A 56,203-nucleotide genomic window follows, 5' to 3' on the forward strand; every position below is an offset into this window, starting at 1 on the left:
TTCTTTATTTACTTTGTAAAAATATTTAGAAACTAAATCGCCATTTTCTGCTAATTCTTCTTCAGTAAACAACGCTTTTACTTCTTCTTTTACTTCGTCAAATGCAGCTGAACGTTCGTGTTTTGCAGAACCTTTACTTGCAATAGCATAGATTTTATCGTAAGCTGCAGCTTTAACTTTAGCATAAATAGTTTCATCAGATTTTTCTTGCTCGTAAGTACGAACTTCTTTTTTACCGAATGCTTTTGCTAATCTTTCTTGAGCTGCAATTTGTACTTTAATATGTTCGTGAGCAAATTTAATTGCTTCTACCATTTCTTTTTCTGAAATTTCTTTCATTTCACCTTCTACCATTGCGATAGAATCTGTTGAAGCCCCAATCATCATATCGATATCTGATAATTCTAATTGTGCACGTGAAGGATTGATAACAAATTTACCATCAATTCTTCCAACTCTAGCTTCTGAAATTAAAGTTTCAAATGGGATGTCAGACAATGCTAATGCAGCTGAAGCGGCTAAACCTGCTAACGCATCTGGCATCACTTCGTCATCGTGTGACATTAATTGGATCATCACTTGCACTTCTGCATGATAATCACTTGGGAAAAGTGGACGTAATACACGGTCAACTAATCGCATTGTTAGCACTTCGCTATCACTTGGACGTGCTTCTCTTTTGAAGAAACCTCCTGGGAAACGACCTGCTGCTGCAAATTTTTCACGATAATCTACCGTTAATGGTAAAAAATCAATTCCTGGACTTGCTTTTCTTGCGGCTACTACTGTTCCTAAAATAACAGTTTTACCAATTCTTACTACTACAGAACCATCAGCTTGTTTTGCTAATCTTCCTGTCTCGATTGTGATGCTTCTTCCATCACCTAAATCGATACTTTCTACAAATAATTGTGGAATCATAAATTTTCCTTTTTTAATTTTACATTGGGTTTCTGCCTGTCGACAGAGTTGTTGTGTTGTTGTAGTTGTTGCTAATAATCCAATGAAAAACCAAACTTTTTTAACTTTTATTTGCCCTAAGGCTAAAAACAAAAAGAGGCGCGTGGGCACCTCTTTTTTATTGATTATTTTCTAATATTCAATACTTTGATTATCTCACGATATCTGTTAATTTCGGTTTTCTTCAAGTAGTCTAATAAACTTCTTCTTTTACCTACTAATAATACTAGCGAACGCTCAGTATTGTAATCGTGACGATTTTTTTTCAAATGCTCTGTCAAATGACTAATTCTGTATGTAAACAATGCGATTTGCGCTTCAGGTTTACCAGTGTTAGTTTTATCTCCGTGTTTAGCGAAGATTTCTTCTTTAATTTCTTTAGTTAAATACATTCCAATATTTGTTTAATGATTTTTATGTATGTCTCATAGCTTTTATAAGACCGGGCAAAAGTACTACTTATTTTTTAATTACCAAATAAAAATAGGTATCTACTGCTAAATAATAAATATCTGATAGTCAATTCTTAAAATTTCTACCAAAAAATTGTATATAATGCTGCAATTATCGATACCACAATTAAGGATCCAACAATAAATGAAGGCGACATTTTAAACATTTTTTTATCTACATCTAATCCATTAGTTTTAATCCCTTTTTTGTTTTCGTAAATGCTAATTATATACATTCCAATCACACAGAATAAAAACACAAATCCCATTCGGTCTATAAATGGAATTTCGTATACTCCCTCAGAATTTTGAACTGAAAAACCAATCGGATTCAAAAATGATAGATTAACGAAAGCGGGCATAAATTTGAAAATAATTGACATCAAAAACCCACCAATAGTAGAAAATAAAGCCGCGTTTGATGTCGCTTTTTTCCAGAAGAAACCTAGAATAAATATCGCAAAAACTCCCGGGCTCACAAAACCCGAATATTCTTGAATGTATTGAAAACCTCCTTTTTTATCGATTCCTAAAAAGGGAGCCACAACAACTGCAATTAACATTGCAATTATGATCGTTTTTTTACCAATATTAACTAATTTCTTTTCATCGGCAGCGACATTAATTTTAGTTTTATAAATGTCTAATGTGAATATGGTTGCGATACTGTTTGCTTTTCCTGCCAAGGAAGCTACTATTGCTGCAGTTAAGGCTGCAAATGAAAGTCCTTTCAGTCCAACAGGAAGTAAGTTAAGTAGCGTAGGATAAGCGCGGTCAGGATTCAAACTTCCATCCTGTAGCATTTCTGTTTGAAAATGACCGTTTTGATACAATACATAAGCTGCAATTCCAGGAAGTACAACTATTATAGGCATTAATAATTTTAAAAATGCAGCGAACAAAATTCCACTTCTAGCCGTTTTTAGGTCGGCACCCAAAGCCCTTTGAGTAATATATTGGTTGCAACCCCAATAATTTAAATTGATTATTAACATACCTCCAATTAATACTGAAAGTCCCGGTAAATCAATATAATTTGGATTGGTTTTGTCAAATATCATATGAAAATGATCGTTCGCATGAGTCGTCATTAATTGGAATCCATCAATAACGCCTGATGATCCAAATTCTTTCGCCACTAAATCCAGTGCTAAATAAGTGGTAACTAAACCTCCTAAAATGAGAAAGAAAACCTGTATTACATCGGTATAACCAATAACTTTCATTCCTCCAAGTGTAATCATAATGGCAAAAAAAGCTAAAAAAATCATACATAAAGTTAAATTCAATCCTGAAATACTACTAATTGCTAAAGCTCCTAAATAGAGAATCGAAGTTAAATTAACCAATACATAAAGTATCAACCAAAAGACCGCCATAATCATCGCGACATTACTATTGTAGCGTTGATTTAGATATTGTGGCATTGTGGATATTTTATTTTTGAGGTAAACAGGCATAAAAAACACTGCTACGATTATTAAGGTTGCTGCCGCCATCCATTCATAAGTGGCAATGGCTAATCCCATTTTGAAACCGCTCCCACTCATTCCAATAAACTGTTCTGCACTGATATTACTTGCAATCAATGAAGCACCAATTGCCCACCATGTCAACGATCCTTCTGCAAGAAAATAATCTTTGCTACTTGTTTGTTCTTTCTTTTTACGATTGTAAATCCAATAGCCGTAACCTACAATTATTACGAAATAGAGTAAAAAAACTAAATAATCTTTTGTGGATAGTGTTTGCATGATTTTTTGGTTTTTAGGTGGTTATTTATTTTTATAATGTTTACTTGAAGAATTTCTAATGATTTCTGCGCTTTTTTCTGTAGTAATATCTCGTTGTGCTTCACCAAGCATTTCATAGCCAACCATGAATTTTTTAACGCTTGCACTTCTCAATAAAGGTGGGTAAAAATGCATATGAAAATGCCACTCTGGATGATTTTTTCCATCCGTTGGGGCTTGATGAATTCCAGATGAATAGGGGAAAGAGGTTTTAAATAAATTATCGTATTTTACTGTTAATTCTTTAATTATTTCAGCAAATGAAACCGTTTCTGAATCAGAAAAATCAGTTATTTTTCCAAAAACTCGTTTACTGATTATCATGGTTTCAAATGGCCAAATTGCCCAAAACGGGACTAATGCAACAAAATCCTCGTTTTCAATAACAATTCTCTCTTTCGATTTTAATTCTTCAATTAAATAATCATTTAATAATGTTTGACCATTTTTGTCATAATAGGATTTCAAATTATTTTGTGTTTTTTCAACTTCGGTAGGTAAAGACTCTTGTGCCCAAATTTGACCATGTGGATGAGGGTTGCTACATCCCATTATACTGCCTTTGTTTTCAAAAATTTGTACATAATTTACAAATTCTTTTTTGCCTAGCTCAGCATATTCTTGCTGCCACGTTTTAATTATATTTTTAATCGCTTCTACCTCCATTTCTGGAATCGTAAGATTGTGTTTTGGTGAAAAACAAACCACTTTTGCAAGGCCTCTTTCTGGAATAGCTTTTAAAAAACTACTTACTTCTTGGTGTTTAAAACTAACTTCATCTGGAATTATCGCAGCAAAATCATTATCAAAAACATAACAATTTTCATAATCAGGATTTTTAATTCCGTTGGCACGAATATTCTCTGGACACAAATAACAACTAGAATCGTATTCTGGTAATTCATCCGAAAACACACTTTCATTTTGACCTTGCCAAGGTCTTTTTGCCCGGTGTGGAGAAACCAAAACCCATTCATTTAATAATGGATTATAGCGACGATGCGAATGTTCGTTGGAATTAAATTCTTGCATAATTAGTTTTTTACAAATGAAGTTCCTTTTGAAATTTTTACTTTGTAGGATTTTAAATCGATACCAAAAGCAGTTTTATATTGACTTGCTATTTTATTTATAAGTTCATTTTCTGAACCTTTTTCAACCAAATTGATAGAACAACCTCCAAATCCTCCGCCCATCATTCGAGATCCTAAAACGGAATTTTCATTTTTAACCGAGTCTACCAAAAAATCAATTTCATCGCAACTTACTTCGTATTCTTTTGACAAACCAGTATGGGTTTCGGTCATTAATTCACCTAATTTTTTGAAATCAGAATTTTCAATTGCAATTACTGCATCTTGAACCCTTTGTATTTCTTTTACTACAAAATAGCATCTTTTGAATAAAGTTTCTCCTAATTTTTCTCTTAGTTCTAAAATGATATTCTCATTACAATTTCTAAATGTTTTTACCTCCGGAAAATGTTGTTTAATTATCGACAATCCTTGTTCTACTTCTTGTCTTCTTACATTATAACCTGACGTTAAATGAGTGTGTTTGACATTACTATCTAATAAAAGCAAGGAATAATTATTAAAATCTGCTTTGTGGTATTCGTATTCTAAAGTGTTGCAATCCAATTTTATAACCTTGTTTTTCTTGCCAAATACAGAGGCAAATTGATCCATAATTCCACAATTTACACCCGCGAAAGTATGCTCGGATTTTTGCCCAATTAAAGTAATTTCCTTTTTTGATAATCCTAGATTAAAAATGGAATTCATCGCAAAACCAACACCACACTCTAAAGCTGCCGAAGAGGATAATCCAGCCCCCATTGGAATTGTGCTACTAAAAACCATATTAAAACCTTGCGTTTTAAATTCCCTTTCCTTCAATTGATGAATAACGCCTAAAATATAATTTGCCCACATTTTATCAATTGGTTTCAAATTATTATTACAATTAAAATGGTACGTTTCATCTAAATCTTTTGCGACAATTGTGCATTCTGAATTTTCATTTTTTGAAATTGCAAAACAGATGTATTTGTTGATAGCTGCCGGTAAAACAAAACCGTCATTATAGTCAATATGTTCGCCAATTATATTAATTCTTCCAGGAGAAAGGAAGATATATTCTGGAGTTTTTTGAAAAATATTTTCAAAATGAAGTGTAGTATTTTTAATTAATTTTTTTTTCATTTTGAATTATTTTATGGTAAACGTAGTAGTCGCAGATTGTAATCCCGTAGACTTTGCTTCTAATTTTAATAAGCCTTTCGTTTTCTCGGATTGAATAATAACTTGACATTTTCCATTGAAAGCACTTCTTCGCCAAGCTCCGTCTTTACATTTGTCAGGCTCATGAGAACTTGGATCTCCATTGCCAACACCGATAATTTTAGCATTTCCAGTTAGGGTAAATTCAATTATATTATTTGCATCGGGAACAGCTCTTCCTTGCTCATCTTCCAGAGAAATATTTACAACAGTGGCGTCTTTTCCATCAGCTAATAAAATGGTTTTGTCTGGAGATAAAATAACTTTGGATGCTTGACCAGTAGTTTCAATTTTAGTGGTTAATTTCTTCCCTTTTTTATAAGCAATTGCTTCCAAAACTCCTGGTTCATAATTTACTTCCCACTGCAAATGACTATTTCTAAGCATCACTTTTTTTCCTAAACTTCTTCCGTTTAAAAATAATTCTACATCATCAGCATTTGTATTTACCCAAACATCTATTGGTTTTCCTACTTTATCAGGCCAATTCCAATGAGGGGAAAGATGCAAAACATCCTTGTCTGTCCACCAACTTTGATAATAATAATAGATGTTTTTTGGGAAACCACATACATCCATAATTCCAAAATGAGAATTTATATTTGGCCATTTAAATGGTGTTGGCTCTCCGCGATAATCAAAACCAGTCCAAATAAAACCGCCTAGCCAATATTTGTTTTCCGCAGCCAACTTCCACCAAGTTTCTGCTTTACTTGCCCACCAAGGAGCAGTAATATCTTGGTCGGGAACGTAAGCTCTGATGGAATCGGTTTCATATATACCTCTTGTAGTTACCGTACTTCCCATTTCTGTTCCTAAAACGGGTTGGTTTGGATGATCCCGATGGTAATCTGAAACGGCATATTCTCGGTAATTAAATCCACGAATAGGAATTACTTCATTAACTCCTTTAAAATCATTTCCCATATCGGCAGCATAGGTACTAGTTCGAGAAGGGTCAATTTCTTTTTGGATTGCCAATAGCGACTGTGCTATTTTTTTACCGTATTCATTTCCTTGAATGTTTTGTTCTTCGTTTCCAATTGACCATAAAAATACTGAGGCATGGTTTCGATCTCGAATCAATAATCGCTTAAATTGATCTTTGTATTCCGGGCTGTTATTGAGTAACCTTTGTTCGTCTAAAACTAGCATTCCCAAGCTATCACAAGCTTCTAAAAGTTCTGGAGTAGGAGCGTTGTGACTGGCTCTGTAGGCATTTGAACCCATTTCTTTCAATAATTTTATTCTATAATACTGCATGTAATCAGGGAGTGCACTTCCAATTCCAGCGTGATCTTGGTGATTATTAGTGCCCTTAATTTTTACATGTTTTCCATTAAGAAAAAACCCTTCGGTAGCATCAAATTTAAATGTTCGAATTCCAAATCTGGTTTTTGATTCTTGGAGAATTTTGTTTCCCTCTTTTATTACAGAAATGGCTTTGTATAAATAGGGATCTTCAATTGACCAAAGCCGAGAATTTAGAACTGTTAATTTTTGTTTGACAATGTTATTTTTATTCGCTTCCAAGCGAACATTTGTCTCATTCGTTTTTGCAATAATTTTACCATTTCTGTCCGTTATGTAGGAATAAGTAGTGCAATTCGATGGAATTAAATTACTGTTTTCAATGGTGGTTTCAATATTTATTGTTGCACTTTTATCCTTTAAAATTGTATTTATATAAACGCCATTTTCAGGGATAAAAACTTTTTCAGTTATATTTAACCAAACATGTCTGTAAATTCCTGCACCTTCGTAAAACCAACCTTCATTTTGAGTGGCATCAACACGAATTACAATTACATTTTCAGTTTCAAAATTCATATAATCGGTCACATCGTAAGAACTTCCTATGTAACCACTAAAATTTGTACCAACATAAAAACCATTAATCCAAATGGTAGCATTTCTATAAATCCCATCAAATTGTAATTCGAAACGTTTATTAATTTTAGATTTATCAAAGGTAAAATGTTTCCGATACCAACCAATACTAGTTTCAGGATAAATAGCTCCAACAGGTTTGTAGCCGTGACTATCCATACTATGCGTATCTGATTTTTCAAATGGTAAAGACACCACCCAGTCGTGTGGAACATTAATTTTACTCCAACTAGAATCTACAAATTTCGGATTTACAATTGTAGTATCATAAACATTCGATTTATGAAATAACAATACATTTCCATAATTGAAATCTTTATTTGGATCTGCAGAATTTCCAAAATGAAACCTCCAATCTTCATCAAGGCTAATTTTATTTTGAGCAAAGGAATTTGAATAATTTATAAATAAAATCGAAATAAAAAGTCCTATTTTGCTAATGGATTGGAATATTATTTTCATCATTTTAAGATATTAATTTCTAAAGGCATCTAGAGCTAACGATGGTTTTCCGTTGGTTTGCCAACAGTTTAATTGATATCCGCTCCAAGTTTTTTCACCTTGTGGTTCCCAATAAATAACTCCAAGTCCTTTCTGATTTGGTACGTTTCTTACCGCATTAATTGTTGCTGTAAGCATGTCTTTTGTATTTTGAACCAATGTAAAATCTCCACCAACTTCTACCACCATAACTTCTTTATTGTATCGAGTTGCCATGTCATTTAAATTATTTTGAAGGTCACCAATGGTCATTGTATAATTACTGTTTAACCAATAAGGATAGTAAGAAAGTCCAATTACATCATATTTTACATTGTTAGTTCTAGCATTGTCAAAAAACCATCTAAATCGAGAATTATTATTACCTTGATCAATATGAACTACCACTTTTATTTTTGGATCAATAGCTTTTGTAGCATCATACCCTTTATTTAAAAGTTGTGCTAGTTGTGCAAAATTGGATGAATTTCCTTCAGGCCATAACATTCCACCAGGAATTTCATTTCCAACTTGAACCCATTCAGGGGTTACTCCCGCAGTTTTTAGTGCGGTTAATACCTCAAAAGTATGATTGTAAACGTCACTCAATAAAGTGGTAAACGAATGTGAAGCCCAAGCAGCTGGTTTGTTTTGTTGTCCAGGATCTGCCCACGTATCGCTATAATGGAAATTAATCATAACTCTCATCCCTAAGTTTTTGGCTCGAACTGCCATCGCTACCGTTTCGTCTTTGCTACAATGTCCGTTAATTCGGTCATTTGAAGGGTTAACAAAAACGCGTAATCGAATGGTATTCATTCCTCGATCTTTTAATAATTGTAAACAGTTTTTTTCTGTTCCGTCAGCATCGTAAAATCTATATCCTGTGGCCTCCATTTGTGACAACCACCCAATATCTGCCCCTTTCGCAAAACTATAAGTTGGTGTTGGATTTGGAACTGGATCTGGAGTTTGAGAATTACTACAATAACATAATAACAGCGAAGTCGAAATAACAAATAGTAATAAGATGTTAGATTTTGAATTTTTCATAATAATTAAATTTCAAATTTATAAACTGTTTTTTGCAAATAAGTTTCATTTTTTTTCAATACAGAATTTGGGAAATGGCTATGATTTGGAGCATCAGGAAAATTTTGAGTTTCAAAACATATCCCACTGTTGGATTGGTATTTTATATTTTCTTTTGCAGTTATCGAATCATCATTTTTACCACCTACATAAATATGTACCGAAGGCTGATCGGTGAAAACTAACATTTTCAAATTATTTATATCGCTGTAAAGTGAAGCTGCAATTTTATTTTCTTTGTTTAAAACAAATGAGGAGTCTATTTTTTCTGGACATTTTTTTGCATTTGAAAAATCATTTGTAGTATCATCTACTTTCAAGAGAAAGCCCGAAGGAACATTCTCATTATCCGTTTCTAAAACGGTATTGGAGTTAATAAATAAATCTTGATTTGCAATTGTTTCTTGATGTCCTTCCAAATTAAAATAACTGTGATTGGTCAAATTGATGATCGTATCCTCTGAAGTTGTGGCGATGTAATCAATACTTAACTCGTTATTTTCAGATAAAGTATAAGTGAGTTCTACATTTAAATCACCTGGAAAACCACCTTCATTATTAGGACTAAAATAAGTTAATGTGATAGATGGATTTATACCGTCAGTAATTTTTTTAAACGCCCAAATTCTTTGGCTAAAGCCAATATTACCTCCGTGGAGTGAATGATTGTTGAGGTTTTTTTCAAGTTGGTAAACTTTATTATTTAAAGTAAATAAACCTTGGTTAATTCTACCAGAGTATCTTCCTACAGTTGCTCCATAATAGGGGGAACCACCGATTTCATATGATTTAATATAGTCCTTTAATGATTCCAATCCTAATACTATGTCAATGATATTTCCCGTTTTTAAAGGTATTTTTAAGGAAGTAATGGCAGCGCCGTAATTGATTATTTTAACTTCAATTCCATTAGTATTTTTCAACTCATAGCTGTAAACAGCTTCACCATTTGGCATTGTTCCAAATAATTTGAATTTTGAATTGATGGTAACTTCAGACATTTTTTGATGTAAATTATAAACTATTTCAAAATTATTTTATTTTTGCTTAAAAACATAGTAGTACCTACCAGTTTTTTTAACCTTAATTATTTCTTCTAGATGAAGCTGATTTCTATTCAAACAAACATTGGAATTCCCAAATATAGGCAAATTATAGCTTCAATTGAAAAAGCTATTGAGGATGGTAAATTGCTAAAAAATGAAAAATTACCCTCAATAAATAAAATTTGTTTAGAGTTTTCCTTGTCTAGAGATACTGTTTTTCAGGCCTATGAAGATTTAAAAAAGAGGGGAATAATTTTTGCAATTCTTGGTAAAGGATATTATGTAAAAAGCACGGAAATTAATATTAAACAAAAGATTTTTCTATTATTTGATGAGCTTAATATTTTTAAAGAAGATTTATATAATTCCTTTTTGGAAAATATAGGAAAAGATGTTCAAGTAGATATTTTCTTTCATCATTTTAATATAGAAGTTTTTAGAAAGTTAATAAAGGACAGTAATGGTAATTATACAAAATATATTATAATGCCTACAAATTTGGTTGAGGCACCTTCGATAATAAAAACCCTACCAGTTAATGATGTTTATATTTTAGACCAAACAAATATAGAACTTGTGGAATTCCCTTCTGTTTTTCAAAATTTCGTTAAAGATATTTATGATGCATTATGCATTGGAATGTCGAAATTGGACAAATACAAAAAACTAATTATCATTTTTCCAGGGTTTAGAGAACCCATCGGGATGAAATTAGGATTTGAAAAATTTTGCAATGATTTTCAGTTCGAATTTGAAATTATTTCTGAATTTTCAGATAAAAACATAAAAGCAGGAGAGGTCTATTTAATTCCTAATGATAGAGATTTAGTTCGAGTTATAGAAAAATCAAAATTACAGAATTTACAAATTGGCATTGATTTCGGAATCATATCTTATAATGAAACGCCTCTAAAAAAAGTAGTAGAAAACGGAATTACAACCATTTCAACTGATTTTATTGCAATGGGTAAGATTGTAGCCAAAATGATTCTCAATGGTAAAAAGGAACAAATCGAAAATAAATGTTCCTTGATTATTCGAAATTCATTATAACTTAAAATAATTCAGCAATTTGTTCATTAACGAACTCTAAAAAACGTTCATCTTCAGTTGTAAATGGATCTAAAGTGTTTGAATCGATATCTATTTGACCAATATTCTGTCCATTTACAAAAAGTGGAACTACGATTTCCGATTTTACAGTAAAACTACAAGCTATATAATTGTCTTGAGCAGCAACGTCGGGAACAACAAAATTATTATTTGAAACTGCTACTTGACCACAAATACCTTTTCCAAATGGGATAACAGTATGATCAGTAGGAGCGCCAACATAGGGTCCTAAATGTAAAGTTTGGGATTCATGATTTGCAAAATAAAACCCAACCCAATTGTAATGCGCAACATTTGATTCTAAAAGTGCACAAATTTGTAATAACTTCTCTTCTCGAGAGCCGTTTTCAGAGTTTGCAATTTCAATAACTAGAGGTTTTAATTCGGCAAATGTCATAATTTTAATTTTTACAAAAGTATTTAATTGCGCTCGTCTTTTTTTATATAAATTTGTTAAAAATTACAATTTGAAGAATTATTGGATTCAGTACAAGCCTTTTTTACTATTCTTGGTTAAATTTATTTTTTCCTATTTGGTTTTAACCTTTATATATCAACATTATTTAAATCAATTTGATATAAAAAATAATGAAGTTGATGGGTTTACCAAATTAGTTTCAACTCAAGTTGAGCACTTACTTTTGTTTTTCAACGCTGATGCTCAAATCGAGCTTCATCCTTCACAACCTTGTTATAAGTTTTTTTATAATGGAAAATACATTTCCAGAATTATTGAAGGTTGTAATGCACTAAGTGTGATCATTCTATTTATCTCATTTATAATTGCATTTTCAGGGAAATTGAAAAATACGATTTACTTTATTATTTCGGGAAGTTTAATTATTCATGTTTTAAATATCACTAGAATTGCACTTTTAATGGTTGCTTTTTATAATTTCCCCGAAGCCAATTTTATTTTACATGATATTTTATTTCCTCTAGTTATTTATGGAACTGTATTTATTTTGTGGATTATTTGGGTAAACAAATTTTCATTCTATGCTAAAACACCTATTAAATAATAAATTCAGAGTTTTTATTTTGGTTTCATTGGTGCTTTTTTTAGCATTAATTAGAATAGGTGAAACATCGCTTTTCTACGATCCGTATTTGGACTATTTCAAGTCCGATTTCACTAATTTGCAACTTCCAATTGTAGATAAATTGAAGTTGTTTTTAAGTTTGTTTTTCAGGTATTCATTGAATACAATAGTTTCAATTGCATTCATTCAAATTGCTTTTAAAGACGCTAATTTCTCCAAGTTTGTTGCAGTTGTATTTGTATTATTATTTATTATTTTAATATTAATTTTCTATTTTGTCTTAGCTTTTTATGCTCAAGAAAACAAAATGCTATTGTTTTATTTACGTAGGTTTTTAATTCAACCTCTATTTTTATTATTATTCATTCCAGGATATTTAATCCAAAAGCGGTTAAATTAATTTTTTCTTAATATTAATTTTCATTTTATAATTTTGATTACCTTTGTAATATGAATTTTAGAAAACACATTTGTATCATGCTAGCGCTCCTATTGTTGGTTTCCAACATCGGGTTTGCATTTAATGTGCATTATTGTGGCGATGAAATTTCTTCAATTTCATTTAAAACAAGGTTATCAACTTCAGAAATAGAGAAAAACTGCTGTGGTGAAATTGAAAAAAAATCAAATTGTTGTGACAATAAAGTGATGCATTTTCAGAAAAAATCGGAAACTTCTTTATCACATTTATTTTTTCAAACTTCTTTTTTTCAATTATTTACTATTGATTGGAAATCAAATATTACAGTTTCAATTTTGATTTTCAAAAAAAATTCAATCCCAACTTATTTTTGTGATGCAAATGCACCGCCTTACTTTAAGTTGTATTCCCAATATATATTTTACGCTTAATTTTTATGTTTTGAAGGTTGATCACATTTTATGTGGTTAAAAACTCATTATGAACATAAAATTTTTTAAAAATGCAAAAACAAATTTCAATTCTTTTATTGTTGTTTTTTTGTTCGTTTACTTCCTTTTCACAAGACACTTTGAAGGAAATAAAAGTTCAAAATTCCAGTAAAAGTTTGCAAAAATCTTTAAAACTTACTGCCAATACTACACTACTTTCAAGCAAAGAATTGTTGAAGGCAGCCTGCTGTAATTTGGCCGAGAGTTTCGAAACCAATCCCTCAATAGACGTTAATTTTTCAGATGCTTTAACAGGGACCAAGCAAATAAAAATGCTCGGATTAACAAGTCCGTATTTAATGATAACCGAGGAAAATATTCCATCTGTGAGAGGTGCTTCTCAAGCTTATGGGTTGTCATTTACACCTGGAACTTGGGTGGAAAGCATTCAAATTACAAAAGGGGCTGGAAGTGTTGTGAACGGATATGAAAGTATTTCAGGACAAATAAATACCGAGTTACTTAAACCTTCTAAAGATATTCCATTTTTTGTAAATGCTTACGGAGCTTCAGATTCTCGATTTGAATTAAATACTCATTTCAATAAAAAATTATCCGATAAATGGAGTTCAAGCTTGTTTATTCATGGAAATACTAGAATTGCCAAGAACGACATGAACAATGATGGATTTTTGGACAATCCTTTGGGAAAACAAATCAATATTTTAAATCGTTGGGAATATGCAAATGCTCAAAAAGGGTGGGTTAGTTTTACTAATTTCCGATATATGAACGACAAAAAGCAAATGGGTCAATTGGAATTTGATCCAAATCGGGATCGATTTACAACCAATTTCTGGGGTTCTGAAATCAACACTGAAAGAGTAGATGCTTCAAATAAAGTGGGTTATGTTTTTCCAGATATGCCTTTTCAGAGTATCGGTTTCCAAAACGCTTTTAATAGTCATAATCAGGAATCTTATTTTGGGTTTAACCAATACAATATAAAGCAGAAAAGTTATTATTCCAATTTGATTTTCAATTCAATTATTGATAATACAATGAATAAATTTTCAACTGGAATTAATTTTACCTATGATAAATATGACGAGTTTGTAAATCAAATAGATTACAGTAGAACCGACAATTCAATTGGTGCATTTTTTGAATACACCTATGATAATACTAGTAATTTTAGTATGATATTAGGCGGTAGATTTGATAATAATAATCGTCTAGGTGCTTTTTTTACTCCTCGATTGCATGTTAGATACAATCCTTGGGAAAAAGGAGTATTTCGTTTTTCGGCAGGAAGAGGGATAAGAAGTGCAAATATTTTTGCTGAAAATCAACAACTATTTGGAAGTTCAAGAAACTTTGAAATTCTTAGTAATGGAGGAAAAATTTATGGATTAAATCCTGAAATAGCTTGGAATTATGGTATCAGCTTTTCTCAAAAAATTCTACTTTTTAACAAAAACGGAGATATAGGATTTGATTTCTACAGAACCAATTTTCAAAACCAAGTAGTGGTTGATTTGTATCAAGGCCCGCAACAAGTCGTATTTTATAATTTGAATGGAAAATCATTTGCAAATAGTTTGCAAATAGAATTTAATTATGAATTAGTTAAACATTTTAATTTGAGAGCGGCTTATAAATATTATGATATTCAAACCGATTATCAGTATGAGACTTTGGAACGCCCTTTACAAGCCAAACATCGATTTTTTGGAAATTTGGAATACCAAACTCATTTATTAGATGATGGAAAACAATGGAAGTTTGATTTTACAATTAATTGGATTGGAAAACAAAGATTACCAAACACCATTTCCAACTCTGGTTTAGACTCAATGCCCGATTTTTCACCTTCATTTTCAGTGATGAATATGCAAATTTCTAGAGTTTTTTCAAGTACCTTTGAAATGTATGTTGGAGGTGAAAATATCGGAAATTATAAACAAGAAAAAGCAATTTTAGGAAGTAGCAATCCTTTCGGAACCGCTTTTGACACTTCAATAATATATGCGCCAATATTTGGACAGATGTATTATGCGGGATTACGATTTAAAATCAAATAAACAATTATAATAACATTTAAAACAACAATTATGAGAAAATTAATTTTAGCAACAGTATTTATTTTAGGTGCATTTTCAATTCAAGCACAAGATAAATTAAACAAAAATGCCAAGTATGAAATCGAGGTTAATGGAAGTTGTGACATGTGTCAATCCAGAATTCAAAAAGCAGCCTTTTCAGTTTCAGGAGTAAAATCGGCCACTTGGAACATAGAAACGCATAAATTGAATTTAATTTTGAACGAAGAAAAAGCTACTATTTTGGATGTAAAAAAAGCGGTCGCAAAAGCAGGGTATGATACCGATGAGGTAAAAGCTACAGATGAAAATTATACTAAATTACCTGGTTGTTGCCAATATGAAAGGAAATAACGAGTTAGATTTGCGTTAATTTAATTTTAAATCGTGCCAATTAATTGTGTCTAAATTAAATTTTAGTTACTTTCACGCCTTATACAAATTTTGTTTTTGACAAAGTAAACCAAATTATCTATGAATAATTTTGATTGGACACAATTAATAAATCCTGAGTTTTATATTACCCTTCAAATCGGAGGAATACAAATTGGACTTTACATTGTCTTGTTTATTGTTTTTGCTGAAACTGGACTTTTTGCAGGTTTTTTCTTACCGGGAGATAGCCTTTTATTTTTATCTGGAATCTATGCGTCTGGCTCAGTGGTTGATGGGGTTTATCACCCAGGCTTAGTAGATCAATTTGTTCACATTGATAGTGATTTTTTAAATGTACTAATATTAGTTTGCTTTATTTCAATAGCGGGAATTCTTGGAAATATGGTAGGATATTGGTTTGGTGCAAAAAGTGGATACTATCTTTTTAAGAAAGAAGATTCCTTTTGGTTCAAGAAAAAATACTTGATACAATCGAAAGATTTCTTTGAAAAATATGGAGGGAAAGCCATAATATACGCTAGATTTCTTCCAATATTCAGAACTTTTGCACCTATAATTGCAGGAATTGTAGAAATGGATAGGAAAAAGTTTATGTTTTTCAATATTTTAAGTTCTTTCTTATGGGCCTCTGTACTAATTTTTTCGGGGCATTATTTATTTGGAATTTTCTTAAATTATGGAATTAATTTAAAAAATTATATAGAATATATTGTTATTGGTATTATTCTAATTTCAACATTACCAGTAGTACTTAAACTATTGAAAAAAACAGTAGTTAAATAATTTGAAAAGTTCATAAATTAAAAATCCGCTTCATAATTCATGAAGCGGATTTTTTATTTGAATGTAATCTTAATTACATCATTCCTGGCATACCACCACCCATATGGCTTCCTCCAGCATTTTCTTCTTTAATTTCCACCAAAGCACATTCAGTTGTTAAGATCATTCCAGCTACAGATGCTGCATTTTCAAGTGCAACTCTTGTCACTTTTTTAGGATCAATAATTCCTGCTTTTAGCATGTCAACATATTCATCAGTTTTAGCATTATAACCAAAATCTCCTTTACCTTCAGCTACTTTTGCAACTACCACTGATCCTTCTAGACCTGCATTTTCAACAATAGTTCTTAATGGTGATTCTACCGCACGAGAAATAATTTGAATTCCTGTAGCTTCATCTGCATTGTCTGCTTTTAAATTCTTCAAAGAATTTTTAGCTCTCAATAAAGCAACACCACCACCAGCAACAATTCCTTCTTCTACAGCAGCTCTTGTTGCGTGTAAAGCGTCGTCAACTCTGTCTTTTTTCTCTTTCATTTCTACTTCAGAAGCCGCACCAACATAAAGAACAGCAACTCCACCAGCTAGTTTAGCTAAACGTTCTTGCAATTTTTCTTTATCATAATCAGAGGTCGTAGTTTCCATTTGACCTTTAATTTGGTTTACACGATTTTTGATCATATCAGCATCGCCAGCACCACTAACTAGAGTTGTATTGTCTTTGTCAATTGTGACTCTTTTCGCAGTTCCTAGCATTTCGATAGTTGTATTTTCTAGAGTGTATCCTCTTTCTTCAGAAATTACAGTACCACCAGTTAAAATAGCAATATCTTCCAACATTGCTTTTCTTCTGTCGCCAAATCCTGGAGCTTTTACCGCAGCAATTTTTAATGCTCCACGTAATTTATTTACTACTAAAGTTGATAATGCTTCACCATCTACATCTTCAGCAATAATTAATAATGGTTTCCCTGATTGCGCTACCGGCTCTAAAACTGGCAGCAATTCTTTCAAAGAAGAAACTTTTTTATCGTATAATAAAATGTAAGGATTTTCTAATTCCGCTTCCATTTTTTCAGGATTGGTAACGAAATAAGGAGATAAATATCCTCTGTCAAATTGCATACCTTCAACAACATCTACGTAAGTATCTGTTCCTTTTGCTTCTTCAACCGTGATAACACCTTCTTTTCCAACTTTTGCAAAAGCATTAGCAATTAATTCGCCAATTACTTCATCGTTATTTGCAGAAATAGAAGCAATTTGTTTGATTTTTTCAGAATCACTTCCAACTACTTTAGCTTGTTTAGCTAAATCGGCAACAATTGTTTCAACTGCTTTGTCGATTCCTCTTTTTAAATCCATTGGGTTTGCACCTGCAGCTACGTTTTTCAAACCTTCTTTAACTATAGCTTGTGCTAATACAGTAGCGGTTGTAGTTCCGTCTCCTGCTAAATCATTGGTTTTCGAAGCTACTTCTTTCACCATTTGAGCCCCCATATTTTCTAAAGGATCTTGTAATTCAATTTCTTTAGCTACAGTTACTCCGTCTTTAGTTACATTTGGTCCACCAAAAGATTTTCCAATAATAACGTTACGCCCTTTAGGCCCTAAAGTCACTTTTACAGCATTTGCTAATGCATCAACACCACGTTTTAATCCGTCACGTGCTTCAATATCAAATTTTATATCTTTTGCCATTTTATGTTTATTTGTTGATTCGTTTATTTGTTAAATTGTATATTAGATTATAGCTAGAATATCGTCTTCACGCATAATTAGATAATCTTTACCTTCTAATTTTAATTCTGTACCAGCATACTTACCATACAATACAGAATCCCCAATTTTAACTGTCATTGTGTGGTCTTTAGTCCCAGCACCAACAGCAACTACAGTTCCTTTTTGAGGTTTTTCTTTGGCAGTGTCTGGTATGAATATTCCAGAGGCTGTTTTTGTTTCTGCCGCTACAGGTTCAATTAGAACTCGATCTGAAAGAGGTTTGATGTTTAAACTCATAATAATATATTTTAATTGTTTATTGAAATTTTATGAAATTATAATTTCAGAAATTGTGCCAATGTGTTAATTATGACAATTTTACCTAAAAAAAATGCCAGCATTGACAAGCTGGCATTTAATATTTTGAAAAAATAATTATTTTTTTGCTGGAACTGCAGGAGCTGGAGCAGATTGTGCTGGTGCAGCTGGAGTTGCCGGTGTAGCAGCTGCAGGAGTTGCTTTTTGTGTTGTATCTATAATTTTAGAATCAGAATCACCAAATGAATCTGTAAAACTTAGGTAAGAAAATAATACTAATGCAGTTAGAATCATCGCTAAAATCCATGTGCTTTTATCTAAAAAGTCAGTAGTTTTTTGAACACCACCCATCATTTGCGATCCTCCTAATGAAGAAGATAATCCACCACCTTTAGGGTTTTGAACCATAATTACTACAATTAGTAAAAAACATACTATTGTTATTAATACTAAAAAAATTGAAAATGTACTCATTGTTACTTATTATTTTGTTGTAAAATCTTGATGTCCGAAATACGGTTTGCAAAGAAACTACTTTTTTCTGGATATTTCAAAATTAATATTTCATAAGCTTGAATTGCTTTGTCATATTTATTTTGCTCTAAATATACTCTTGCTAAGGTTTCTGTCATTAAATACGGACTATTCTCAGAACTTATCTCAAATTTAATGTTAGGTTCTGCATCTTTTTTAATTGGTGGAATTTTAGGATTCGACTCAATAAATTTGTCAATTACCTCTAATTTTTTCTGTTTTTCAGGATCTATTGAACTGGTTTTTTCTTCTTTTGGGGCTGTATTTTCTCTAACAATTGGGTGAATTTTTGATAATTGTAACCATTCTTCAAACGAATATTTCTCAGTTAATGAAAAAACTAATGGTTTTCCAATGTTCAATTTTTCTTGAATCGATGAATCTGGATTGTTTCCTTCAGAAGGTGATGCCTCTTTTATAGAAGTTAATATTGATTGCTCCAAAGAATTTTCTCTTGAACCAATTTTCTCCTCCTTGAAAATCAATTCCGTTGCATCAACATCAATTTCATTTATTTCAGCTAATTTTTGCTCGTACAAATTTTTATCAATTCTAGTAAATGTATCAGAAATGATAAAATCAAACAAAATAGTCCGATCGGTAGTGTGAGCTGCAGTGCTTTTTAATTCATAATTATAACGAAAACTCTCTTCATTGTATAGTCCTTTCAATCGCAATGCTCTTGCACTTTGAAAATAGGGAAACTCCGCAACTATTTTTTCCAATGACGAAGTTTGCTTGTCATTGATAGCATTTGGGTTGTTTATTAAAGTTAAGTATTCAGTTATGTTCATGATTAATAATCAGTTGATTACCATTTAGCTAACGATTCATTAAAAATATCCTGAGTGATTCTTTCAAAAATAAAATCTAAATTTTCATTAAGTACTGAACCAACTAACTGATTTGCCCCATCGTAATCATTATAAAAAGAGAATCTTTTTTCGAAATTGTCAGCTTCTTTATTTTTGTTTATAAACCTAACATTAACTGTAATTGACAATCGGTTTTGCGCCGTTCTTTGATCGGCAGTTGCTGTCATTGGACTAATTCTGTAATCTACAATTTCACCTTCATAAACTAAATCCCCATTTGAACTGGTTAAATTCAGGTTTGTTTGATTTTGAATTAAATTTTGTAATCGTTGAGTAAAAATTCTTTCAATACCTGGCTCAATCAATGGAGCGTTATTTTGAAAATAATTCACCTGAAATGATTTTGCGTCAATTTTTCCCGTTCCAGTAAAATTATATACAGAACAACTATTGAAGGTAAACAATAATAAAATCGCTAATAGGAAGTTTATTTTTTTCATTATAGTTTTAAATTCCAAAGATATTCAAAAATATTTGACATTTAACAATTACCGTTTTAAAGATCAAATTGCTTTATTTTTCGATACAAAGTTCTTTCAGAGATACCCAATTCATCTGCTGCAGCTTTTCGTTTTCCTTTATTTTTTTCTAATGATTTTTTGATCATCTCAATTTCTTTTTGCTCTAAACGCAGCACTTCTTCTTCTACATCTTCCACAGTTTCTGCCAATAAATAGCTGTCTTCATGATCTTTAAATTCGGCAATTTCTACTTTTTTATTGACAGGAATTATCGCTAATTCTTCTTGTTCTTCAAATTCAATTTCATTATTGCTTTCTTTGGTTCCGTATATTTTTTGAATCAAATGCTGGTTGGTTTCTTGAACTTTCGAGGCGCCATTTTTCAGTAATTCTAAAGTTAGCTTTTTCAAATCGTGCAAATCACTTTTCATATCAAAAAGCACTTTGTACAAAATTTCTCTTTCATCTCTAAAATCACTTTTGCTCTTTTTATCTTTAATTACCGATGGTAAATTATTGTTTTCATCTGGTAAATACAATTGTAATGTTGCTGCAGAAATTTCACGATTGGTTTCTAAAACCGATATTTGTTCGGCAACATTTCGCAATTGTCTAATATTTCCGCTCCATCTAAATTGCAACAACGCTTGAACCGCAAAATCATCTAATTTTATGGCAGGCATTTTATATTTATGTGCAAAATCAGATGCAAATTTTCTAAATAACAAATGGATATCCTCTTTTCGCTCTCTTAATGGGGGTAGAGAAATATCTACCGTGCTTAATCTATAATATAAGTCTTCTCTGAATTTTCCTTTTTCAATTGCATCAAACATTTTAACATTGGTTGCTGCCACAATTCTTACATTTGTTTTTTGAACTTGTGAAGAACCAACCTTAATAAACTCTCCATTTTCCAAAACACGCAACAATCTTACCTGAGTTGTCAAAGGTAATTCGCCCACTTCGTCAAGAAAAATTGTTCCTCCATCGGCTACTTCAAAATAACCTTCGCGAGTTCCTGTTGCTCCTGTAAACGATCCTTTTTCGTGACCAAAAAGCTCACTATCAATAGTTCCTTCAGGAATTGCACCGCAGTTTACAGCAATATATTTCCCGTGTTTTCTATGAGAAAGAGAATGTATGATTTTTGGAATATTCTCTTTTCCAACACCACTTTCTCCTGTTACCAATACTGAAATATCAGTTGGCGCAACTTGAATCGCTTTTTCAATTGCGCGGTTTAGCTTTGGGTCATTCCCAATAATTCCAAACCGTTGTTTTGTTGATTGAATTGTTTCCATAATGTCATTGTGAGGCACGCGGCAAATTTATTTTACCAATCCTCAGTTTTATTAAACTATTTTTTACTTCAACGTGTCTTTTATAGTCAAGGTATCTTTTAACTGTTCGGTTTTTTCAACTTTTTTCTTTGGAAAATAAGTTCTAACAATAAAAAAGGTAGAGCCAAATCCTATTATAAATGTTACTATTGCTATAAGTATGTTTTTTCTTGTCATTTGACAATTATTTTTTTTTGCTACAGATTAAAAGATTTTCTCAGATTTTAAATCATAAAGAATATCTCTTATATTGTAACGATTTTGTTAGAAAATTCTTTAACCGCTTTGACTTCTAAAATAATATCACCGTTCACAATAAAGTCTGCATAAAACCTATGAGGTAAAATCTTACCTTTATATTCAATTGCAAACTCTTTTTCTCTTTCAAAAGGAATATTATTTTCTTTAAATTCTATTTCTAAAGCATCTTTATATATTATCTCTAAGAGCCCAGCTCCCAGATTTCTATGAACTTCCATACAGATACCTATAATTTTATATGTTTCATCTTCTCTATATCCGTCCATTTTCTCTCTTTCTTATTTTTAAATTATTTTAAATAATCTGTGAAAATCATTTAATTCTGTGGCGAAAAATATTTTTAATTCATTTTGTTTTTTTACATTTCTTTTAGCGTAAATGCTTTCGCAAAAGATTAAATTATTAAAAAATCTGTGAAAATCTTTTAAATCTGTGGCGAAAAATATTTTTAATTCATCCCACTAAGTCCAACCGCTTCACCCTTCAAAGTTCCACTAGTACAACTTAGAATTCTCACATTTACAAAATCCCCAATTTTATAATTCTCCTTTGGAAAAACTACTGTAATGCTTTGAGAATTTCTTCCCGAAAATTCATTTTCCGATTTTTTAGATACCTTTTCGATCAAAACTTCTACTGTTTTTCCTACAAATTCCTCACTTCGAAACCAAGCATGTTTTTGCTGTAAATCCACAATTTCTTGTAATCTTCTTGCTTTAGTTTCTTCCGAAATATCGTCTTTCATTTTGCGTCCAGCCAATGTTCCCGGGCGTTCAGAATACGAATACATATAACCAAAATTGTATTTTACATATTCCATCAAACTCAAAGTGTCCTGATGGTCTTCTTCCGTTTCTGTTGGAAATCCAGCAATCATATCCTGAGAAATTGAACAATCGGGAATTATAGTTCTAATTTTATCGATTAAAGTCATGTATTCTTCACGTGTATGCAAACGGTTCATTTCCTTCAAAATTCTATTACTTCCCGATTGAACCGGAAGATGAATGTGCTTACATATATTATCGTACTTCGCTATAATATGCAAAATGCTTTCGTGCATGTCTTGAGGGTTGGATGTCGAAAATCGAATGCGCATTTTAGGAAATGCAACCGCAACCATTTCTAATAATTGATCAAAATCAACCGCCGTAGCCTTTTGCATCTCACTAGCATTTACAAAATCTTTTTTCAAGCCACCGCCATACCATAAATAACTATCTACATTTTGGCCTAAAAGTGTAATTTCTTTAAACCCTTTATCCCATAAATCTTGAATTTCCGATAAAATACTTTGTGGTTCTCTACTTCGTTCACGACCTCTCGTAAATGGAACTACACAAAAAGTACACATATTATCGCAACCTCTCGTAATCGAAACTAAAGCTGTAATTCCGTTGCTCATCAATCGAACTGGTGAAATATCACCGTAAGTTTCCTCCTTCGACAAAATCACATTAATCGCATCGCGACCTTCTTCAACTTCATTCAATAAATTTGGCAAATCTTTATAAGCATCTGGACCTACAACCAAATCTACAATTTTCTCTTCCTCTAAAAATTTATCTTTCAAACGCTCCGCCATACAACCCAAAACACCCACTTTCATCTTCGGATTAATACGTTTTACCGCATTGTATTTTTCCAAACGCTTGCGAATAGTTTGCTCCGCTTTGTCCCGAATCGAACATGTATTTACCAAAACTAAGTCGGCTTCTTCCAATGTTTGCGTTGTATTATAGCCCTCATTCATTAAAATTGAGGCCACAATTTCACTGTCAGAAAAATTCATCGCACAACCATAACTTTCAATATAAAGTTTCTTTGTGTTTTCGGCTTTTTGTTCTAAAACAAGACTTTCTCCTTGCTTACTTTCTTCAATCGTTTTTTCCATCATAAACTATAAAGTGCAAAGATAATGCAATTCCAATAAATATGACAAGTTGTCAGCCTAAGAATTAACATTATATTATATAGGTAGCTATTCCCGCTTTCCGCTTCAAGTCCTCACAAAAAAGTGTTGTTTTGTGATTTTATAATGAGCTGCTTCCATTCGCTATTTTAAAATCATAAAACTAAAAACACTTTTTTTGTTCCGGGCTTTCCACTTCAATCGGGGCTATTGTCACTATTTTTATATCCAATTTAAATTTTTTTTCTATTTCAAACGCTCTTTATAAATGGGCATTTTTTATGAATTTTCATACTTTTAAAAAATCAAAAGTGCAATATTTAAAAAAATCATATACTTTTGTCGCAGTTAAATACAATCCAATGACAAAGAATTTAGTAATCGTAGAATCTCCTGCAAAAGCCAAAACTATTGAAAAATTCCTAGGAAGTGATTTCCAAGTTGAGTCAAGTTATGGTCATATTGCCGATTTACCATCTAAAGAAATTGGGGTAGATGTTGCCAATGGGTTCAAACCAAAATACGAAGTTTCTGCCGATAAAAAAGCATTGGTTTCCAAACTAAAAACACTAGCTAAAAATGCCGATATAGTTTGGTTAGCAAGTGATGAGGATCGCGAAGGAGAAGCTATTTCTTGGCACCTAGCCGAAGAATTAAAATTGGATATAAACAAAACTAAAAGAATTGTATTTCACGAAATTACCAAAACAGCTATCCTAAAAGCAATTGATAATCCTCGCGAAATTGATTATAATTTGGTAAACGCACAACAAGCGCGAAGGGTTTTAGACCGATTAGTTGGTTACGAACTTTCACCAGTACTTTGGAGAAAAATTAAAGGCGGACTTTCAGCCGGTCGTGTTCAGTCTGTTTCTGTACGATTAATTGTAGAAAGAGAAAGAGAAATCCAGAATTTTAATCCCGTTGCGACTTTTTCTATCGTTGCCGAATTTACTAACCAAGCCGGAAAAGCATTTAAGGCTAAATTGCCTAAAAATTTCAATACTAAAAAAGAAGCCGAAGATTTCTTAAATAAAAATATTGGCTCAACCTATAAAGTAGCCGATTTAGAAACCAAGCCAACAAAAAAATCACCAACTGGACCTTTTACTACCTCTACTTTACAACAAGAAGCGGCTAGAAAATTGTATTTTCCTGTTGGAATCACCATGCAATTGGCACAACGTTTATACGAAGCTGGATTGATTACTTATATGAGAACAGACAGCGTAAATCTTTCTAAAGAAGCAATGGATGCCGCTCAAGCTGAAATTGTAAAATCTTACGGTGCTGAATTTTCACAGCCTAGAAATTTCGTAAATAAAAGTAAAGGGGCACAAGAAGCTCACGAGGCGATTCGACCAACTGATATGTCGCGACATACTGTGAATATCGATAGAGACCAAGCGCGTTTGTACGATTTAATTTGGAAAAGAACGTTGGCTTCTCAAATGAGCGATGCCAAATTAGAAAGAACCAATGTAAAAATAGAAGCTAATAATCACGGAGAGGTTTTTACTGCTTCAGGTGAAGTATTACTTTTTGAAGGTTTCTTAAAAGTGTATCTTGAAGGACACGATGACGATGATGAGGAACAAGAAGGGATGTTGCCTTTAATGAAAGTTAATGAAAAATTAGATTGCAATTATATTACTGCAACCGAAAGATATTCCAGAGCAGCAGCGAGATATACCGAGGCTTCATTGGTAAAAAAATTAGAAGAATTAGGAATTGGTCGACCATCCACTTATGCTCCTACAATTTCAACTATTATCAATAGAAAGTATGTTGAAAAAGGAAATTTAGAAGGTCAAGAACGTAAATACGCACAATTAGTATTGCAATCGGGCAAACTAACAGAGAAAATACTAAAAGAAAATACTGGTTCTGATAAAGGAAAATTGGTGCCAACAGACATTGGAACTATTGTAACAGATTTCCTAGTTAAAAATTTTGAAAGCATTTTAGATTATAATTTCACTGCCAAAGTGGAACAAGATTTTGATGAAATTGCGGAAGGAAATGTCAATTGGACAAAAATGATGCAAGAATTTTATGATAAATTCCATCCTTCAGTAAAACAAGTAGAAGAACACGCAGAAAGAGAAAGTGGGGAACGTATTTTAGGGATTCATCCTGAAAGTGGCAAACCAATTTCGGTGCGTTTAGGGAAATTTGGACCGATGGCTCAAATTGGTGCTGCTGACGATGAAGACAAGAAGTTTGCAAGCTTAATGGCAGATCAAAATATTGGGAATATTACCCTTGAAGATGCCTTAAAATTATTCTTATTACCTAAAAATTTAGGCGTTTATAAAGGAGAAGAAATAGAAATTAACAATGGCCGTTTTGGGCCTTATATTAAATTTGGATCGGCATTTATATCCTTGCCAAAAGGAGAGAATCCTACCGATGTATCTCTTGAAAGAGCACAAGAATTAATTGATGAAAAAACACTTGCCGATGCTCCAATAGCAGTATATAAAGGCGAAGGAGTGCAAAAAGGTGTTGGGCGTTTTGGACCATTTATAAAATGGAATGGCGTGTTTATTAATGTAAGTAGAAAATACAATTTTGACAATTTATCGCAATCGGATATCGAAGAATTAATTGAAGATAAATTACAAAAAAATATCGATAAAGTAATTCACGATTGGAAGGAAGAAGGCATTGTTGTTGAAAAAGCACGTTGGGGAAGATCAGTAATCCTTAAAGGAAAAATTAAAATAGAATTGAGTAAAGATATTGATGCTGCTAATTTGACTTTAGCAGAAGTTCAAGAAATGATTGCCAAGAAAACACCTGCAAAGAAAACGGCAGCGAAAAAACCAGCCGCAAAGAAGGCGGTCGCTAAAAAGAAATAGTACAAATGGAATTTGATTTTTTAAAACCTGTTAATGATGAAGTTCTAGAACTTGTAATTGGATTAAATTCCCAGCATTTGGGTAGTAAAATTGTATTGCATACCAACGAACAATTTCCGGATCTAAATAAAATTAAAATTGCCATAATTGGAGTTTTAGACAATAGAGGCGATTCAAATGCAATTTCCGATGTTGATTTAACTACAATACGAAAAGAATTCTATTCACTTTATCCAGGAAATTGGGAAGCCTCAATTGGAGATTTAGGAGATATCGCTGCAGGAAATTCTATTGAAGATACTTATTTTGCTTTAAGAAGTGTTGTTTCAAGTTTGATTAAAAACAAAATCATCCCAATTGTTATTGGAGGTTCACAGGATTTAACTTACTCTATGTATCGCGCTTATGATACATTAGAACAAATGGTAAACTTGGTTTCCGTAGATAACAAATTTGACTTAGGAAAAGAAAGTGACTCTATATCTTCCAACTCCTATTTAACAAAAATAATAGTAGAAGAACCAAACAATCTTTTCAATTATTGTAACATTGGTTACCAAACCTTTTATAATTCTCAAGAGGAAATTGATTTGATAGAAAAATTATTTTTCGATGCCTATCGTTTAGGAGATGTATGCAATAATATAGCAATAGCAGAACCTGTTTTCAGAGATGCCGATTTAGTTAGTTTGGATTTAGGGTCAATAAAATCCTCAGATTCAGGAAATTTTATTAAATTTGCTCCTAATGGTTTTAATGGAAAAGAAATTTGTTCGCTGGCAAGATATGCTGGGATTAGCGATAAAGTAACCTCATTTGGTATCTTTAATCAAAGTAATTCAGAACAAGAATCGATTTTGATCTCTCAAATAATTTGGTATTTTATCGAAGGTTTTCATTACAGATCAAATGAATATCCGTTTGGAAGTAAAGACAATTATTTGAAGTATATCGTGCCTTTAGAGGAAGAAGAGTTGGTATTTTATAAGAGTGATAAAACAGAAAGATGGTGGATTGAAATACCATTTATTTCGCATTTAAATAATAAATTAAAAAGAAATACGTTATTACCATGTTCACACGATGAGTACATTGTAGCTTGCAATAATGAAATGCCTGAAAGATGGTGGAAAGCACAAAGGAAAAATGTTGTTTAACAAATAGTTAAAATTAAATTAATTAAAAATTAGCAATTTTTAGCGATTTTTAATCAAAAATAATTGGTTTTTATGAAAATATTAAATAGGTTTACGCCCTCAAATACAAAAACACACATAATACAAACGCATATGAAGAAGTTTATTGCATTTACCGCAATTTTATCCTTATTAGTTAGCTGTGGCGGTTCAAGCGACAAGGGAGAACTAGTTGGGGCAAAAGGGAAAAAGTGGCATCCAGAGAAACCTTTTGGTATGGCTTTAATTCCTGGCGGTGCATTTATTATGGGTAGATCAAGTGATGATCCTGCAAATTCTCAAGACGCAAACACAAAAACAGTAACGGTTCGTTCTTTTTATATGGACGAAACAGAAATAAGCAATAGCGAATACCGTCAATTTGTAGAATGGGTAAAAGATTCTACAATTAGAGTGAATTTAGCCGAAATGGCTGCTAATCCAGGTAATAGTATAATGGGTTCTAGTTCTGGTGCTGCAGCTGGAGGTACAGGAAATGCTAGTACTAAAGGGACTATTAATGATTATGCTTATTTAAATACAGATCCAGCTAATAATCCAAAAGCTACACCTTATGATAAATATATGTTTGCCAAAGCGCAAGCTAATGGTACAACTGATAATAAATTAAATCGCAAGCCAAAATTAATTAAGGCAACAAATAAATACCCAGATGCTTCTTATGCTCAAGTGATGGATGAAATGTATTTATCTCCGCAAGCTTCCTACAATGGCTTGAAAACTATGGATGCTAATAAATTAGTTTATCGTTACACATGGATGGATATTAATGCTGCTGCAAAAGCAAAAAAAGGAACTCCAAGAGAAAAGTTTATTATACCTGTTGATGCAGAGATTTATCCAGATACAACTGCATGGGTAAAAGATTTTAATTATTCATACAATGTGCCAATGCACAACGATTACTTTTGGCACCAAGCCTATGCGCAGTATCCAGTAGTTGGTGTTAATTGGTCTCAGGCTAGAGCATTTTGTGCCTGGAGAACTTCTTATAAAAACGCTTATGTTAAAAAGAAAAAAGGAAGAGATCAAGTAAATTCATTCAGATTACCATCGGAAGCAGAATGGGAATTTGCTGCTAGAGGTGGTTTAGAATCCGGTATGTATCCTTGGGGAGGTCCATATACTAAAAATGACAAAGGTTGTTTCTTAGCTAATTTTAAACCTAACAGAGGAGATTATGCAGCAGACAATGCGCTATATACTGTTGAAGTAAAATCATATGATCCAAATGGATATGGTTTATATAATATGGCTGGAAACGTTGCAGAATGGACTGCGGATTCTTATGAAAGTGCTTCTTACGAGTTCACTTCAACTATGAACCCTTCTGTTCAAGATATAGATAACAAAAGAAAAGTGGTAAGAGGAGGTTCTTGGAAAGATGTAGCTTATTACATACAAGTTAGTGCAAGAGATTTTGAATATGCTGATACTGCTAGAAGTTATATTGGTTTCAGAACTATTCAAGATTATATGGGTACTCAAACAACAGGAAAATTAACTAAAAAAGTTAAACAATAAACAAATAAACAATTAACAAATTAAACATTAACTAAACTAAATTATTTTTATTATGGCATTAATACCAAAAAAAACAATGAACTTTGCTTACGGAATGGGGGCAGCAGTAGTAATCGTAGGAGCTTTATTTAAAATTCAACACTGGACTGGGGCAAGTCAATTGCTTATAGTTGGATTATTAACAGAAGCTTTCATTTTTGGATTATCCGCATTCGATCCTGTTGATACAGAGTATAAATGGGAAAATGTTTACCCTCAATTAGTTGATGAAAATGCAGCACCTGCTAAAGTAAACAAAGCAAAATCAAATGACGATGGAGATGCTGAAGGAATGTTGTCTAAAAAATTAGATGCCATGTTGAAAGAAGCTAAAATTGATGGTCAATTAATGGAGAGTTTAGGAAACAGTATCAAGAACTTTGAAGCAGCATCTAAAACTATTGCACCTACTGCAGAATCATTGGCTTCAACTAAAAAATACAGCGATGAATTAACATTGGCTGCTACACAAATGGAATCAATCAACGCTTTGTATAAAATACAGTTGGATAGCGCTTCTAAAACAGCTCAATTAAATGAAGAAGTTGCTGAAAACAGCATTAAATTAAATCAACAAATGCAATCATTAACTTCAAACTTGTCTTCATTGAACAATGTATATGGAGGAATGCTTTCTGCAATGAGTAACAAATAAAAATTAGTTTTTAAACTATATTAATTAACAATAAAACTAATTAGAAAAAATGGCAGGAGGAAAATTAAGCCCTAGACAGAAGATGATTAACCTGATGTATCTGGTTTTCATCGCTATGTTAGCATTAAACATGTCCAAAGAAGTACTTTCGGCTTTTGGATTAATGAATGAAAAATTTGAAGTGGTAAATAAGTTCTCAGAAGAATACAACAATAGTTTATATTCTACTTTAGAAACTAAAGCTTCTGAAAATCCAGCACAATTTGCAGTACCTTACAGTAAAGCACAAAAAGTGCAACAGATTTCTAAAGGATTATATACTTACCTTGGATCATTGAAAAGCGATGTATCTAAAGAATTTGAAAAAGAAGAAGATGGAAAACTACCATATGAACAAATGGACAAAGGGGGTTACATCGATGAAAACTGGTTTGAAGGTGATGGATATTCTGCTAAAGGTAAGGAAATCATGGCGAAACTAGAAAACTACAAAAAAGATATTGCTGCGGTTTTTGGTGTAGATGTAAAATATAAAATCATTCTAGAAACTTTGAATAAAAAATTCAATTTTGAGAATGTTATTGACAGAGAAAAAGTTTCTAAAAAATATTTATCTTATCACTTTGAAGGTTTTCCTGCAATTGCATCAATTGCTAAATTAACCAGTATTCAAAATGATGTTAAGTCTTTAGAGCAAGATATTTACAATGCATTAATTGGAAATACTACAGCACAAACTGCTTCTATGAAAAACTATAAAGCAATTGTAATCATGGATAAATCTCTATTTTTCCAAGGTGAAACAGTTACTGGTAGAGTAGTTTTAGGAAGATATGATGAAACTACAGTTCCAACTTCTGTAAGCGTTGGTGGAGCAAGTGTTTCTATGGAAAATGGACAAGCTATTTTCAAAATGAGTGCAGGTGCAGTTGGAGATCATGACATTAAAGGTAAATTCACCTTTAAAGAAGATGAAAAACTAATTCCTATCGATATTGAAGGTAAATATGCAGTTGTTCCTAAACCAAATACAGCTTCTGTTTCGTCTGATAACATGAAAGTGATTTACAAAGGGGTGAATAACCCAATGACTATTTCATTTCCAGGAATTTCAGATAAGGATGTAACAGTTAGTGCGCCAGGAATTAAAAAATCTGGTAATAGCCAATACATTTGGAATATTGGTAATTTCCCTGGGAAAGAAGTTTTCGTATCTGTAAACGCTAAATTGCCTGATGGAAAAACAGTTAGTGATAAACAAAAATTTAGAGTAAAAGACATTCCCGCAGCAACTGTTAAAATTAATGGTAAAGCTGGAACTACAGTTGGTTCTAAAGGTGAAATTTCTTCTGCTGATATTACTGCTGATTTTGGTGAATTCGGTCTTGATTATAAGGTTACAGCTACAATTGAAAGCCTTTCTGTTACCGTAGGTAAGGATGTTATACCATGTGGTAATACATTAAATGCTAGAGCTATTGCAGCTATAAAGAATTTATCTAAAGGTGATATGGTACAAATTAATGCCTCAGTAATTACAAATACAGGTGTTAAACCAAAATTGGTTATTTCAAGTTCATTTAGAATTAACAACTAAATCTATTTAATATGTTAAGATATTCTTTTATTTTATTATTATTGACGTCACTTAATTGTTTTGGTCAGCCAAATTTATTGAATGCAAAAAAGCCAATTGAAATTGGTATAAAAACTGTAAACCAGATAAAGTATGACAACACAAAACCTTTGGATTATGGTTACATAGATGACCGTGATGTGATGTTTGGTAAAAGAGTATGGGAATATATTGATATAGACCAAAGAATTAATTTTCCTTTGTACTATCCTACAAAAGCATTGATGGATAGAAAACCTTTATTCGATATTTTAAGAGAGTATGTAGAATCTGGAACAAAAAATAATATTAACATTAAAGATTTTTGTTTTGAGGATGATTATTTTAGTATTCCTCTTGATCGTACAACCGCTGAAAGTAAATTTAAAGATTTTGGTTTAACAAATGATGGAAAAGATTTAATTGACAGAGATTTTAATCCTACAAAGATTAGCCAAACAGACACAGTTGCTTTCAAGAAATTATGTTATAAACTGATTGAAGACAAAAAATTAAAAGAAGGCCGTGATTATAAATCAGCTGAATTGAATGCTGAAAATATTACTGGTTATAAAATCCAAGGATATTGGTATTTTAATAAGAGATTGGCAGAATTAAAATATCGATTAATTGCAATCGCACCTGTTGCTGTTTCTGCGAAACGTTTAGTTGATCAAACCCTAGGAGAACAAGGAGTTGAAGATAAGTATGAAGATATTAAACAAACATCTGGAGGTACTTTGTCTGCTCAACAAGAATTGGACAAAGAAGCTGAGTTAAATCAATATAGAGTCATGGGAACACCCGATGTTTTGTTTTGGGTTTACTACCCTGCAATTAGAAATACTTTAAAACTTCATCCAACTTTCAACGATAGAAATAGTTCGAAACCAATTAATTTTGATGATTTATTAATTTCAAGACATTTTAATGCAGTAGTATATAAAGAAGAAAATGTACAAGGCGATAGAATGATTGAAAAGTACAAGCCTAACAATGCTATGGATCAATTATTAGAAGCGGAAAGAGTAAAAGATAAAATTCGTGATTTCGAACACGATTTATGGAATTACTAAATTCAATATTTAAATAAAAAAACTCTTATCAATTGATAAGAGTTTTTTTATTTTAAAAATTTCCTTTTAATTAAATTTGTTTAAATTTCCTTTAAATGATAGATTATCTAATTGTTGGTTCAGGTTTAGCTGGTATTTCATTTGCTGAAACAGCGCTGCAAAATCAGAAATCAATTTTAATTATTGACAATCATTCTCAAAGCTCTTCATTGATAGCAGGGGGGCTTTATAATCCTGTTATTTTAAAACGTTTTAGCGAAGTTTGGCAAGCAGAACAACAATTAGAAATACTAGATCTATTTTACCAAAAATTAGAAACTAAGCTTAATATTAACTTAGATTTTAAAATTCCTATTCTACGTAAATTCTTCTCAGTTGAAGAACAAAACAACTGGTTTGCCGCCTCAGATAATAAAATGCTGGCTCCTTTTTTATCCTTGGATTTAGTAAAAACAGAATACGCAGGAATACATTCGCCTTTTGATTATGGTGAAGTACAAAAAACCGGTTATGTTGATACTAAATTGTTATTGGAAGCCTACAAGAAATATTTAATAGAAAATAAGCTATTTCTTCAAGAAACTTTCGATTATCAATCCATTCAATTTCATGATGATTTTATTGAGTACAAAAAATTAAAAGCAAAACAAATCGTCTTTGCAGAAGGTTTTGGTTTGCACGCCAATCCCTATTTCAATTACCTCCCATTAGATGGAACAAAAGGGGAGTTGTTTATAATTAAAGCGCCAGATCTTAATTTAGACGTAATCATCAATACAAGCGTCTTTATTTTGCCATTAGGGAATGATTTATTCAAAGTAGGTGCGACTTATAATTGGCATGATAAAACCAATAATCCTACAGAAGATGGAAAAAAAGAACTCCTAGAAAGAATTCATGAAATATTAGATTGTCAGTTTGAGATAATAGATCATTTTGCGGGTGTAAGACCAACTGTGAGAGACAGAAAACCACTTATAGGAACTCATCCTAAATTTCCTCAATTGCATATATTAAACGGGCTTGGAACTCGTGGCGTTATGTTAGGGCCGTCAATGGCAATCGAATTATTTAATTCAATTGAATATCAAAAACCCCTAGACAAGGCAATAGATATAAAAAGATACGAGAAGAAAATGTAGTTATTGTTTGAAATTCTCGTCGTAATCAACAAACATATTGATGTAAATATTTCTAGATAATCTCAACACATATGGAAATGCAATGACCATTGAAAGTATAATTGCAATAAATGCTTGTTTTAAACTAGAATTACAAAACACATAAGAAATTATAAAAGCTGCTACTCCAACAGCAACATTTAAAGCGTAACTCACATACATTGCGCCATAAAAAAAGGAAGGTTCAATTTGGTATTTCAATCCGCAGTGTCCACAATATTCATTCATTGATAAGATTTTTGTCAGTTTAAACATGCTTTTTTCTTTATACATGCTCTCATTTTGACATTTAGGGCAACTTCCTGTTAAAATACTATTTAATTTGGATCCTTTTTTTAACATTTGCAAAAAAATTTAAATTACCGTTTTTCGGTATGCAAATTTAATCATACTATTTTAATAAAATCTTAATTAATGCTTAATATACACAACTTATCGGTTTCTTTTGGAGGTACTTATTTATTTGAAGAAGTGACCTTTCGTTTGGGTGCTGGTGATCGAGTGGGTTTGGTGGGGAAAAATGGTGCTGGAAAATCTACCATGTTGAAAATATTAGCCAGAGATTTTGCTCCGGATTCGGGTGTAATTTCACAAGAAAAGGAAGTGAAGTTGGGTTTTCTTCGTCAGGATATCGATTTTGAACACGGAAGAACGGTTTTGGAAGAAGCCTATGAAGCATTTACAGAAATTAAAACCGTAGAGAAAAAGCTGGAGCAAATAAACCATTTATTGGTAACCAGAACCGATTATGAAAGTGAGGAATACAGCCAAATTATTGAAGATTTATCCGATTATACCCATCGATTTGAATTATTAGGAGGTTATAATTATGTGGGTGATACCGAAAAAATTCTATTGGGTTTAGGATTCAAAAGAGAAGATTTTAATAACCAAACCGAAACTTTTTCTGGTGGTTGGAGAATGAGAATTGAATTGGCAAAATTATTATTACAATCTAATGATGTCTTGTTACTCGATGAACCTACGAATCACCTGGATATTGAAAGTATCATTTGGTTAGAAAGTTTCCTTAGAAATTATCCTGGAGTGGTCGTAATTGTCTCACACGATAAAATGTTTTTGGATAATGTTACCAATAGAACTATCGAAATTTCATTAGGGAAAGCGTATGATTTCAATAAGCCGTATTCTGAATATTTAGAATTACGTCACGAAATTCGAGAGAAACAATTGGCTACCCAAAAAAACCAAGCCAAGAAAATTGAAGAAACAGAAAAGCTAATTGAAAAGTTTCGCGCTAAAGCCTCCAAAGCTTCAATGGCGCAATCTCTAATTAAAAAGCTCGACAAAGTAGAGCGAATTGAAGTTGATGAGGATGATAATTCGGTGATGAATATTTCTTTTCCGGTGTCAAAAGTCCCAGGAAAAGTCGTTATTGAAGCTGAAAATGTAACTAAAAGTTACGGTGATAAAACAATTTTAAAAGATATTTCCCTTTTAGTTGAGCGTGGTAGTAAAATTGCTTTCGTTGGCCAAAATGGTCAAGGAAAATCTACTTTTATAAAAGCAATTGTAAACGAATTTGAGTTTCAAGGATCTATAAAATTAGGTCATAACGTACAAGTGGGCTATTTTGCACAAAATCAAGCGGAATATTTAGATGGCGAAATAACGTTGCTTCAAACTATGGAGGACGCTGCTAATGACACTAATAGATCTAAAGTTCGTGACATGTTAGGTTCCTTTTTATTCCGTGGTGATGACGTAGAAAAAAAGGTAAAAGTACTTTCTGGAGGAGAACGAAACCGATTGGCTTTATGTAAATTATTGCTGCAACCAATCAATGTTTTAGTGATGGATGAGCCTACGAATCACTTGGATATTAAATCTAAAAATGTACTTAAAGCAGCTTTGCAAAAATATGAAGGCACGTTATTATTGGTTTCTCACGATAGGGATTTCCTTCAAGGAATGTCTAATTTGGTTTACGAATTTAAAGACCAAAAAATCAAAGAATACTTGGGTGATGTAAACTATTTCCTTGAACAACGCAATTTGGAAAACATGCGTGAAGTGGAGAAAAAGGACGTTGCAAAACAAGATCCAGCTAAGGAAAACAACAAAGCTTCCTATGAAGACCAGAAGAAAAACAAGGCACTTTATAACCGTTTAAGTAAAATTGAAAGTCAAATTAAACAATTGGAAATAGACATTCAAAATGACGATAAAATGGTAGCTTCAAATTATGATAAACATGTTGAAAACGCCGATTTTTTCGTTGCTTATAATAAGAAGAAAACCGATTTAGAACAATTACTTTTTGATTGGGAAGTAGTTCAGGAAGAAATTGATAACCTATAGTTTACTTAAAAGGATTTCTTTCTATCCATTCAATTTTAGGTTCAAAATAGTGAAATAATTTAGGGATAAATAAATTGATTAAACGATTGTTGTGTCTCATAAATCCATGTAAGTCCTCAGGATTAGCACCCACAGAACTTTTTATTTCTAAAGCTGTTCGAGCAAAAACAATTCTTTTGAAACCTTTATTGATAGAATAACCAATCATATCGTAAAGCATATTCAAATACAACATTCTTTCTCGTTGGCATTTTTCATCGTAACCAAGAAAATACGTGTCAATGTCTTTCCCGTTTTTTATCAAAGTATTGAAGCCTATTAATGTATCATCTTTAAAATAACCGTAAAATAAAAATTTGTCATTCAAGGCTTTTTTGAAAATCTCAAAATGATCCTCATTAAGAAAAAAAGTATTGAAAGGAGCCTTTTTGGCAACATTTAAATACAATTCAATAATTCTATCTTTATAATTTCCGATATCTTCTAATGAAAATTTACGTTTGGTAATACCTTCCGATTTTTTACGAGCCCTTTTAAATTGGTCTCGATATTTCTTACTTAAATCTGCTATGTAATCATTAAAAGTATGCCAATGGTCTTTAATTGAAAATAGCATGTTAGGCTGTGTAGTGAATTTGTAAAACGAACTAAATTCGGGTAATTCAAATAATGGAATTTGAAATTCAGGAAAATCTTTATAAATAACTAAGTGAACTTTTTGACCATTTTTCTCAATTTGTTTTTGCAATTCCTCGACCGCTTTATAAAGTAAACTCACTAATTCTTTAGCAGGAATTTCTTTTGAAAAACAAAACGTATTTTGCCCAGTTAAAGTATTATTACCCACAATAAGTACATTGGAACTAAAATTTTTGAACACAACAGTTCTAATTTTGTTTTTAATACAATTATCTCTTTCTCCATAAGAATTCACCAAACTCAAATTATTGAATTGCGTTAAAGCAACACCAACTAATTTCTCATTTTGGAAAAGTCCAATGAAATTACTTGAAATGTTATTAGGTGAAGAAACTTCTAAAATATGTAGATACTCTTTTGAAAAGAAAATATTATTCGTAGAAAAATCATTCCAATTATCAGGAAATTCAGAGGTAGAATTAAAAATTTTGAATGAAAACGAGGTGTTCAATTGAATTATTTTTCGAGCCACTAAAGTACTATATTAAGTTAATGTAAGAAACAAATCGGTGCTTTTTTAACGATTTTTTTAAAAGCAAATAGGATTAATGATTATCAGATTTATTAAACTTGTTTAGGTCGTAAAAAAATTATATTTTTGCAACCCAATTTTATTAAGAAAATAAGAAAGAAAATGGATATCAAAAGAGTAGCAATAAATGCTGTAAATGAAGTAATTGTTTTGAAAGTAGTTCACATGGATTACAAAGGGCAAGTACAAAAAAGAATCAATGAAAAAATGCCATTGGCAACAGTAAAAGGGTTTAGAAAAGGTGCTGTGCCTAGAGATTTAGTTGAAAAACAATACGGAAGAGCAATCAAAATTGAAGAAGTAAAAAAAGTAGTTGAGTTGGCTTTGGAAAGATACATTCAGTCTGAGCGTTTGAATCTTCTTGGTACTCCATTAGCAAAAGAAAATCCTGATTTTCCATGGGATGATGAAGAATTGGAATTCGAATATGAAATTGGATTAGTTCCAAATTTTGACTTAGATCTAGAAGCTAAAAACAATATTATTAAATATGTTGTCACGGCTGACGATAAGTTAATTAACGAGCAAGTAGTTCGTATTCAAAAACAATTTGGTACTCCAATTCCTCAAACTGTAATTGAAGAAAGTTCTGATATTTCTGGAACTTTTACCAATACAGAAAAAGGAATTAATTCTCAATATACTTTTAATATTTCTATTTTTAAAGATAAGAAAACAGGTGCGAAATTTGTAGGTAAAAAAGTCGGAGACGTTGTTACTGTTAATACAAAAGGCCTTTTTGACGACGATCATCAATTGATGGATGTAATGAAAGTAGGTCACGATGATGTTCATGGTTTAGCAATTGACGTTGATTTTACTATCGAAAATATCAATGGAACGGAATTGGCAGAATTGAATCAAGAATTATTTGATAAACTTTTCGGACCAGGAGCCGTTTCTACATTAGCGGATTTAAAAGCTAAAATAAAAGAAGATGCTGAGTTGCAATTTGCACAACAAGCAGATCAAAAATTATTAGCTGATGTAACTAATTTCTTGGTTGAAAATACCAAATTTGACTTACCAGCTGATTTCTTGAAAAGATGGTTGCAAACTGTTGGTGAGAAAAAATTATCTGCTGAAGAAGCAGCAATTGAATACGAAAAATCGGAGAAAGGATTGCGTTACCAATTAATTGAAGGAAGAGCATTAAGTCAGTCGAATATCCAAGTTACATTTGAAGATTTGAAAGAATTTACAGCCAAGTCAATCAGACAACAAATGGCGCAATTCGGACAAATGAACCCAACAGATGAAGAAGTTCAAGGAATTGTAGCTAGAGTATTGGCAAACCAAGAAGAAGTTAAAAAACTTTCTGATCAAGTGGTTGGTGAAAAATTATTACTTCTTTTCAAAGAAAAAGCAAATGCTAAAGAAAAGAAAGTTACTTATCCTGAATTTATAGCTGCTTTCTACGGAGAATAAATTCTAGATTAGTCAGTTTTCATTTGATAAACAATAAAAAAGAATTATATTTGAGTGTCAGAAATTTATTTTTTTGGCACTCTTTTATTTAATGCTTTGCATTAACTTTGTGACGAATCTAGACATTATTTTAAACTAATTAATATTAAAAAAATGAATTACGGGAAAGAATTTAAGAAGTTTGCTACAAAACATCAAGGGGTTAATAATTTGTATTACGACAAACTTGTAAATGCAATGACACCAAAAGGGATGACTCCATATATTATTGAAGAACGTCATTTAAACGTTTCTCAATTGGATGTTTTTTCTAGATTAATGATGGATAGAATTATCTTCATGGGAACAGGAATTGACGATCAAATTGCAAATATCGTACAAGCACAATTGTTGTTTTTGGAAAGCGCAGATTCTTCAAAAGACATTCAAATATATATCAATTCTCCAGGTGGTAGTGTGTATGCAGGTTTAGGAATTTATGATACCATGCAATACATTAAGCCTGACGTAGCTACAATTTGTACCGGAATGGCTGCTTCAATGGGAGCTGTTTTATTGTGTGCAGGTGCTGAAGGAAAACGTTCTGCATTACCTCATTCAAGAGTTATGATTCACCAACCTTCAGGAGGAGCACAAGGAGTTGCAACCGATATGGAAATCAACTTGCGTGAAATGTTAAAGCTAAAAGACGAATTATATCAAATAATTTCTAAACATTCAGGACAATCTTTTGAAAAAGTACACATGGATTCAGAACGCGATTATTGGATGATAGCCGACGAAGCTAAAGAGTACGGAATGATTGATGAAGTGTTGAGAAGAGGATAAGATTGGAAGTTACAAGTTTAAGGTTTAATGTTTAAGGTTGCTGAGTAACTTTAAACATTAAACTTTTAAACTTTAAACAATATAAAATGGCAAAAGAAAAATTAGAATGTTCCTTCTGTGGAAGAAAAAAACCAGAAACCAATTTATTGATTGCTGGAATTGATGCGCACATTTGTGATAAATGTATTGAGCAAGCAAATGGCATTGTGGTTGAGGAATTAAAATCTAATGTAAAAACGAATATTGGCGATTTAGTACTTAGAAAGCCAAAAGAAATTCGTGCATTTCTAGATAAATACGTAATTGGTCAAGACCAAACCAAAAAAGTAATGGCGGTTGCAGTTTACAATCATTATAAAAGATTGATGCAACAAGAAGTTGAAGATGAAGTGGAGATTGAAAAATCCAATATTATCATGGTGGGTCAAACAGGTACTGGAAAAACATTGGTTGCCAAAACCATTGCAAAGATGCTTGATGTTCCTTTGGCTATTGTTGATGCAACGGTATTAACAGAGGCTGGATATGTTGGTGAAGATGTTGAAAGTATTTTAACGCGCCTTCTACAAGCTGCCGATTATGATGTGGCTAAAGCCGAAAGAGGAATTGTTTTTATTGACGAAATTGATAAAATTTCTCGTAAAGGTGATAACCCTTCAATTACTCGTGATGTTTCTGGCGAAGGAGTTCAACAAGCGTTATTAAAATTGCTAGAAGGAACTGTTGTAAATGTGCCACCAAAAGGAGGTAGGAAACATCCCGACCAAAAATTCGTTGAAGTAAATACTCAAAATATTTTGTTTATTGCCGGAGGTGCTTTTGATGGAATTGAAAAAATAATTTCCAAAAGATTGAACCGTCAAGCGATCGGATATAGTTCTTCAAAAAATGCTGATACTATCAATAAAGACAATTTGTTGCAATATATTATTCCAAAAGACATCAAAGATTTTGGTTTGATTCCAGAAATAATTGGTCGTTTACCAGTTTTAACCCACATGGATCCTTTGGATAGAGAAACGTTGCGTGCTATTTTAACTGAGCCGAAAAACGCCTTAATTAAACAATATAAAAAGTTGTTTTTAATGGACGAAGTGGAATTCAATATTTCAGATGAAGCACTAGATTTTATTGTAGATAAAGCTTTGGAATATAAATTAGGCGCTCGTGGATTGCGTTCGTTATGCGAAGCGATTCTTACCGATGCGATGTATGATTTACCAAGTTCTGACGAAAAAACCTTGGATATCGATAAAGAATATGCACAACATACTTTGAGTAAAAACTTACTGAAACGCTTAGAAATAGCGTCTTAAATAAAAAAACCGTCAATTATAAGACGGTTTTTATTTTATAATCTACATTCCCTTTAATTTTTCTAAATAATCCCTTTGGTTTGATAATCTTGGAATTTTGTTCTGGCCACCTAATTTGTTCTGGTCTTTCAGCCAATCATAAAATAAATTCGGACGAGCAATATTTATTTTCAACTGATTTAAAGTCATATTATTATACCGCTTGGCTTCGTAATCTGAGTTTAAAGTTTGTAACGTTTCGTCTAAAATTTTTGCAAAACCAGCCGCATCTGAAGGGTTGTTCTTGAATTCAATCATCCATTCATGCGCTCCTTTTTCTTTACCTTTCATGAAAATAGGAGCTACGGTATAATCCACCACTTCCGTATTGGTGATTTGACACGCTTTAGCAATTGCTCGGTCGGTATTTTCAACCATTAGCTCTTCGCCAAAAACATTGATATGGTGTTTTGTTCTTCCTGTAACTCTAATTCTGTATGGATTTAATGAGGTAAATCGGATGGTATCTCCAATCATATAGCGCCACAAACCAGAATTTGTTGTGATCACAATAGCATAATTTTTATTTAATTCTACATCGCACAAGCGAATTGCATACTGGTTTAAAGTTCCAAAAACATCCATTGGAATGAATTCATAAAAAATTCCATAATCCAACATTAGCAATAATTCATTAGAATCATTTCTGTCTTGAATAGCAAAAAATCCTTCGGAAGCATTGTAAATTTCGTAATATTTAAAATCGGAGTTAGGTACTATTTTTTGGTATTGTTCTCGGTATGGATCGAAATTTACTCCTCCATGGAAATACACCTCAAGATTTGGCCATAATTCCAATAAATTTGATTTTCCTGTTTCTTCGAGTACTTTATTAAGTAAAACCAACATCCACGAAGGAACTCCAGCAAAACTAGTTACGTTCTCGTTTTTTGTTTCATTGATAATTGCTGCAATTTTCGTTTCCCACTCACTCATTAAGGAAATTCTATTACTTGGAGTACTTATAAATTCAGCCCAAATTGGCATGTTCTCAATTAGTATTGCCGATAAATCACCAAAAAAAGTATTATTGTCCTCATATATTTGTGAACTTCCTCCCAATCGTAAACTTTTTCCTACAAATAGTCCTGAATTTTCATTGTTATTCAAATACATGCACAATAAATCTTTACTGCCTTTGTAATGACAATTTTCTAAAGCTTCATTGCTTACAGGAATAAATTTACTTTTTGCATTGGTTGTCCCACTTGATTTTGCGAACCATTTTACGGGAGTATTCCAAAATACATTTTGTTCTCCTAACCGAGTTCTCTCAATTAAAGGCTGTAAATCTTCATAGGTTGAAATAGGAACGCGTTCAATAAAAGTGGCATACGTTTTAATTGAATCATATCCGTATTCTATTCCGATAGTGGTTTTTTCTGCCGATCGAATTAAACTAAAAAGCAAATCTTCTTGTACTTCATTTGGGTATTTTAAAAAAAGCTCAATCTGGTGAATGCGCTGTTTTAAAACCCAAGAGGCAAATGAATTGATAATAGAAATTGGCATTTCAACTTTAGATTTAGTTTTCGACTTTTTAGATTTGTTAAACGGTAAACAAATGCTAACTTTACCAAAAATAGCAAATTTTACGGAACTTTATACTTTATACCTTAAACTTTTCAATAATGACATACGAAGGCGTTCTAAATAAAATGCAAACACAGTTTGAAAATCCAATTCAATATTTCTTGATTTTCCAAGATAGTTTTCTAAATATGAATCAATTATTGGATAAAAATATTGAGATCAATTTTGTTGGTTTTCAATGTTTGAATTGTGGAAAAAAGAAGAAAATTTTTCGTCAAGGTTTTTGCTATGATTGTTTTTTCTCAAGTCCCGCTGTTGGTGATTGGATTATGAAGCCTGAATTAAGTACTGCTCATTTAGGAATTCAAGACCGAGATTTAGCTTATGAAGAAAAAGTTCAATTACAGCCTCATATTGTTTATTTAGCTTTGTCAAGTGAAGTGAAAGTAGGGGTTACGCGTAAAACGCAAGTTCCAACTCGATGGATTGATCAAGGTGCCGAAAAAGCCATTTCAATAGTTGAAGTTCCCAATCGATACCTGGCTGGAATTACCGAAGTAGCGCTAAAAAGTCATTTTGCTGATAAAACCAATTGGCGTAAAATGCTAACCAATGATATCGTTTTCACTGATTTAATTAAAGAACGTGAAAAACTTCAGTCGTTATTGCCAAACGAAGTTCAAGAATATTTTCATTTAGAGAAAAACGATTTGTATGAAATGAATTACCCAGTTCTGGAATATCCTTCAAAAATAAGTAGTTTAAGTCTAGATAAAACCCCAAATTATAGCGGAAAATTGACTGGAATTAAAGGTCAATATCTAATCTTTGAAGACGGCACAGTTTTCAATATTAGAAGTAATGAAGGATATATCGTTAGGATTGAAGTGTAATTACTTTCTGAATAAACCTTTCAATAATCCTTCTGCTTTCGATTTTAAATCTTCTTTTTGATTGCTTGTAGTATCTTTTTTAGATCCATTTAACAGATCCTTCAAAGTGTTTTTACCTTGATTTATTAATTTATCTTTTTGCTGTTTCACTAATTGGTTGGTCAAATTTGTAACTGCACTTTTCATATCAGTGGTTACTTTCGGACTTTTGAAACTTCCTGTTAATATAGCATTTACAGGTATATTTTCAATTTTATTGGCATCGGAAGTAGATAATTTAGCTATTAATTTATTGGCCTCGCTTCCTAAATATTTTGCAGGAACATCCATTTTGATATTGTAATTCATCACCTGATCAAAGCCATGGGTTCCGTTAATAGTAGCTTTTATTTCTTGATATTTTACATCAAAAGGGCTTACTTCAACTTTTCCATTCTTAAAAATTAAATTGGCTTTCACATCGTTCAAATTTAATTGCTGTAAATCAAGAAACTTTAAATTGGAGCCCAAACTCTTCAACACATTTGAATTGGAAGGATTTAAAGAAGTAGAAGCTAACTTTCCTGCTAAATTTCCAGAAAGTGTATTTAATTCTGGAGTCATGCTTTTAGAATCTAAATTGCCATACAAATTTATGGTTGAATTTAACTTTCCATTGATTACTCCAGCAATCGGAGCAATTTTTTTCATCATTTCCAATTGCGTAAACGTTTGCTGAATATCAACTTGGTTCATCCCTAATTCCATTTTGAAATTAGGAGTTTTCTCTTTCGTTGATATACTTCCGTCAAATGAAATAGTGCCTCCAAATATTGAAGTTTTTCCATTTTCTATTGTTACTTTTTGATCCTTGATAATTAATTTTCCTGAAACGGCCGTTAAAGTCAAATTATCATAAAGTACTTTATCGGCTTTAGCTGTTAATGTACAATTCAAAAAACTAGGAATTTTCATAGTTGAACCTGCAGTATTTTCTTTTTTATCTTCATCGGAAGTTAGAAAATCCGAAACTGCAATTTGATTTGAACTCAAATTGAAATTTCCTTTTAGCTCTTGTTTTTTAAACAGAAAACCATAAAAATTATCTAAAACTCCTGACAAATTAATGTCGCTTTTTCCAGTAGTTGCTTTAAATTCTTGAAGATTAACTCGACTCGGATTAAATTGAACAATTGCGCTTGAAATTGCCATTTTCTTTCCTTTTTCATCAGAATAATTAAATCCAGTCAAGCTGATTGTTCCTGAATTATCGATATTTTGATAATGACTTTTATTAACCGATTCCATGTCAAATTTCGTTTTCAAATCCGCTTTTAAAATCCCTGAAAGCGGTTTGTCCATTTTAATTGGATATGCTTTTGATAAATTAAACAAGTTAATTTTTCCTTTTAACGACGCATCAACTAAAGCATTTTTTGTAATGTTTCTGATACTTGCTTTAGCTTCAAATGCATCTTGATCAATCTTGAAAGAAATTTTATCTAAATTTACATAAGTATCATTCAATATACCGGTTTCATTGATTATCTTAGTATCAATCACAATATTTCGCACCGATTTTGGTAAGTTTGGATATTGAAATGAAGCATTATTTGAGGCAATTTTGATGTTGAATTTTGGTACTGTAGTGTCCGAAAATAATCCTTTTGCAAATCCATTGACTGTAAATTCACCAGTTGTTTTCACCTCTTTTATACTTCCAGAATATCCTGAAGGAACCAAACCTAAGAAATTCTCAAATGATGAAGTTGGTGTTTTGAATTTCAGATCATAATTTTGTCCACTTGCAACCATTTGTATAAAACCATCAAATTCTAATGGCAATTTCTTTATATGCGCTTTGTTTTCCTTAAAGGTGTATTTACTTTTTTCTAAATCAATTCCTAAAACAGCATCCAATGTTACTGGTACTTTTTTCATGTAATTGATTTTGTCCATATCCAAACTAACATTCGCAGCTGATTTTGTAACTAAATCTAATTTTGAGGAAGCAAAATCCCCGCTTCCAGAATGGTACAAACTGTCTAATTTCATTCTGATTTTTGAGCTTTCGTCAAAATATTGGAAGGTGTAATTCTCAATCGAGTATTCCTTTATTTTTAATGACAGCGGCTTACTTTTACTTTTATCTGCCTCTTTATTTTTTAATGCAATGTCAAAGTTTCCAATACCATCTTTATTGAAAATGATATTTATCAAGCCGTCTTTTGAAGAAATTGCTTCAATATTGATTGCCTCTTCCTTAGATTTAAATAATTCTTTGACCGACATTTTTAAGTTTAATTCTCCTAAATAAACCAGCGTATCCCCTTTAAATGGAGCGTTATTTACAATACTTAATTTTTCAATTGTAACATTTGCTTGGGGAAAACTCTTTAGCAAACTCAAATCGGCTTCAACGAAAGACACTTTAGCATCAACGCTATTGTTTATAGATTCCAAAATTTTTGCATTGATTTGATCTTTGAAAAAATAGGGAATTGCAAATAGTAAAGCGATTATTGATAGTAAAGTTACTCCAGTAATTTTTAGAATTTTCTTTTTCATGGGGTTTATTTTAGAATAATATAAATCGAGTTGATACTATAACGAGGTTAAATGGAGTATATGTTTTAAACACAAATAAATTTATTAACACTCATTGCAAATATAGTTTTATTCTCATTTTCTTTTGTTAATTTGCAGTTAATATGAAAGTCCAAAATCAAGCCATTTTATCGATAGGAAGTAATCAAGGCAATCGTCTTGAAAACATTCAAAAATGCATTCAATTGATTCAATTGGAGATTGGAACGGTGTTTTCAGTTTCAAAGTTATATGAATCTCCTTCTTGGGGTTTTGATAGTGACTCATTTTACAATTGTGCAATTGCAATTCACACCCATAAATCAGCTCAAAAGCTATTGTCAGGACTTTTAAAAATTGAAAAAAAACTGGGTAGAATTAGAAGTTCAAAAGAAGGTTACCATCCTAGAACTATAGATATTGATATTATCAGTTTTGAAAATGACATTATAAATTCTGCAACTTTAGTGGTTCCGCATCCGCAAATGGAAAAGCGGTTGTTTGTATTAATGCCAATGTGTGACTTACAATTAGAATATTTACATCCAATTTTTCAAAAATCAACTCAAGAATTGATAGCCATTTGTGAAGATAAAAGCAGTTGTAAAGTAATTTCTGATTTGGATTTGCCAATAGAAAAATACCAGCTACAGCAATACAATTATATTGCGATTGAGGGAAATATTGGCGCTGGAAAAACAACACTTGCAGAAAAAATTGCCCAAGATTTTAATGCAAAAACTGTATTTGAGCGCTTTGCCGATAACCCGTTTTTACCAAAATTCTATAAAGATCAAAATAGGTATGCTTTTCCTTTGGAAATGTCTTTTCTAGCTGATAGATACCAACAATTGTCTGATGATTTAGCACAATTTGACTTATTTAAAGACTTTATTGTTGCCGATTACCACATCTTTAAATCGTTAATATTTGCAAAAGTAACTTTGCAGGAGGACGAATTCAGACTCTATAAAACGTTGTTTGATATTATTTATAAAGAAATGCCGAAACCTGATTTGTATGTTTATTTGTATCAAAATACTGATCGATTATTGCTAAATATAAAACGAAGAGGCAGAAGTTACGAGCAAGAAATCCCTGCTGATTATTTGGATAAAATCAATAAAGGGTATTTGGATTACATCAATTCTCAAACCAATTTAAACGTTTTAATTATAGATGTATCCGACAGAGATTTTGTAAAAAATCAAAGTGATTATGTTTATATTTTGGATGAAATTATAAAAATAATAGAGAATTAAATCACCTCATTTTTTTGAAAAAATCCCAAATTACAATTCCTGCGCTAACAGCAATATTTAAAGAATGCTTGGTTCCTAGTTGAGGGATTTCTATCGTTCCGTTGCAAATTTCTACAGCTTTTTGAGCTACCCCAAAAACTTCATTGCCAAAAACTAAAGCGTATTTTTGATCACTTTCAATTTCAAAATCTTGTAAGAATATTGAACTTTCAACTTGTTCAATTGCATAGACTTTTACTCCCTCTGATTTTAATTTTTCTATAACTTCAAGAACATTTTCAGAATATTCCCAAGATACAGTTTCAGTTGCGCCCAATGCAGTTTTATGAATTTCTTTATTAGGTGGAGTTGCTGTAATCCCGCACAGAAATATTTTTTCAACTAAAAAAGCATCCGAGGTTCTAAATACTGACCCAATGTTATTCAAGCTTCGAATGTCGTCAAGTATAATTATTAAAGGAGTTTTGGTGGCATCTTTAAAATCGTTAATTGATTTTCTATTTAATTCACTGTTTTCTAGTTTACGCATAATTTATTCAAGGTTCAAAAAAAAAGCTCCCTGATAAAGGAAGCTTTTATTATATTTTAAAATATATTTAGCTTTTTGGTACTACTGGAGTAGCTGTTGTAGGATCTGGTAAAACAGTTCCTTTAATTGTTAAAACTTTTGTAGGTTGACCTTCAGCATTAGAACTTACAGTAACTGTTTTTGTAAAAGCACCAACTCTGTCTGTAGCATACTTTACACCAATTTCACCCTTTCCTCCTGGCGCGATTGGTTCTTTTGGAGTAGTTGGAACTGTACAACCGCAAGATCCTTGGGCATTTGTAATAATTAATGGTTTGTTACCATTATTAGTAAAAACAAATTTACGCGCACCATCAGAGTTGTGTTCAATTGTTCCGTAATCTATAGTTTCAGTTTCGAAAACCATTCCTGCACCTTCTAACTTTGCAGGAACTGTTTTAGTAACTGCAGAACCTTTAGCTTTTTTTGAATCTTGAGCATTAGAAGTAGTAACCCCTAAAACGGTTAACATCGCAAATAAAAATATCTTTTTCATTTTAATTTTAATTTAATTATCGAACAAATCTAAAGAAAAAAATCAATTCTGGATATAAAATTATCTTAAATTTAAATTAATTTTCGAAACGCCCAATTTCAGATTAAAAATAATTAAATTCGCTTTTAGAAAAAATTACATCCATTTATTAAATACTTTACGTTGGCAGCTAAAGAAAAAGAAGTTAAAGAAACCCCGTTAATGAAGCAATATAACGAGATCAAAAGGAAATATCCTGATGCTTGTTTGCTGTTTCGTGTTGGAGATTTTTATGAAACTTTTGGAGAAGATGCGGTTCGAGCGTCAAAAATACTTGGAATTACTCTTACAAAAAGAGGTGCGGGATCAGAAACAGAAACTGCCTTGGCAGGATTCCCACATCATTCTATAAACAACTATTTGCCAAAATTGGTAAAAGCAGGACTTCGAGTTGCCATTTGTGACCAACTAGAAGATCCTAAAACGACTAAAACTATTGTCAAAAGAGGCGTTACGGAACTGGTTACTCCGGGAGTTTCAATGAATGATGAGGTTTTACATTCTAAAACGAATAATTTTTTGGCATCCATTTATTTTGGTAAAAAAGCCATTGGAATTTCCTTTTTAGATGTTTCTACAGGTGAATTTTTAACAGCTCAAGGAACTGAAGATTACATTGATAAATTATTGCAAAATTTTAATCCAAGTGAAGTTTTAATTCCTAAAAATAATAGAAACGATTTTAAAGAAATCTTTGGAGAAGAATATCATAATTTTTATTTAGAAGACTGGGTTTATAAGGAAGATTATGCATTTGAAACCCTAACCAATCATTTTCAAACGGTATCTTTAAAAGGATTTGGAATTGAAGAATTGCCAGAAGGCATTATCGCATCTGGAGCTATTTTATATTACCTTTCGGAAACGCAACACAATAAATTACAACATATTTCTTCAATTCAGCGAATTGCGGAAGATGCCTATGTTTGGATGGATCGATTTACAATTAGAAATTTAGAATTGTATCACAGTTATAATCCAAACGCAGTCACATTATTGGATGTTATCGATAGAACGCTTTCGCCAATGGGAGGAAGGTTGTTAAAACGTTGGTTGGCATTACCGTTAAAAGATATCAATCGAATTAAAAGTCGCCACGAAGTTGTTTCTTACTTAAAAGAAAATCAAGGTGTTTTAAAAGAAATTCAACATCAAATCAAGCAAATTTCTGATTTGGAACGATTAATTTCAAAAATAGCTACAGGAAAAGTTTCGCCTCGAGAAGTGGTTTATTTAAAGGAATCTTTAGACGCAATTATTCCAATAAAAAAAATAGCGTTGGAAAGTCCACAAGAAGCGGTTAAAGTAATTGGTGATAAATTACATGATTGTGAATTGCTCCGCGAAAAAATAAAAACAACTTTAAATCAAGATGCGCCAGTTGCTATTGCAAAAGGGAATGCAATAGCAAAAGGTGTAAATCCTGAATTAGACGAATTAAGATCTATTTCAACTTCAGGAAAAGATTTTTTAGAAGGAATTGAGAAACGAGAATCGGAGAATACTGGGATTTCATCTTTAAAAATATCTTTTAATAATGTTTTTGGTTATTATATTGAAGTTAGAAATACTCATAAGGATAAAGTACCGTCTGACTGGATTCGCAAACAAACCTTAGTAAATGCCGAACGTTATATCACTGAAGAATTAAAAGAATATGAGTCTAAGATTTTGGGTGCCGAAGAGAATATCCATAAGTTGGAGTCAGAATTATTTGAACAATTAGTTGCTTGGATTACCACTTATATAAAACAAGTTCAGCTTAACGCCAATTTAGTGGCGCAGTTGGATTGCTTGACTTCTTTTGCACAGTTAGCGATTGAAAACAAATATGTATGCCCGGAATTAGATGAAACCTTTGAATTGGATATTAAAAATGGTCGCCATCCTGTAATTGAAAAACAATTGCCTGTTGGTACTCCTTACATTGCAAACGATGTTTATTTAGATCGTGAAACCCAGCAATTAATTATGATTACTGGTCCGAATATGTCGGGAAAATCGGCAATTTTACGCCAAACTGCATTGATAGTATTACTCGCTCAGATGGGCAGTTTCGTTCCAGCAGACCAAGTTAGAATGGGAATTATCGACAAGATTTTTACCAGAGTAGGGGCTTCAGATAATATCTCGATGGGTGAATCTACTTTTATGGTAGAAATGAATGAAACAGCCTCGATATTGAATAATTTATCTGATAGAAGTTTGATTTTGTTAGACGAAATTGGAAGAGGAACCAGTACTTATGACGGAATTTCTATTGCCTGGGCAATCGCCGAATTTTTGCACGAACACCCATCGAAACCGAAAACTCTTTTTGCAACGCATTATCACGAATTGAATGAGATGAGTGAGTTGTTGCCTCGAATTCAAAATTTCAATGTTTCTGTTAAAGAATTAAAAGATACCGTTCTGTTTATTAGAAAATTAGTAAAAGGAGGAAGCGCTCATAGTTTTGGAATACATGTAGCTAAAATGGCTGGAATGCCACAAACTGTAATTTTAAAAGCGCAAAAATTACTTAAAAAACTAGAAAAAGACCATTCCGGCGATGCTTTAGCTGGAATAAAATCAGAAAAAGAAGAAATGCAAATGAGTTTCTTTAATCTAGACGATCCTTTATTAGAAGAAATTAAAGAAGAGATCTTAAATTTAGATATAAATACGTTAACTCCAATTGAGGCGATGATGAAACTCAATGAAATCAAAAGAATGTTGACTAAAAAATAAGATATTTTTAGTTTAAAGGTAACGTTATCAGAAGGTTAAAACGAGGGCTTTATTTTTTTAAAAAAAAGGCTTGTGTAATTGAATAATTGTATTAAATTTGCCTCCGCAAACAAGTTCAACGAACGGCTTTGTAAATAAAAGTTAGGTGCGTAATACAGAACAAGTAAAGCAGCTCTTTGTAAAAATTGAAATGCGAAAATAGCTCAGTTGGTAGAGCGCGACCTTGCCAAGGTCGAGGTCGCGGGTTCGAGCCCCGTTTTTCGCTCAAACATCATAAACGCTCGGATGGTGTTATATTAAATTAATTTTATTTATATAATTAGAATATAACATTAGATTGAAAATGCTAGGATGGTGCTATATTTAATTAATTTTTTTTAAAAATTAGAATATAACATTGTAAAGTTTAATGCTCGGATGGTGAAATTGGTAGACACGCTGGACTTAAAATCCAGTGAACAGCAATGTTCGTGCGGGTTCAAGTCCCGCTCTGAGTACTAAAAAGCTTCAAACTTTAGGTTTGGAGCTTTTTTTATTTTATTAAGTTTAAAATTGGTCACAAGTCTTAAACCATAAATCTAAATTCATAAATCTTAAATCTAAAATCAAATGGGTGCTTTTGTGATCAGTAAAAGATTTGACGATTATTATAAATTTGTTTTCACTTCTAGAAAAGGGAAAGCAATATTTACCAGTTTTCGATACGAACTAAAATTTGAATGTGAGGAAGGAATAGAGTATTTTAAAAACGCAATTGATTTTGTTGTTTTTGAAAAAGAAAAATCATCGGGAGGCAAGTATTATTTTAAAATTATTTTAGAGAATACTCATTTTGCAACCAGTAGAAAATACAATACAGAATTATTATTGGAAAAAGGAATCAATGAAATTAAGGACTACGCTCACAAAGCTGAAATTCTAGATTTCACTTTAAATGAAGTTCTTTTTACTGATTAATCTAATTGTAGAAATAAAAAAAAGCCACGCATTGCGTGGCTTTTCAAATTCTTAGATTGTATCTAATTAATTTGTAGCTGGAGCAGCTTCAGCTGGAGCAGCTTCAGCAGGTGCAGCAGCATCAGCTGGAGCAGCAGTTGTGTCAGCTGGAGCAGCAGTTGTATCAGCCGGAGCTTCTACTGCTGGAGTTTCTGCTGGAGCAGCAGCTTCTTCTTTTTTACAAGATACAGTTGCTAAAACAGCAACAAATGCTAAACTTAAAAGTACTTTTTTCATCTTACTTAGTTATAAAAGGTTAATTATTAATTCGGAGCAAAGATATAAATTTTTTAATAGTAAAAATTATTTTTTAATTTTTTTTCAAAAAAATAATATTTTGCAACTGTTAATTTATTTAACAATTACTGTGCCAAAAATTAAAAATCATTTAAAAATCATTAAAAATTTTAATTTAAAGGCTAATTACTTATTTTTCAGCGTTTTAATTTTCTTAGGGTGTACTAATTTCAATTCTTCAATTAAATTATTTGCACCAGCATACTTGTCAATTATGAATAAAACGTATCGAATATCAACCATTATATTTCTACAAATGCTAGGATCATAGTAAATATCACTCATTGTTCCTTCCCAAACACGGTCAAAATTCAAACCAATTAAATTTCCATTTGCATCAATAGCCGGGCTTCCTGAATTTCCACCTGTAGTGTGATTTGTACCAATAAAGCAAACAGGCATTTTACCATTTTCACCATATTGACCGTAATCTTTCTTTTTATATAAGTCAATTAATTTTGCTGGCACATCAAATTCGTAATCACCCGGAATGTATTTCTCCATAGCCCCATCTAAATAAGTTACCGGAGTATAAATCGTAGCATCTTTTGGTTCATAACCTTTCACTTTCCCATAGGTAACTCTCAAAGTGCTATTTGCGTCTGGAAATATTCTAGAACCATTATTTAACTCCAATTGCGCTTTCATGTAAGTTCTTTGTAAAGCGGTAATTCTCAAATTGATTTCATCATATTTAGGCGCAACTTCCTTCAAGAATTTATCGGCCATACTTTTAATAACAATAAAACCCTTATCAGTATTTAAATTTGCTAAAACTGTTTTTGAATCACCTGAAAGTAGCTCTTTAATTGTGCTGTAATTTACCAATTTTGAATTTCCATAAACATCATTTGCAAGTTCAATAGCATTGATGTTGCTTAAATTATTTGGTATAAATTCCTTAGGGGATTTTGTAGAATATAAATGAATCAATTTCTCAAATACTTTTTGATCCACATTAGCATTAAAATCTTTATAAAAATCGGCTAAACCTGCAATCAAATTGTTTTTTCTATCGTTAAATGCTTGTTCTCCCTTAGAATTATATACTTGTTCTAATTGGTATAATTTATATCCAACACTCAAAAGCTCTGTATTTCTTAAAGCCACTTCTGAAAAATAATCTCTAGCTAACGCATAAGATTTAATTTCAGTATAGTATTTTTCAAAATCGGTAAGTAAATTTCCATATTCCGATTTTTTTCCTGCTTTTACAACCTTTTCTTGGAAAACAACTTCTTGCTTTCTTTTGATTTCAACGGCATTCGATTTTGTTAACCCTTGTGTTTCCCCAATCCATTTTTTCCAATAATTGGCAATACTTGCATACTTTGAAGCATATTGAATTTTGATCGCGTTGTCTTTTCTCATAAATCCATCTGCAACTTTCAAAGCTTGGTCACGGATTTCAATTTTTGCTGGATTTAATTCTTTTACGATTTGCTCAATTGCAACTGCCGGTAAATATTCATTTGTTTTTCCTGGGTAACCAAAAACCAATGTAAAATCATCCTCTTTTACACCATCTAATGAAACTGGTAAAAAGTGTTTTGGAGTATAAGGAACGTTATCTTTTGAATAGCTAGCTGGGTGATTGTTTTTGTCAGCGTAAATTCTAAACAAAGAAAAATCCCCAGTATGTCTTGGCCAAACCCAGTTGTCGGTATCCGAACCAAATTTCCCAATTGACGATGGTGGAGCACCTACTAAACGAACATCTTTAAATGTTTCAGTAACAAAAAGCATATACTGATTTCCTTCATAAAAAGTTCTGATTTTGTTTTCTTGCCAGCTTTCCTTTGGTAAAGAATTACTTAGTGAAGTAATGTTTTCTTGAATTTTCTTTTGTTTTTCCAATTCAGTTGCCAATGATGCAGTACCTTCCAATACTTTCGAAGTGACATCTTCAATTTTAACAATAAAAGTCACCACCAAATCTTCATTTGGCAACTCTTCCGACATTTTATATGCCCAAAAACCATTTGTTAAATAATCATGATCTACTGTAGAGTGATTTTGAATAGCATCAAATCCACAGTGATGATTGGTTAACAATAATCCTTTCGGAGAAATAACTTCAGAAGTACATCCACCATTAAAATGCGGTACAGCATCTTTCAAGCTAGATTTATTTACTGAATAAATATCGGCGGCAGTCATTTTCATGCCTAAATTTTTCATCTCTTTTTCGTTCATTCCCTGTAATAACGAAGGAATCCACATTCCGCCTTGTTGCGCTTGAACTTGAATTACAAAAAATAATAGTAGTAATTTTAAATGTCTCATTTTTAATTATTTGTTAGTTAGTTTTTTTCTGAATAATATAATTCATTATGATTTCTGTAGCATTTTTATTCATTTCTACAAAGGTGCTACAAATATGTCCTTTTTCAAGGCGAATGTCTGAATTTTGTAATAATTTGTCAAATGTCTCGTTCAACTCCTCTTGGTTACTTATTGAAGTACAGCCTTCCATTTTTACTAATGCGGTTGCTTCCGCAAAATGACTGTAATTCGGTCCAATTATTATTGGCACACCAAATGTAGCAGGTTCTAAAATATTATGAACACCAGGTTTTCCAAAGCCTCCACCCACATAGGCTATATCAGCATAACTGTATATTTTAGTCAAAATACCAATTGTATCAATAATTAAAACATCGTGTTCAGCCAATTTTGAAGCTTCCAAAACATTGAAATTAATTGAAGAAAACAAGATGGTTTTTTTAGAAATTTGATTTTTTAAATCGGCAATCTGATCTTTATTTATGTTATGTGGAGCAATAATAAATTTAACATTATTGGACGAATTGATGTAATCTACCAATAACGATTCGTCTTTTGGCCATGAACTTCCTACCACTACTGTAAGGGAATTATCTTTAAATTTCTCAATAAAATCCAATTGGTTGTTTTGATTTAAAATTGCGAAAACTCGATCAAAACGGGTGTCACCAGAAACAGTTACATTCGTTTTCCCAAGTTTTAATAACAACTCTTTAGAACTTGAATTTTGTACAAAAAAATGTTCAAATGCATCTAAAGCTTTTCTGTAAAAACCGCCATAGCATTTGAAAAAGACTTGCTTTTCTCTGAAAATACCAGAAATTAAGTACGTTGGAATTTCCCTATTTTGTAATGCATTTAAGTAATTTGGCCAATATTCATATTTAATAAAGAAAGCCATATCGGGACGAACAATTTTCATGAATTGTTCTACATTCGATTGGGTATCCAAAGGCAAATAAACAGTAACGTCGGCAATGGTGTTATTTTTTCGAACTTCATAACCCGATGGCGAAAAAAAAGTCAATACAATCAAGTGATTTGGAAACCTACTTTTCATTCGTTCCATAACTGGCAACCCTTGCTCATACTCACCTAATGAAGCCGCATGAAACCAAATTGTTTTATCGTAATACTTAATTTTATTTGATAATACATTAAAAACGGACTTTCTACCTTCAACAAAAAGTTTAATTTTTTTGCTGAAAAGCGCCACGATTTTTAAAATTAAATCGGCCAAAACAACGATTAAATTATATATAAATAACATTGATTGTAATTTGTGGCGCTAAAATACATCACTTTATAGAATTTTCATTGATATAACTCATTAAATAACTATTTTTGTATTCAGTTTGAAGAAATTAGTATAGAAATTTGCCTATTTTCTTTAAATTTAAAACTTATTTAATCTATTTATTGATGAAAAAAATCCAAATGGTTGACCTGAAAGGGCAATACGAAGCTATCAAAGAAACGGTAAATAACTCTATTCAAGAAGTTTTAGATACCA

Annotated in this window: 48 protein-coding genes, 2 tRNA genes and 1 pseudogene; 24 read left to right on the top strand and 27 right to left on the bottom strand. The window is 31.8% G+C overall.

The genetic code is table 11. The features are described from left to right. The 8 genes and pseudogenes from AC9UFV_RS03355 to AC9UFV_RS03390 form a co-directional block, all read right to left on the bottom strand. A pseudogene (locus AC9UFV_RS03355) lies at positions 1–921 on the bottom strand (polyribonucleotide nucleotidyltransferase); the annotation flags it as partial. Positions 922–1,085: 164 nt separating this feature from the next. Further along, positions 1,086–1,352: a 30S ribosomal protein S15 gene (gene rpsO, locus AC9UFV_RS03360; protein ID WP_509572766.1), complete on the bottom strand. Its 267-nt coding sequence runs from the start codon at positions 1,350–1,352 to the stop codon at positions 1,086–1,088. A gap of 143 nt (positions 1,353–1,495) precedes the next feature. After that, positions 1,496–3,166, bottom strand: a complete 1,671-nt coding sequence (locus AC9UFV_RS03365) for a sodium/sugar symporter (protein ID WP_509572769.1) — start codon at positions 3,164–3,166, stop codon at positions 1,496–1,498. 21 nt (positions 3,167–3,187) lie between these two features. Next, entirely contained in the window at positions 3,188–4,237 is a 1,050-nt protein-coding gene (locus AC9UFV_RS03370; RefSeq protein ID WP_509572771.1) for a UDP-glucose--hexose-1-phosphate uridylyltransferase, read from the bottom strand. A gap of 2 nt (positions 4,238–4,239) precedes the next feature. Beyond that, positions 4,240–5,409: a galactokinase gene (gene galK / locus AC9UFV_RS03375; RefSeq protein ID WP_509572774.1), complete on the bottom strand. Its 1,170-nt coding sequence runs from the start codon at positions 5,407–5,409 to the stop codon at positions 4,240–4,242. Positions 5,410–5,415: 6 nt separating this feature from the next. Then, entirely contained in the window at positions 5,416–7,842 is a 2,427-nt protein-coding gene (gene galA / locus AC9UFV_RS03380) for a beta-galactosidase GalA (RefSeq protein WP_509572776.1), read from the bottom strand. A 9-nt stretch (positions 7,843–7,851) separates the two neighbouring features. Then, complete coding sequence (locus tag AC9UFV_RS03385) at positions 7,852–8,910, bottom strand: glycoside hydrolase family 53 protein (RefSeq protein WP_509572778.1); 1,059 nt, start codon at positions 8,908–8,910, stop codon at positions 7,852–7,854. 5 nt (positions 8,911–8,915) lie between these two features. Further along, positions 8,916–9,950 (bottom strand): aldose epimerase family protein, encoded by a 1,035-nt coding sequence (locus tag AC9UFV_RS03390; RefSeq protein ID WP_509572780.1) that lies wholly within the window; start codon positions 9,948–9,950, stop codon positions 8,916–8,918. A gap of 99 nt (positions 9,951–10,049) precedes the next feature. On the opposite strand from AC9UFV_RS03390, the gene AC9UFV_RS03395 reads away from it, so the two are divergent. Further along, positions 10,050–11,048: a GntR family transcriptional regulator gene (locus tag AC9UFV_RS03395; RefSeq protein WP_509572782.1), complete on the top strand. Its 999-nt coding sequence runs from the start codon at positions 10,050–10,052 to the stop codon at positions 11,046–11,048. Between the two features lies 1 nt (position 11,049). Here AC9UFV_RS03395 and AC9UFV_RS03400 read toward each other — a convergent pair whose 3' ends face one another. Continuing rightward, positions 11,050–11,505, bottom strand: a complete 456-nt coding sequence (locus AC9UFV_RS03400; RefSeq protein WP_509572784.1) for an XrtF-associated fRMsr-like GAF protein — start codon at positions 11,503–11,505, stop codon at positions 11,050–11,052. Between the two features lie 70 nt (positions 11,506–11,575). On the opposite strand from AC9UFV_RS03400, the gene xrtF reads away from it, so the two are divergent. From xrtF to AC9UFV_RS03430, 6 genes are all read left to right on the top strand, one after another. Then, a complete protein-coding gene (xrtF, locus tag AC9UFV_RS03405) occupies positions 11,576–12,130 on the top strand; it encodes an exosortase family protein XrtF (RefSeq protein ID WP_509572786.1) in 555 nt (184 codons plus the stop codon). Beyond that, positions 12,108–12,551 (top strand): exosortase F system-associated membrane protein, encoded by a 444-nt coding sequence (locus AC9UFV_RS03410; RefSeq protein WP_509572788.1) that lies wholly within the window; start codon positions 12,108–12,110, stop codon positions 12,549–12,551. The genes xrtF and AC9UFV_RS03410 overlap by 23 nt, the downstream gene beginning before the upstream one ends. Before the next feature lie 50 nt (positions 12,552–12,601). Then, entirely contained in the window at positions 12,602–13,003 is a 402-nt protein-coding gene (locus tag AC9UFV_RS03415; protein ID WP_509572790.1) for an HYC_CC_PP family protein, read from the top strand. A gap of 71 nt (positions 13,004–13,074) precedes the next feature. After that, complete coding sequence (locus AC9UFV_RS03420; RefSeq protein WP_509572792.1) at positions 13,075–15,087, top strand: TonB-dependent receptor plug domain-containing protein; 2,013 nt, start codon at positions 13,075–13,077, stop codon at positions 15,085–15,087. Between the two features lie 30 nt (positions 15,088–15,117). Beyond that, positions 15,118–15,459, top strand: coding sequence for a heavy-metal-associated domain-containing protein (locus AC9UFV_RS03425; RefSeq protein ID WP_509572794.1), 342 nt, complete (start codon positions 15,118–15,120; stop codon positions 15,457–15,459). Positions 15,460–15,579: 120 nt separating this feature from the next. Beyond that, positions 15,580–16,284: a DedA family protein gene (locus tag AC9UFV_RS03430; RefSeq protein WP_509572796.1), complete on the top strand. Its 705-nt coding sequence runs from the start codon at positions 15,580–15,582 to the stop codon at positions 16,282–16,284. Positions 16,285–16,357: 73 nt separating this feature from the next. On the opposite strand, the gene groL is transcribed toward AC9UFV_RS03430, so the two are convergent. The 9 genes from groL to miaB form a co-directional block, all read right to left on the bottom strand. Then, complete coding sequence (groL, locus tag AC9UFV_RS03435; protein WP_509522348.1) at positions 16,358–17,986, bottom strand: chaperonin GroEL; 1,629 nt, start codon at positions 17,984–17,986, stop codon at positions 16,358–16,360. 42 nt (positions 17,987–18,028) lie between these two features. Beyond that, a complete protein-coding gene (locus AC9UFV_RS03440; protein ID WP_509572798.1) occupies positions 18,029–18,304 on the bottom strand; it encodes a co-chaperone GroES in 276 nt (91 codons plus the stop codon). Positions 18,305–18,442: 138 nt separating this feature from the next. Further along, positions 18,443–18,799: a preprotein translocase subunit SecG gene (gene secG, locus AC9UFV_RS03445; RefSeq protein ID WP_509572800.1), complete on the bottom strand. Its 357-nt coding sequence runs from the start codon at positions 18,797–18,799 to the stop codon at positions 18,443–18,445. Positions 18,800–18,801: 2 nt separating this feature from the next. Then, a complete protein-coding gene (locus AC9UFV_RS03450) occupies positions 18,802–19,653 on the bottom strand; it encodes a tetratricopeptide repeat protein (RefSeq protein ID WP_509572802.1) in 852 nt (283 codons plus the stop codon). A gap of 17 nt (positions 19,654–19,670) precedes the next feature. Beyond that, positions 19,671–20,174: an LptE family protein gene (locus AC9UFV_RS03455; protein WP_509572804.1), complete on the bottom strand. Its 504-nt coding sequence runs from the start codon at positions 20,172–20,174 to the stop codon at positions 19,671–19,673. A gap of 56 nt (positions 20,175–20,230) precedes the next feature. Then, a complete protein-coding gene (locus tag AC9UFV_RS03460; protein ID WP_509572806.1) occupies positions 20,231–21,499 on the bottom strand; it encodes a sigma-54 interaction domain-containing protein in 1,269 nt (422 codons plus the stop codon). 63 nt (positions 21,500–21,562) lie between these two features. After that, positions 21,563–21,715, bottom strand: coding sequence for a hypothetical protein (locus tag AC9UFV_RS03465; protein WP_509572808.1), 153 nt, complete (start codon positions 21,713–21,715; stop codon positions 21,563–21,565). 68 nt (positions 21,716–21,783) lie between these two features. Next, complete coding sequence (locus AC9UFV_RS03470; RefSeq protein WP_509572810.1) at positions 21,784–22,065, bottom strand: GxxExxY protein; 282 nt, start codon at positions 22,063–22,065, stop codon at positions 21,784–21,786. A 182-nt stretch (positions 22,066–22,247) separates the two neighbouring features. Beyond that, positions 22,248–23,693, bottom strand: coding sequence for a tRNA (N6-isopentenyl adenosine(37)-C2)-methylthiotransferase MiaB (gene miaB / locus AC9UFV_RS03475; protein WP_509572859.1), 1,446 nt, complete (start codon positions 23,691–23,693; stop codon positions 22,248–22,250). A 380-nt stretch (positions 23,694–24,073) separates the two neighbouring features. Here miaB and topA point away from each other — a divergent pair, with 380 nt between their 5' ends. The 7 genes from topA to AC9UFV_RS03510 all read left to right on the top strand — a co-directional run bounded on the left by topA (position 24,074) and on the right by AC9UFV_RS03510 (position 33,822). Further along, positions 24,074–26,575, top strand: a complete 2,502-nt coding sequence (gene topA / locus AC9UFV_RS03480; RefSeq protein WP_509572812.1) for a type I DNA topoisomerase — start codon at positions 24,074–24,076, stop codon at positions 26,573–26,575. A 5-nt stretch (positions 26,576–26,580) separates the two neighbouring features. Beyond that, positions 26,581–27,732, top strand: a complete 1,152-nt coding sequence (locus AC9UFV_RS03485) for a formimidoylglutamase (protein WP_509572813.1) — start codon at positions 26,581–26,583, stop codon at positions 27,730–27,732. Positions 27,733–27,864: 132 nt separating this feature from the next. Then, positions 27,865–29,295 carry a T9SS ring complex lipoprotein PorK/GldK gene (porK, locus tag AC9UFV_RS03490; RefSeq protein ID WP_509572815.1) on the top strand — a complete coding sequence of 477 codons (1,431 nt, stop codon included), beginning with the start codon at positions 27,865–27,867 and terminating at the stop codon, positions 29,293–29,295. A 52-nt stretch (positions 29,296–29,347) separates the two neighbouring features. Beyond that, a complete protein-coding gene (porL, locus tag AC9UFV_RS03495) occupies positions 29,348–29,989 on the top strand; it encodes a type IX secretion system motor protein PorL/GldL (protein WP_509572817.1) in 642 nt (213 codons plus the stop codon). Between the two features lie 49 nt (positions 29,990–30,038). Further along, complete coding sequence (gene porM, locus AC9UFV_RS03500) at positions 30,039–31,586, top strand: type IX secretion system motor protein PorM/GldM (RefSeq protein WP_509572819.1); 1,548 nt, start codon at positions 30,039–30,041, stop codon at positions 31,584–31,586. Between the two features lie 11 nt (positions 31,587–31,597). Next, positions 31,598–32,680 carry a type IX secretion system ring subunit PorN/GldN gene (gene porN / locus AC9UFV_RS03505; protein ID WP_509572821.1) on the top strand — a complete coding sequence of 361 codons (1,083 nt, stop codon included), beginning with the start codon at positions 31,598–31,600 and terminating at the stop codon, positions 32,678–32,680. 95 nt (positions 32,681–32,775) lie between these two features. Then, positions 32,776–33,822 carry an NAD(P)/FAD-dependent oxidoreductase gene (locus AC9UFV_RS03510; RefSeq protein WP_509572823.1) on the top strand — a complete coding sequence of 349 codons (1,047 nt, stop codon included), beginning with the start codon at positions 32,776–32,778 and terminating at the stop codon, positions 33,820–33,822. Here AC9UFV_RS03510 and AC9UFV_RS03515 read toward each other — a convergent pair whose 3' ends face one another. Then, positions 33,823–34,203, bottom strand: coding sequence for a DUF983 domain-containing protein (locus AC9UFV_RS03515; RefSeq protein ID WP_509572825.1), 381 nt, complete (start codon positions 34,201–34,203; stop codon positions 33,823–33,825). A 72-nt stretch (positions 34,204–34,275) separates the two neighbouring features. Here AC9UFV_RS03515 and AC9UFV_RS03520 point away from each other — a divergent pair, with 72 nt between their 5' ends. After that, complete coding sequence (locus AC9UFV_RS03520; protein ID WP_509572827.1) at positions 34,276–36,183, top strand: ABC-F family ATP-binding cassette domain-containing protein; 1,908 nt, start codon at positions 34,276–34,278, stop codon at positions 36,181–36,183. 1 nt (position 36,184) lies between these two features. Here AC9UFV_RS03520 and AC9UFV_RS03525 read toward each other — a convergent pair whose 3' ends face one another. Beyond that, complete coding sequence (locus AC9UFV_RS03525; RefSeq protein WP_509572829.1) at positions 36,185–37,354, bottom strand: GNAT family protein; 1,170 nt, start codon at positions 37,352–37,354, stop codon at positions 36,185–36,187. 162 nt (positions 37,355–37,516) lie between these two features. Here AC9UFV_RS03525 and AC9UFV_RS03530 point away from each other — a divergent pair, with 162 nt between their 5' ends. From AC9UFV_RS03530 to clpX, 3 genes are all read left to right on the top strand, one after another. Next, on the top strand, positions 37,517–38,842 hold the full coding sequence (locus AC9UFV_RS03530) for a trigger factor (protein WP_509572831.1): 1,326 nt from the start codon (positions 37,517–37,519) through the stop codon (positions 38,840–38,842). A gap of 153 nt (positions 38,843–38,995) precedes the next feature. Continuing rightward, positions 38,996–39,670, top strand: a complete 675-nt coding sequence (clpP, locus tag AC9UFV_RS03535; protein WP_509572833.1) for an ATP-dependent Clp endopeptidase proteolytic subunit ClpP — start codon at positions 38,996–38,998, stop codon at positions 39,668–39,670. Positions 39,671–39,756: 86 nt separating this feature from the next. After that, positions 39,757–40,986 carry an ATP-dependent Clp protease ATP-binding subunit ClpX gene (clpX, locus tag AC9UFV_RS03540; RefSeq protein WP_509572835.1) on the top strand — a complete coding sequence of 410 codons (1,230 nt, stop codon included), beginning with the start codon at positions 39,757–39,759 and terminating at the stop codon, positions 40,984–40,986. Between the two features lie 42 nt (positions 40,987–41,028). Here clpX and AC9UFV_RS03545 read toward each other — a convergent pair whose 3' ends face one another. Next, positions 41,029–42,537, bottom strand: coding sequence for a GH3 auxin-responsive promoter family protein (locus AC9UFV_RS03545; RefSeq protein WP_509572837.1), 1,509 nt, complete (start codon positions 42,535–42,537; stop codon positions 41,029–41,031). A 119-nt stretch (positions 42,538–42,656) separates the two neighbouring features. Between AC9UFV_RS03545 and AC9UFV_RS03550 the strand changes: the two genes are divergently transcribed. Then, positions 42,657–43,451, top strand: coding sequence for a DUF2797 domain-containing protein (locus AC9UFV_RS03550; RefSeq protein ID WP_509572840.1), 795 nt, complete (start codon positions 42,657–42,659; stop codon positions 43,449–43,451). On the opposite strand, the gene AC9UFV_RS03555 is transcribed toward AC9UFV_RS03550, so the two are convergent. Beyond that, positions 43,452–45,998, bottom strand: coding sequence for an AsmA family protein (locus AC9UFV_RS03555; RefSeq protein ID WP_509572842.1), 2,547 nt, complete (start codon positions 45,996–45,998; stop codon positions 43,452–43,454). Positions 45,999–46,141: 143 nt separating this feature from the next. On the opposite strand from AC9UFV_RS03555, the gene folK reads away from it, so the two are divergent. Continuing rightward, entirely contained in the window at positions 46,142–47,278 is a 1,137-nt protein-coding gene (folK, locus tag AC9UFV_RS03560; protein WP_509572844.1) for a 2-amino-4-hydroxy-6-hydroxymethyldihydropteridine diphosphokinase, read from the top strand. Position 47,279: 1 nt separating this feature from the next. Here the strand turns inward: folK and AC9UFV_RS03565 are convergent, their stop codons facing one another. Both AC9UFV_RS03565 and AC9UFV_RS03570 read right to left on the bottom strand, forming a co-directional pair. After that, entirely contained in the window at positions 47,280–47,807 is a 528-nt protein-coding gene (locus AC9UFV_RS03565; protein ID WP_509572846.1) for an RNA methyltransferase, read from the bottom strand. A gap of 67 nt (positions 47,808–47,874) precedes the next feature. Next, on the bottom strand, positions 47,875–48,342 hold the full coding sequence (locus tag AC9UFV_RS03570; protein WP_509572848.1) for a DUF1573 domain-containing protein: 468 nt from the start codon (positions 48,340–48,342) through the stop codon (positions 47,875–47,877). Between the two features lie 162 nt (positions 48,343–48,504). Here AC9UFV_RS03570 and mutS point away from each other — a divergent pair, with 162 nt between their 5' ends. The 4 genes from mutS (at position 48,505) to AC9UFV_RS03590 (ending at position 52,068) form a co-directional block, all read left to right on the top strand. Further along, on the top strand, positions 48,505–51,111 hold the full coding sequence (gene mutS, locus AC9UFV_RS03575) for a DNA mismatch repair protein MutS (RefSeq protein ID WP_509572850.1): 2,607 nt from the start codon (positions 48,505–48,507) through the stop codon (positions 51,109–51,111). Between the two features lie 192 nt (positions 51,112–51,303). After that, a tRNA-Gly gene (locus AC9UFV_RS03580) sits at positions 51,304–51,376 on the top strand. 146 nt (positions 51,377–51,522) lie between these two features. Then, positions 51,523–51,608 (top strand) — tRNA-Leu (locus AC9UFV_RS03585). Positions 51,609–51,720: 112 nt separating this feature from the next. Beyond that, on the top strand, positions 51,721–52,068 hold the full coding sequence (locus AC9UFV_RS03590) for a YegP family protein (RefSeq protein WP_509572852.1): 348 nt from the start codon (positions 51,721–51,723) through the stop codon (positions 52,066–52,068). Between the two features lie 66 nt (positions 52,069–52,134). On the opposite strand, the gene AC9UFV_RS03595 is transcribed toward AC9UFV_RS03590, so the two are convergent. The 3 genes from AC9UFV_RS03595 to AC9UFV_RS03605 form a co-directional block, all read right to left on the bottom strand. Further along, a complete protein-coding gene (locus AC9UFV_RS03595) occupies positions 52,135–52,344 on the bottom strand; it encodes a hypothetical protein (RefSeq protein WP_509572854.1) in 210 nt (69 codons plus the stop codon). A gap of 186 nt (positions 52,345–52,530) precedes the next feature. Continuing rightward, positions 52,531–54,690, bottom strand: a complete 2,160-nt coding sequence (locus AC9UFV_RS03600; RefSeq protein ID WP_509572855.1) for a S46 family peptidase — start codon at positions 54,688–54,690, stop codon at positions 52,531–52,533. 13 nt (positions 54,691–54,703) lie between these two features. Then, complete coding sequence (locus AC9UFV_RS03605) at positions 54,704–55,960, bottom strand: 3-deoxy-D-manno-octulosonic acid transferase (protein WP_509572857.1); 1,257 nt, start codon at positions 55,958–55,960, stop codon at positions 54,704–54,706. Positions 55,961–56,203: the final 243 nt, after the last annotated feature.

The sequence above is a fragment of the Flavobacterium sp. genome (assembly GCF_044349645.1).
Classification (GTDB): Bacteria; Bacteroidota; Bacteroidia; order Flavobacteriales; family Flavobacteriaceae; genus Flavobacterium.

Bases quoted from the DNA above. Each gene is read 5' to 3' on its own strand.
- rpsO (WP_509572766.1), bottom strand. From the start codon at position 1,352: ATGTATTTAACTAAAGAAATTAAAGAAGAAATCTTCGCTAAACACGGA.
- AC9UFV_RS03365 (WP_509572769.1), bottom strand. From the start codon at position 3,166: ATGCAAACACTATCCACAAAAGATTATTTAGTTTTTTTACTCTATTTC.
- AC9UFV_RS03370 (WP_509572771.1), bottom strand. From the start codon at position 4,237: ATGCAAGAATTTAATTCCAACGAACATTCGCATCGTCGCTATAATCCA.
- galK (WP_509572774.1), bottom strand. From the start codon at position 5,409: ATGAAAAAAAAATTAATTAAAAATACTACACTTCATTTTGAAAATATT.
- galA (WP_509572776.1), bottom strand. From the start codon at position 7,842: ATGATGAAAATAATATTCCAATCCATTAGCAAAATAGGACTTTTTATT.
- AC9UFV_RS03385 (WP_509572778.1), bottom strand. From the start codon at position 8,910: ATGAAAAATTCAAAATCTAACATCTTATTACTATTTGTTATTTCGACT.
- AC9UFV_RS03390 (WP_509572780.1), bottom strand. From the start codon at position 9,950: ATGTCTGAAGTTACCATCAATTCAAAATTCAAATTATTTGGAACAATG.
- AC9UFV_RS03395 (WP_509572782.1), top strand. From the start codon at position 10,050: ATGAAGCTGATTTCTATTCAAACAAACATTGGAATTCCCAAATATAGG.
- AC9UFV_RS03400 (WP_509572784.1), bottom strand. From the start codon at position 11,505: ATGACATTTGCCGAATTAAAACCTCTAGTTATTGAAATTGCAAACTCT.
- AC9UFV_RS03410 (WP_509572788.1), top strand. From the start codon at position 12,108: ATGCTAAAACACCTATTAAATAATAAATTCAGAGTTTTTATTTTGGTT.
- AC9UFV_RS03415 (WP_509572790.1), top strand. From the start codon at position 12,602: ATGAATTTTAGAAAACACATTTGTATCATGCTAGCGCTCCTATTGTTG.
- AC9UFV_RS03420 (WP_509572792.1), top strand. From the start codon at position 13,075: ATGCAAAAACAAATTTCAATTCTTTTATTGTTGTTTTTTTGTTCGTTT.
- AC9UFV_RS03425 (WP_509572794.1), top strand. From the start codon at position 15,118: ATGAGAAAATTAATTTTAGCAACAGTATTTATTTTAGGTGCATTTTCA.
- AC9UFV_RS03430 (WP_509572796.1), top strand. From the start codon at position 15,580: ATGAATAATTTTGATTGGACACAATTAATAAATCCTGAGTTTTATATT.
- groL (WP_509522348.1), bottom strand. From the start codon at position 17,986: ATGGCAAAAGATATAAAATTTGATATTGAAGCACGTGACGGATTAAAA.
- AC9UFV_RS03440 (WP_509572798.1), bottom strand. From the start codon at position 18,304: ATGAGTTTAAACATCAAACCTCTTTCAGATCGAGTTCTAATTGAACCT.
- secG (WP_509572800.1), bottom strand. From the start codon at position 18,799: ATGAGTACATTTTCAATTTTTTTAGTATTAATAACAATAGTATGTTTT.
- AC9UFV_RS03450 (WP_509572802.1), bottom strand. From the start codon at position 19,653: ATGAACATAACTGAATACTTAACTTTAATAAACAACCCAAATGCTATC.
- AC9UFV_RS03455 (WP_509572804.1), bottom strand. From the start codon at position 20,174: ATGAAAAAAATAAACTTCCTATTAGCGATTTTATTATTGTTTACCTTC.
- AC9UFV_RS03460 (WP_509572806.1), bottom strand. From the start codon at position 21,499: ATGGAAACAATTCAATCAACAAAACAACGGTTTGGAATTATTGGGAAT.
- AC9UFV_RS03465 (WP_509572808.1), bottom strand. From the start codon at position 21,715: ATGACAAGAAAAAACATACTTATAGCAATAGTAACATTTATAATAGGA.
- AC9UFV_RS03470 (WP_509572810.1), bottom strand. From the start codon at position 22,065: ATGGACGGATATAGAGAAGATGAAACATATAAAATTATAGGTATCTGT.
- miaB (WP_509572859.1), bottom strand. From the start codon at position 23,693: ATGGAAAAAACGATTGAAGAAAGTAAGCAAGGAGAAAGTCTTGTTTTA.
- topA (WP_509572812.1), top strand. From the start codon at position 24,074: ATGACAAAGAATTTAGTAATCGTAGAATCTCCTGCAAAAGCCAAAACT.
- AC9UFV_RS03485 (WP_509572813.1), top strand. From the start codon at position 26,581: ATGGAATTTGATTTTTTAAAACCTGTTAATGATGAAGTTCTAGAACTT.
- porK (WP_509572815.1), top strand. From the start codon at position 27,865: ATGAAGAAGTTTATTGCATTTACCGCAATTTTATCCTTATTAGTTAGC.
- porL (WP_509572817.1), top strand. From the start codon at position 29,348: ATGGCATTAATACCAAAAAAAACAATGAACTTTGCTTACGGAATGGGG.
- porM (WP_509572819.1), top strand. From the start codon at position 30,039: ATGGCAGGAGGAAAATTAAGCCCTAGACAGAAGATGATTAACCTGATG.
- porN (WP_509572821.1), top strand. From the start codon at position 31,598: ATGTTAAGATATTCTTTTATTTTATTATTATTGACGTCACTTAATTGT.
- AC9UFV_RS03510 (WP_509572823.1), top strand. From the start codon at position 32,776: ATGATAGATTATCTAATTGTTGGTTCAGGTTTAGCTGGTATTTCATTT.
- AC9UFV_RS03515 (WP_509572825.1), bottom strand. From the start codon at position 34,203: ATGTTAAAAAAAGGATCCAAATTAAATAGTATTTTAACAGGAAGTTGC.
- AC9UFV_RS03520 (WP_509572827.1), top strand. From the start codon at position 34,276: ATGCTTAATATACACAACTTATCGGTTTCTTTTGGAGGTACTTATTTA.
- AC9UFV_RS03530 (WP_509572831.1), top strand. From the start codon at position 37,517: ATGGATATCAAAAGAGTAGCAATAAATGCTGTAAATGAAGTAATTGTT.
- clpP (WP_509572833.1), top strand. From the start codon at position 38,996: ATGAATTACGGGAAAGAATTTAAGAAGTTTGCTACAAAACATCAAGGG.
- clpX (WP_509572835.1), top strand. From the start codon at position 39,757: ATGGCAAAAGAAAAATTAGAATGTTCCTTCTGTGGAAGAAAAAAACCA.
- AC9UFV_RS03545 (WP_509572837.1), bottom strand. From the start codon at position 42,537: ATGCCAATTTCTATTATCAATTCATTTGCCTCTTGGGTTTTAAAACAG.
- AC9UFV_RS03550 (WP_509572840.1), top strand. From the start codon at position 42,657: ATGACATACGAAGGCGTTCTAAATAAAATGCAAACACAGTTTGAAAAT.
- AC9UFV_RS03555 (WP_509572842.1), bottom strand. From the start codon at position 45,998: ATGAAAAAGAAAATTCTAAAAATTACTGGAGTAACTTTACTATCAATA.
- folK (WP_509572844.1), top strand. From the start codon at position 46,142: ATGAAAGTCCAAAATCAAGCCATTTTATCGATAGGAAGTAATCAAGGC.
- AC9UFV_RS03565 (WP_509572846.1), bottom strand. From the start codon at position 47,807: ATGCGTAAACTAGAAAACAGTGAATTAAATAGAAAATCAATTAACGAT.
- AC9UFV_RS03570 (WP_509572848.1), bottom strand. From the start codon at position 48,342: ATGAAAAAGATATTTTTATTTGCGATGTTAACCGTTTTAGGGGTTACT.
- AC9UFV_RS03590 (WP_509572852.1), top strand. From the start codon at position 51,721: ATGGGTGCTTTTGTGATCAGTAAAAGATTTGACGATTATTATAAATTT.
- AC9UFV_RS03595 (WP_509572854.1), bottom strand. From the start codon at position 52,344: ATGAAAAAAGTACTTTTAAGTTTAGCATTTGTTGCTGTTTTAGCAACT.
- AC9UFV_RS03600 (WP_509572855.1), bottom strand. From the start codon at position 54,690: ATGAGACATTTAAAATTACTACTATTATTTTTTGTAATTCAAGTTCAA.
- AC9UFV_RS03605 (WP_509572857.1), bottom strand. From the start codon at position 55,960: ATGTTATTTATATATAATTTAATCGTTGTTTTGGCCGATTTAATTTTA.